General features: G+C 65.8%; 51 protein-coding genes (2 of these 51 running past the window's edge). 30 read left to right on the plus strand and 21 right to left on the minus strand.

The window, feature by feature from the left end:
* Window positions 1-489, minus strand: the 5' portion of a protein-coding gene (locus EV191_RS01630) for an aldo/keto reductase (RefSeq protein ID WP_132874992.1). Its footprint begins 483 nt before the window's first position; the window shows 489 of its 972 coding nt (coding positions 1-489); its start codon is at window positions 487-489; the stop codon falls past the left edge of the window.
* 76 nt (window positions 490-565) lie between these two features.
* Between EV191_RS01630 and EV191_RS01635 the strand changes: the two genes are divergently transcribed.
* Complete coding sequence (locus EV191_RS01635; protein WP_132874993.1) at window positions 566-1,834, plus strand: aminodeoxychorismate synthase component I; 1,269 nt, start codon at window positions 566-568, stop codon at window positions 1,832-1,834.
* 56 nt (window positions 1,835-1,890) lie between these two features.
* Here the strand turns inward: EV191_RS01635 and rsmI are convergent, their stop codons facing one another.
* Window positions 1,891-2,769, minus strand: coding sequence for a 16S rRNA (cytidine(1402)-2'-O)-methyltransferase (gene rsmI / locus EV191_RS01640; RefSeq protein ID WP_243658693.1), 879 nt, complete (start codon window positions 2,767-2,769; stop codon window positions 1,891-1,893).
* A gap of 25 nt (window positions 2,770-2,794) precedes the next feature.
* Here rsmI and EV191_RS01645 point away from each other — a divergent pair, with 25 nt between their 5' ends.
* The gene (locus EV191_RS01645) at window positions 2,795-4,378 is read left to right on the plus strand and encodes a dolichyl-phosphate-mannose--protein mannosyltransferase (RefSeq protein WP_424565419.1); all 1,584 of its coding nucleotides are present in this window, start codon (window positions 2,795-2,797) and stop codon (window positions 4,376-4,378) included.
* Here the strand turns inward: EV191_RS01645 and EV191_RS01650 are convergent.
* On the minus strand, window positions 4,375-5,583 hold the full coding sequence (locus EV191_RS01650) for a DUF418 domain-containing protein (RefSeq protein ID WP_132874996.1): 1,209 nt from the start codon (window positions 5,581-5,583) through the stop codon (window positions 4,375-4,377). The two genes, EV191_RS01645 and EV191_RS01650, sit on opposite strands and share 4 nt — an antisense overlap.
* Window positions 5,584-5,656: 73 nt before the next feature.
* On the minus strand, window positions 5,657-7,612 hold the full coding sequence (locus EV191_RS01655) for a serine/threonine-protein kinase (RefSeq protein ID WP_132874997.1): 1,956 nt from the start codon (window positions 7,610-7,612) through the stop codon (window positions 5,657-5,659).
* A 238-nt stretch (window positions 7,613-7,850) separates the two neighbouring features.
* On the opposite strand from EV191_RS01655, the gene EV191_RS01660 reads away from it, so the two are divergent.
* Window positions 7,851-9,731 (plus strand): propionyl-CoA synthetase, encoded by a 1,881-nt coding sequence (locus EV191_RS01660; RefSeq protein WP_132874998.1) that lies wholly within the window; start codon window positions 7,851-7,853, stop codon window positions 9,729-9,731.
* 117 nt (window positions 9,732-9,848) lie between these two features.
* Here the strand turns inward: EV191_RS01660 and EV191_RS01665 are convergent, their stop codons facing one another.
* From EV191_RS01665 to EV191_RS01700, 8 genes are all read right to left on the minus strand, one after another.
* Window positions 9,849-11,375 (minus strand): SLC13 family permease, encoded by a 1,527-nt coding sequence (locus EV191_RS01665; RefSeq protein WP_132874999.1) that lies wholly within the window; start codon window positions 11,373-11,375, stop codon window positions 9,849-9,851.
* Between the two features lie 14 nt (window positions 11,376-11,389).
* Window positions 11,390-12,172, minus strand: a complete 783-nt coding sequence (locus tag EV191_RS30485) for a carboxymuconolactone decarboxylase family protein (RefSeq protein ID WP_132875000.1) — start codon at window positions 12,170-12,172, stop codon at window positions 11,390-11,392.
* A 106-nt stretch (window positions 12,173-12,278) separates the two neighbouring features.
* Window positions 12,279-12,986 (minus strand): GntR family transcriptional regulator, encoded by a 708-nt coding sequence (locus tag EV191_RS01675; protein ID WP_132875001.1) that lies wholly within the window; start codon window positions 12,984-12,986, stop codon window positions 12,279-12,281.
* A 32-nt stretch (window positions 12,987-13,018) separates the two neighbouring features.
* Window positions 13,019-13,915, minus strand: coding sequence for an NAD(P)-dependent oxidoreductase (locus EV191_RS01680; protein WP_132875002.1), 897 nt, complete (start codon window positions 13,913-13,915; stop codon window positions 13,019-13,021).
* Window positions 13,912-14,820 carry an NAD(P)-dependent oxidoreductase gene (locus EV191_RS01685; RefSeq protein ID WP_243658694.1) on the minus strand — a complete coding sequence of 303 codons (909 nt, stop codon included), beginning with the start codon at window positions 14,818-14,820 and terminating at the stop codon, window positions 13,912-13,914. The genes EV191_RS01680 and EV191_RS01685 overlap by 4 nt, the downstream gene beginning before the upstream one ends.
* Before the next feature lie 42 nt (window positions 14,821-14,862).
* On the minus strand, window positions 14,863-15,654 hold the full coding sequence (locus EV191_RS01690; protein ID WP_132875003.1) for an N-acyl homoserine lactonase family protein: 792 nt from the start codon (window positions 15,652-15,654) through the stop codon (window positions 14,863-14,865).
* A gap of 37 nt (window positions 15,655-15,691) precedes the next feature.
* Window positions 15,692-16,081 carry a carboxymuconolactone decarboxylase family protein gene (locus EV191_RS01695; RefSeq protein ID WP_132875004.1) on the minus strand — a complete coding sequence of 130 codons (390 nt, stop codon included), beginning with the start codon at window positions 16,079-16,081 and terminating at the stop codon, window positions 15,692-15,694.
* Window positions 16,082-16,280: 199 nt separating this feature from the next.
* Window positions 16,281-17,318, minus strand: a complete 1,038-nt coding sequence (locus EV191_RS01700; RefSeq protein ID WP_132875005.1) for an MBL fold metallo-hydrolase — start codon at window positions 17,316-17,318, stop codon at window positions 16,281-16,283.
* Window positions 17,319-17,525: 207 nt separating this feature from the next.
* On the opposite strand from EV191_RS01700, the gene EV191_RS01705 reads away from it, so the two are divergent.
* From EV191_RS01705 to EV191_RS01735, 7 genes are all read left to right on the plus strand, one after another.
* Window positions 17,526-18,722 (plus strand): sensor histidine kinase, encoded by a 1,197-nt coding sequence (locus EV191_RS01705; RefSeq protein WP_132875006.1) that lies wholly within the window; start codon window positions 17,526-17,528, stop codon window positions 18,720-18,722.
* Window positions 18,719-19,369, plus strand: coding sequence for a response regulator transcription factor (locus EV191_RS01710; protein ID WP_132875007.1), 651 nt, complete (start codon window positions 18,719-18,721; stop codon window positions 19,367-19,369). Before EV191_RS01705 ends, EV191_RS01710 begins: the two co-directional genes overlap by 4 nt.
* Before the next feature lie 119 nt (window positions 19,370-19,488).
* A complete protein-coding gene (locus EV191_RS01715; protein ID WP_132875008.1) occupies window positions 19,489-20,223 on the plus strand; it encodes a class I SAM-dependent methyltransferase in 735 nt (244 codons plus the stop codon).
* A gap of 145 nt (window positions 20,224-20,368) precedes the next feature.
* On the plus strand, window positions 20,369-20,965 hold the full coding sequence (locus tag EV191_RS01720) for a type IV toxin-antitoxin system AbiEi family antitoxin domain-containing protein (RefSeq protein ID WP_132875009.1): 597 nt from the start codon (window positions 20,369-20,371) through the stop codon (window positions 20,963-20,965).
* Window positions 20,962-21,828 carry a nucleotidyl transferase AbiEii/AbiGii toxin family protein gene (locus EV191_RS01725; RefSeq protein ID WP_132875010.1) on the plus strand — a complete coding sequence of 289 codons (867 nt, stop codon included), beginning with the start codon at window positions 20,962-20,964 and terminating at the stop codon, window positions 21,826-21,828. Before EV191_RS01720 ends, EV191_RS01725 begins: the two co-directional genes overlap by 4 nt.
* Window positions 21,829-21,998: 170 nt before the next feature.
* Window positions 21,999-23,147 (plus strand): 5-methyltetrahydropteroyltriglutamate--homocysteine S-methyltransferase, encoded by a 1,149-nt coding sequence (locus tag EV191_RS01730; protein ID WP_243658695.1) that lies wholly within the window; start codon window positions 21,999-22,001, stop codon window positions 23,145-23,147.
* 14 nt (window positions 23,148-23,161) lie between these two features.
* Window positions 23,162-24,010: an urea carboxylase-associated family protein gene (locus tag EV191_RS01735; protein WP_132875011.1), complete on the plus strand. Its 849-nt coding sequence runs from the start codon at window positions 23,162-23,164 to the stop codon at window positions 24,008-24,010.
* Here EV191_RS01735 and EV191_RS01740 read toward each other — a convergent pair.
* Window positions 23,983-25,428: an APC family permease gene (locus tag EV191_RS01740; RefSeq protein ID WP_243658696.1), complete on the minus strand. Its 1,446-nt coding sequence runs from the start codon at window positions 25,426-25,428 to the stop codon at window positions 23,983-23,985. The genes EV191_RS01735 and EV191_RS01740 overlap by 28 nt on opposite strands.
* A 126-nt stretch (window positions 25,429-25,554) precedes the next feature.
* Here EV191_RS01740 and EV191_RS01745 point away from each other — a divergent pair, with 126 nt between their 5' ends.
* The gene (locus tag EV191_RS01745; RefSeq protein ID WP_243658697.1) at window positions 25,555-26,145 is read left to right on the plus strand and encodes a GNAT family N-acetyltransferase; all 591 of its coding nucleotides are present in this window, start codon (window positions 25,555-25,557) and stop codon (window positions 26,143-26,145) included.
* A gap of 41 nt (window positions 26,146-26,186) precedes the next feature.
* Here EV191_RS01745 and EV191_RS01750 read toward each other — a convergent pair whose 3' ends face one another.
* Both EV191_RS01750 and EV191_RS01755 read right to left on the minus strand, forming a co-directional pair.
* The gene (locus EV191_RS01750) at window positions 26,187-26,618 is read right to left on the minus strand and encodes a hypothetical protein (protein WP_132875012.1); all 432 of its coding nucleotides are present in this window, start codon (window positions 26,616-26,618) and stop codon (window positions 26,187-26,189) included.
* Between the two features lie 31 nt (window positions 26,619-26,649).
* The gene (locus tag EV191_RS01755; protein WP_165912780.1) at window positions 26,650-27,282 is read right to left on the minus strand and encodes a GNAT family N-acetyltransferase; all 633 of its coding nucleotides are present in this window, start codon (window positions 27,280-27,282) and stop codon (window positions 26,650-26,652) included.
* Between the two features lie 95 nt (window positions 27,283-27,377).
* On the opposite strand from EV191_RS01755, the gene EV191_RS01760 reads away from it, so the two are divergent.
* The 3 genes from EV191_RS01760 (at window position 27,378) to EV191_RS01770 (ending at window position 31,771) form a co-directional block, all read left to right on the plus strand.
* Complete coding sequence (locus EV191_RS01760; protein ID WP_132875014.1) at window positions 27,378-28,385, plus strand: TetR/AcrR family transcriptional regulator C-terminal domain-containing protein; 1,008 nt, start codon at window positions 27,378-27,380, stop codon at window positions 28,383-28,385.
* Window positions 28,386-28,496: 111 nt separating this feature from the next.
* Window positions 28,497-29,204 (plus strand): TetR/AcrR family transcriptional regulator, encoded by a 708-nt coding sequence (locus tag EV191_RS01765; RefSeq protein WP_132875015.1) that lies wholly within the window; start codon window positions 28,497-28,499, stop codon window positions 29,202-29,204.
* Window positions 29,201-31,771: a PEP/pyruvate-binding domain-containing protein gene (locus EV191_RS01770; protein WP_132875016.1), complete on the plus strand. Its 2,571-nt coding sequence runs from the start codon at window positions 29,201-29,203 to the stop codon at window positions 31,769-31,771. Before EV191_RS01765 ends, EV191_RS01770 begins: the two co-directional genes overlap by 4 nt.
* Here EV191_RS01770 and EV191_RS01775 read toward each other — a convergent pair.
* The 3 genes from EV191_RS01775 to EV191_RS01785 form a co-directional block, all read right to left on the minus strand.
* On the minus strand, window positions 31,768-33,465 hold the full coding sequence (locus EV191_RS01775; protein WP_132875017.1) for a hypothetical protein: 1,698 nt from the start codon (window positions 33,463-33,465) through the stop codon (window positions 31,768-31,770). The genes EV191_RS01770 and EV191_RS01775 overlap by 4 nt on opposite strands.
* Window positions 33,466-33,643: 178 nt before the next feature.
* Window positions 33,644-35,083 carry a proline--tRNA ligase gene (gene proS, locus EV191_RS01780; RefSeq protein ID WP_132875018.1) on the minus strand — a complete coding sequence of 480 codons (1,440 nt, stop codon included), beginning with the start codon at window positions 35,081-35,083 and terminating at the stop codon, window positions 33,644-33,646.
* Between the two features lie 39 nt (window positions 35,084-35,122).
* Window positions 35,123-36,085, minus strand: a complete 963-nt coding sequence (locus EV191_RS01785) for a helix-turn-helix transcriptional regulator (protein ID WP_132875019.1) — start codon at window positions 36,083-36,085, stop codon at window positions 35,123-35,125.
* Between the two features lie 63 nt (window positions 36,086-36,148).
* Here EV191_RS01785 and EV191_RS01790 point away from each other — a divergent pair, with 63 nt between their 5' ends.
* The gene (locus EV191_RS01790; RefSeq protein WP_132875020.1) at window positions 36,149-37,327 is read left to right on the plus strand and encodes an epoxide hydrolase family protein; all 1,179 of its coding nucleotides are present in this window, start codon (window positions 36,149-36,151) and stop codon (window positions 37,325-37,327) included.
* Window positions 37,328-37,395: 68 nt separating this feature from the next.
* Here the strand turns inward: EV191_RS01790 and EV191_RS01795 are convergent, their stop codons facing one another.
* Together EV191_RS01795 and EV191_RS01800 are read right to left on the minus strand one after the other, a co-directional pair.
* A complete protein-coding gene (locus EV191_RS01795) occupies window positions 37,396-38,592 on the minus strand; it encodes an NAD-dependent epimerase/dehydratase family protein (protein ID WP_132875021.1) in 1,197 nt (398 codons plus the stop codon).
* A gap of 521 nt (window positions 38,593-39,113) precedes the next feature.
* The gene (locus tag EV191_RS01800) at window positions 39,114-41,366 is read right to left on the minus strand and encodes an ATP-binding cassette domain-containing protein (protein WP_132875022.1); all 2,253 of its coding nucleotides are present in this window, start codon (window positions 41,364-41,366) and stop codon (window positions 39,114-39,116) included.
* Window positions 41,367-41,385: 19 nt separating this feature from the next.
* Here EV191_RS01800 and EV191_RS01805 point away from each other — a divergent pair, with 19 nt between their 5' ends.
* Window positions 41,386-42,417 carry a helix-turn-helix transcriptional regulator gene (locus EV191_RS01805; protein WP_243658698.1) on the plus strand — a complete coding sequence of 344 codons (1,032 nt, stop codon included), beginning with the start codon at window positions 41,386-41,388 and terminating at the stop codon, window positions 42,415-42,417.
* Here EV191_RS01805 and EV191_RS01810 read toward each other — a convergent pair.
* Complete coding sequence (locus tag EV191_RS01810; RefSeq protein WP_165912781.1) at window positions 42,385-43,113, minus strand: TetR/AcrR family transcriptional regulator; 729 nt, start codon at window positions 43,111-43,113, stop codon at window positions 42,385-42,387. The two genes, EV191_RS01805 and EV191_RS01810, sit on opposite strands and share 33 nt — an antisense overlap.
* 156 nt (window positions 43,114-43,269) lie before the next feature.
* Between EV191_RS01810 and EV191_RS01815 the strand changes: the two genes are divergently transcribed.
* The 14 genes from EV191_RS01815 to EV191_RS01880 all read left to right on the plus strand — a co-directional run.
* Window positions 43,270-45,447 (plus strand): acetate--CoA ligase family protein, encoded by a 2,178-nt coding sequence (locus EV191_RS01815; RefSeq protein ID WP_207894366.1) that lies wholly within the window; start codon window positions 43,270-43,272, stop codon window positions 45,445-45,447.
* A 32-nt stretch (window positions 45,448-45,479) separates the two neighbouring features.
* A complete protein-coding gene (locus tag EV191_RS01820; RefSeq protein WP_132875024.1) occupies window positions 45,480-46,217 on the plus strand; it encodes an enoyl-CoA hydratase-related protein in 738 nt (245 codons plus the stop codon).
* A gap of 45 nt (window positions 46,218-46,262) precedes the next feature.
* Complete coding sequence (locus EV191_RS01825; protein ID WP_132875025.1) at window positions 46,263-47,834, plus strand: ABC transporter substrate-binding protein; 1,572 nt, start codon at window positions 46,263-46,265, stop codon at window positions 47,832-47,834.
* A 32-nt stretch (window positions 47,835-47,866) separates the two neighbouring features.
* Window positions 47,867-48,811 (plus strand): ABC transporter permease, encoded by a 945-nt coding sequence (locus tag EV191_RS01830; protein ID WP_132875026.1) that lies wholly within the window; start codon window positions 47,867-47,869, stop codon window positions 48,809-48,811.
* Window positions 48,808-49,683, plus strand: coding sequence for an ABC transporter permease (locus EV191_RS01835; protein ID WP_132875027.1), 876 nt, complete (start codon window positions 48,808-48,810; stop codon window positions 49,681-49,683). The genes EV191_RS01830 and EV191_RS01835 overlap by 4 nt, the downstream gene beginning before the upstream one ends.
* A gap of 1 nt (window position 49,684) precedes the next feature.
* Window positions 49,685-50,713, plus strand: a complete 1,029-nt coding sequence (locus tag EV191_RS01840; RefSeq protein WP_132875028.1) for an ABC transporter ATP-binding protein — start codon at window positions 49,685-49,687, stop codon at window positions 50,711-50,713.
* On the plus strand, window positions 50,710-51,753 hold the full coding sequence (locus tag EV191_RS01845; protein WP_132875029.1) for an ABC transporter ATP-binding protein: 1,044 nt from the start codon (window positions 50,710-50,712) through the stop codon (window positions 51,751-51,753). The genes EV191_RS01840 and EV191_RS01845 overlap by 4 nt, the downstream gene beginning before the upstream one ends.
* On the plus strand, window positions 51,750-53,015 hold the full coding sequence (locus tag EV191_RS01850) for a CaiB/BaiF CoA transferase family protein (protein ID WP_132875030.1): 1,266 nt from the start codon (window positions 51,750-51,752) through the stop codon (window positions 53,013-53,015). The genes EV191_RS01845 and EV191_RS01850 overlap by 4 nt, the downstream gene beginning before the upstream one ends.
* 13 nt (window positions 53,016-53,028) lie before the next feature.
* Window positions 53,029-54,162, plus strand: a complete 1,134-nt coding sequence (locus tag EV191_RS01855; RefSeq protein ID WP_132875031.1) for an acyl-CoA dehydrogenase family protein — start codon at window positions 53,029-53,031, stop codon at window positions 54,160-54,162.
* Window positions 54,159-55,235 (plus strand): acyl-CoA dehydrogenase family protein, encoded by a 1,077-nt coding sequence (locus tag EV191_RS01860; RefSeq protein WP_132875032.1) that lies wholly within the window; start codon window positions 54,159-54,161, stop codon window positions 55,233-55,235. Before EV191_RS01855 ends, EV191_RS01860 begins: the two co-directional genes overlap by 4 nt.
* Window positions 55,236-55,246: 11 nt before the next feature.
* Window positions 55,247-56,032, plus strand: coding sequence for an enoyl-CoA hydratase/isomerase family protein (locus EV191_RS01865; protein ID WP_132875033.1), 786 nt, complete (start codon window positions 55,247-55,249; stop codon window positions 56,030-56,032).
* A 30-nt stretch (window positions 56,033-56,062) separates the two neighbouring features.
* The gene (locus tag EV191_RS01870; RefSeq protein ID WP_132875034.1) at window positions 56,063-56,467 is read left to right on the plus strand and encodes a nuclear transport factor 2 family protein; all 405 of its coding nucleotides are present in this window, start codon (window positions 56,063-56,065) and stop codon (window positions 56,465-56,467) included.
* Window positions 56,468-56,555: 88 nt separating this feature from the next.
* A complete protein-coding gene (locus tag EV191_RS01875; protein WP_132875035.1) occupies window positions 56,556-57,233 on the plus strand; it encodes a class I SAM-dependent methyltransferase in 678 nt (225 codons plus the stop codon).
* 38 nt (window positions 57,234-57,271) lie between these two features.
* A protein-coding gene (locus EV191_RS01880; RefSeq protein WP_132875036.1) for an alpha/beta fold hydrolase crosses the window boundary here: on the plus strand, window positions 57,272-57,671 show its start. 491 nt of this gene lie beyond the right edge of the window; 400 of the gene's 891 nt are visible here — the first part of the coding sequence; its start codon is at window positions 57,272-57,274; the stop codon falls past the right edge of the window.

Consider the following 57,671-nt stretch of genomic DNA (forward strand, 5'->3'; position numbering starts at 1 on the left):
GTGTGCCGCGCGCAGCGTGTCCGCATTGACTTCGGACAAACCAATATGGCGAATCTTGCCCGCCGCGACCAACTCGGCGAGCGCGCCGACGGTGTCCTCGATCGGCACCTCGGGGTTACGCCGATGCAGGTAGTAGAGATCAACATGGTCCACGCCAAGGCGTTCCAGCGACGCGTCGATCGCCCGCCGCGCGTACTCCGGGGACGAGTCCACCTGTGGCGCGTAATCCTGCGCCTGCCCGGTGATCCCGAACTTCGTCGCGAGCACCACCTCGTCCCTGCGCCCCGCAATCGCCCTGCCAACCAACCGCTCGTTGTGGCCACCACCGTAGACATCCGCGGTGTCCAGGAAGTTCAGCCCGAGATCAAGCGCGTGATGCACGACCCGAACCGACTCGTCGTCATCAACCGGCCCGTACACCGGCGACATCCCCATGCAGCCAAGTCCCAGCGTGGAGACCTCGAGTTCACCTAGTAGGCGTTTGTCCATGGGTCCAGGGTGCCCCTCGGGTCAACTCGTTTAGCCCGCCAACCGGGTACGCACGGTAAACCGGGATGATCCGCGTATGCGATTGGTCCGCAGGCTGCTGCGCAACAGCTGCACCCCGGCCGACGCGCTCCGGCTACTCGCCGAGCGCGCCAACCGGCGCGGACTGCCCGCGCCAGCCGCGCTGTCCGGCGAATGGTTCGGCTCCCGAGCGGTACTCGCCCCGACGTTGGACAGCCAGCCGGTCGATACCGTGGCCGAGGCATTCGCGATACCCACCCGCCAGCCGGTGGTCCGGGACGCCGCACCGGGCGCGCTCGGCGGCGGCTGGTTCGGCTACCTCGGCTACGGCCTCACCGATCCGAAACCGCGCGCCAGAGTGCTGCCGCCGGCCGTCTGGGGCTGGGCCGATCACCTGCTGCGGTTGGACGCGGCGGGCCGCTGGTGGTTCGAAGCGCTGATCGAGGATCAGGCCTACGCGCCCGCGCAGCTCGCCGACGAGCTGGAACGGTTGCTCGACGAGCCGGCGAACCCGCAAACCTGGCGAATATCCGCGTTGCGGCAGCCCTCGGCGGCGCGGCACCAGCAGGCGGTACGCGACTGCCAGCGGGCGATCAGCGCGGGCGAGCTGTTCCAGGCGAATATCTGTACCCGGTTCGACGGCCAGTTCCACGGCGCGCCGAGCGAACTGTTCGCTGAGGCGACCGAGCGACTGCGGCCGGCGCGCGCCGGCTTCCTGAGCGGTTCGTGGGGGTCGGTGCTCTCGCTGTCCCCCGAACTGTTCCTCTCCCGGCACGGGAATGTGGTGCGTTCGGTGCCGATCAAGGGCACGCTGCCCCGGCGTGGCCCAGCGGACGAGGGAAACGCCGAGCTGCTGCGCGCCTCGATCAAAGACGTCGCGGAGAACGTGATGATCGTGGACCTGGTGCGTAATGATCTGGGCAGGGTTTGCCGGACCGGTGAGGTCTGGGTGCCCGAACTGCTCACCGTGCGCCCCGCGCCCGGGGTCTGGCATCTCCAGTCCACCGTGCGCGGTGAGCTGGCGCCGCATACCGATGACGCCGAGCTGCTGCGCGCGACCTTCCCGCCCGGTTCGGTGACCGGCGCGCCGAAGGTTAGGGCGCTCGAGCTGATCGGCGAACTGGAAACGGCGCCACGCGAGGTCTACTGCGGCGCGGTCGGCCTGGTTTCGCCGATCGCGGGACTGGAACTCAACGTCGCGATCCGCACCTTCGAGATCCACGAGAACCAGCTCTGGCTCGGGGTTGGCGGCGGGATCACCGCGGACTCCGATCCCGCGGCCGAGTGGCAGGAATGCCTGCACAAAGCCGCCCCGCTGGTGCCCTAGCCTTCGACCGCGTTCTGAAGAGAAACGTTGGTGCGGGGCGCGGTAGCCGCAGTCCGTTACCGCATTTCTTGGGGATCTTGCGGTGACTGGACGCGGGCGGCGAGTACCGCGTCGTAGAGCGTCTTGCGGGACACCCCTTCCCTGCCAGCGACCTCCCCTGCCACGGTTTTCAGGCGCTCGCCTGCGGCCGCGCGGTCCCGCACCTCGGCAACCAGCTCGGTCAACGCGCGCGGCTGCGCGGGGCGCGCGCCAGCGACCACCACCGTCACCTCGCCCTTGACGCCCTCGGCAGCCCACGCCGCCAGCTCAGCCAACTCCGCCCTGCGCACCTGCTCGTAGGGCTTGGTCAACTCCCGACACACCGCCGCCCGCCGATCCGCGCCGAGTACCTCGGCGGCGTCCGCGAGCGTGCTGGCAAGCCGATGCGGTGATTCGAAGAACACCCAAGTCCGACGCTCGCTGGCCAGCTCCGTCAGCCACCGTCGACGCTCACCTTGTTTACGCGGCGCGAAGCCCTCGAAGCAGAACCGATCGCTCGGCAGCCCGGAAAGCGCGAGCGCGGTGGTCACCGCCGAAGGACCGGGCAGGCAGGTGACCGGCAGCTCCTCGGTCAGGCAGGCATCAACCAGCCGGAAACCCGGATCGGACACGCTCGGCATCCCCGCGTCGGTCACCAGCAGCACCGTCGACCCGTCGCGGATCGCGGCGAGCAAGCCAGGTAGCCGAGCGGCTTCCACCGCGTCGTAACAGCTCACGATCCGGCCACGCGGCGTGGCGCCGAGCGCCGTGGCCAGCGAGCGCAACCGCCTGGTGTCCTCGGCCGCCAGGACATCCGCGCTGGACAGCGCCTCGATCAGGCGAGCCGAGGCATCCCGGGAATCCCCGAGTGGGGTGGCCGCGAGCACCAATTGCCCGGTTGGTGATGCTGACCTCACACCCCGCAGCCTACGATCTCCCCCCGTGACTGTCCCGGCGACCCGAGCGCACGCCGAACGCGTGCTAGCCACCGCGGCTGCCCCCGTGACGCGCCCACCTGGCACCACGGAGCGCGAGACGGCACTGCTCGGGCGGCCGGTGCCGACCGACCGGTTGCGCTCCTGGATCATCACGCTGGTGATCACCGGGATCGCCGCGGTGGTCCGGTTGCAGAATCTCGGGTTCCCCACGGACAAGGGCACCCCGGTCTTCGACGAGAAGCACTACGTCCCGCAGGCGTGGCAGATGCTGCGCAACGGGGGCTACGAGGACAACCCCGGCTACCAGCTGACCGTGCACCCACCGCTGGCCAAACAGCTGATCGCGATCGGCGAATGGCTGTTCGGCTACAACGGCTGGGGCTGGCGGTTCATGAGCGCGATCGCCGGCATCATCACGGTACTGCTGATCATCCGGATCGCGCGCCGGCTGACCAGGTCCACCTTTCTCGGCGCGCTCGCCGGCGTCCTGTTGATCGCCGACGGGGTAAGCCATCTGATGTCCCGCACCGGGATGCTGGACGGCCTGCAGGTGCCGATGATCCTCGGCGCGTTCGGCTGCCTGCTGCTCGACCGGGAACAGGTGCGGCAGCGGCTGGCACACGCGCTACGCGCGGGCTGGTTGGACGACGCCCGGTTCGGCCCCCGGCTCGGGTTTCGCTGGTGGCGGTTCGGGGCGGGGCTGTGTCTCGGGCTCGCGCTGGCGGTGAAGTGGAACGGCGTCTGGTTCATCGCCTTCTTCGGGGTGCTCTGCGTGCTCTTCGACGTCGCCGCGCGGCGTGCGGCTGGCGTGCGGCGGCCGTGGGTCGGCACGCTGCGGCGCGATGTGGCGCCGGCGCTGTGGGCTCTACTGGCCATCCCGGTGCTGGTGTATCTGGCCAGCTGGTGGTCCTGGTTCGCGAGCGAAACGGCGATCGATCGGCATGCGGCCGAGCTCGGCAAGGGGCCGCTGGCCAGTTGGACCTTCCTGCCCGCTGGCCTGCGTTCGCTCGCCTACAATGCCTTCAGCGTGCTCGGCTATCACGAAACACTGGCCACCCCGGACGGCGAACCACACGCCTGGGAGTCCAAACCGTGGACCTGGCCGATGGGGCTCCGGCCGGTACTGTTCTACCGCGAATCGGGTGCCGCCGCGGCCGGTTGCGGCCAGGACGAGTGCGTGCGCGCGACCATGCTGATCGGCACCCCAGCGATGTGGTGGCTGTCGTTGCCGATGGTCGGCTGGGGGCTGTGGCGCGCGATTGGCCGGCTCGACTGGCGCTACGCCGCGGTGCTCGCCGGATACCTCGGCGGGTTGCTGCCCTGGTTCACCAACCTGGACCGGCAGATGTACTTCTTCTACGTCACGCCGATCGCGCCGTTCTTGGTACTCGGCCTGGTGTTGATCCTCGGGCAGCTCCTTGGCGCCGCGCGCACCAGCATGGAGCGAAGAGGTACCGGACTGCTGGTGGTGTGCCTGTATGTCGGGCTGGTGATCGCGAACTTCCTGTGGCTGTGGCCGATCCTGAACGGCGATTCGATCACCGTGGCCAGATGGAATGCCGAGCTCTGGCTACCTTCCTGGCGCTAGCGATAGATCAGCCCACGCAGTGCGGCCTCCGCTGGCCCCGGCCGCGCGGCACGGTGCAGGGCATAACCGGCGAATACCGTGCTGAGCCAGACAAGCACCGCGTATCCGGCCATGGAGGCCTCGCCGAGGTACTGCCCGAGTCCCAACCCCCATGCCGCGAGTACTGGTGCGAGCAGTACGGAATGCGCGAGATAGGTGGAAAGCGAGCGCCGGCCGACGGCGGAAACCGCGGTCACCACGACACCCGGCCGGCCGGCGACCTGGTGCGCGAGCAGACCGAACAGCGCGATATAGCCGAGTCCCGCGGCGAGCCCGCTTGACCACTGCATCGCGAAAACGCCCAGTTCGCCTTCCTGGCTGCCGACGGAAAGCGCGCCCAGCGTGGCCAGCGCGGCCGGCGCGGCGCCAACCAGGCCGATCGTGCTGCCGAGCACGGCGGTTCGCCGGAGCAGCGCCAGATTCCGGTGCGGTTCCTCGAGAATGCGCCGCCGCGCGGCCCACATGCCAAGCAACATGGCGGCGGGCGCGGTGATGCCGAGAATGGTCATCGCCGAGATCGCCGGCCAACTCTCCAGCCGCACAAGCGCCGAAAGCAGATAGTTCGGCTCCGCCGCGGCATCCGGTGCGGCGAACGTCAACGGTTGCTCGGCCCGACCGGTGCCGGCGCCATAGAACAGCAGGGCGCCGAACGCGAACATCGCCGCGACGAGCGCACCGGCAATCGCGGCAGCCAGCCGCAGAGCGCGGTCCGCGCGGTGCAGGAACAGCCAGCCAAGCAGCAGGCTGATCACCCCGTAGGCGAAAAGCACATCGCTGGCCAGCAGCAGGGCGGCGTGCAGGAAACCGAAGACGAGTAGCCAGAGACTTCGCCGGCGCAGCACGCCCCACGCTGCCGAGGTCGACGTGCCGGCGGCGAGCTGCCTGCGGTAGAGCTGCGTCATGCCATAGCCGAACAGGAAGGCGAACAGCGGAAACGCCCGTAGGTCAAGGACAAGCGCCATCAGGAACCGCGCGATGCGATCCGCTAGGCCCTCCGCCGGTTCGAAGTGTGCCTGCGGGTCACCGGCCCAGAGGAAGAACATGCTGTTGGACACCACGATCAGCAGCAGCATGCAGCCGCGCGCGAGATCGGGCGCGATGGCGCGTTCACCGCCGTCGACGGGGCCGCGGCGCAAGTGCCGCTGGTTCCGGGTACCGCTTGGCATACCCAGGTAGATACCGGACGCGGGCCCCGGCAAGGAACTTACTCACCCGAACGAGCGAAAACGGGTCAGCGCTTCAGGGCTGGTAGGGCGGCGGCGGGCCTGCCTGCCGGGTCGGCCCGCCACCCGCGTGTGGCGGGCGTCGATGCGGCGGTGGTCCGCCAGGGCGGCCCTGCGGCGGGCGGCCAGCTCCGGGCGGCCCCTGCCCATATCGGGGTCCACCTTGTTGGGGTCCGCCCTGCTGAGGTCCGCCCTGCTGGGGTCCACCCTGTTGGGGTCCGCCTCGCTGGTGGCCACCCTGCTGGAGTCCGCCCTGCTGGGGTCGACCCGGTTGTGGGCCACCTTGCTGTGGACGCCCCTGCTGGCCACCGGCCGGTGCCTGCCGCGTCCGGTCCGCTACCGGCACCATCGTGGTGACCGGGCCGTCCTTCGGCTTGCCCGCGCCGACCAGCCACTGGTCCATCTGCCGGGACACGCTGTCCAATGTGGGGCGGCGTGCCGGATCGGCGTCCAGCGCCGCGGCAAGCAGTCGGATATGCGTACTGTTGGCCGGCAGGTAGGTATTGGGTTCGCCGTTCGCGGCGGCCATCAGCGCCGCCATCGGATTGTCCCTGTCACCCCGTGGCGGGTATCCGGTAAGTGCGTAGCTGACCGTCGCGGCCAGTTGCCAGGCATCCGAAGCGGGTGTCGCATCGCCGCCCGCCGCGGTTTCCGGCGCGAGGTAGTCCGGCGTACCCACCATCATGCCGCTTGCGGTGAGCGTGGAATCCCCCTTCGAGCGCGCGATGCCGAAGTCGATCAGATGTGCCGCGCCCTGTGGGTCCACGATCACGTTCGACGGCTTCACGTCACGGTGCAGCACGCCCTTCTGGTGTGCCGCGGACAACGCGCCCGCCATGGTGCTCCACAGCCTGGCCGCGAACACGTCATCGAGCAGCCCACCGTCGTAGACGGCATCGGAAAGCGAATCGCCCTCGATGTACTCCATCACGATGGACAGCCCCTCGGGCTCGTGCACCACGTCGTAGACGCGGACACAGTTCGGGTGGCGCACCGCGGCGAGTGCGCGGGCTTCGCGCAACATCCGCTGTTCGGTGTCCGCGTCCGGGGCGTGCGCGCTTTTCACCGCGACCGTACGGTCCAGTTGGGTGTCCATCGCCAGCCATACGGTGCCGAACCCGCCGTGCCCGAGTTGCCGGATCCGCTGGAACCGACCGCTGCCGAACGCGCCAGCTGGCGGCAACGGCATGGGCCCCGGATCTTCGGCAAGCGGCGCCGGCTCCTCTTTGGGTTCCGGCGGAGGCGGCGGAGGTGGCTTCTCCCGCTCCTTCGGCGGCCGGTTGAGCACCGACCAGCTTGGCGCGCCGAGCATCGCGATCGGCACGATGCCGAGCACGCTGATCGGCAGGAAGCCGAGCCACAGATGCACCGCCGTATTCGCCTCGACCGGCAACGTGCCCAGCACGAACAGCACGAAGGGCACCCAGAACAACCGGCCGGGCCACTTCGGGCCGCGCCGGAAAGCGGTCCGCGCCTGCAAGTAGACGAACAGCGCGCTCAGCGCGGGCAGGCCAACGAGGCCGGCCAGGTACAGCCAGTAGGACAGCGCTCCACCGGCTGGATAGAACAGCGTTTCGAAGACGTTCTGGCCGCCGCCCAGGTAGTCCATCTGCTTGTCCACGAAGCAGAACGACTGGTCGAGGGTGACCGCGTCGGCCGGTTCGAGGCCGTAGGGCTGGCCGGAGTAGGCAGCGCGGAATACTTCGGAGACGCCGAAGAAGGAAAACCAGGGCAGCAAACCAACGGTGAGTAGACCGAGCCCGCCGAACACGCTGAGCGTCGCGGCGTTGTAGGTGTTTCCGGTGCCCTTGCGCACCAGCGCCACGATCATCGCGCCGACAACCGGGATCAATGCGACCAGCGCACCGGTTGTGGTCGTCGCCCACACCCAGTCACCGGGGCACAGCGCCGGGCCGAATACGTTGTGTGCCCAGGTCAGCAACGCGCTCGCGAACGTGTTGAACGCGTCCACTTTCCGTGCCCCCTTGTTCCGCTACATCGGCACCGACCCCGTACAGCATCGCACCATAGGGTCCGCGACGCCCGGCCGCCCGGCTGGTCCCCTGGTTCTCAAGACGGGTAAGCACCCGGTGAGGTTGCTTAGCGCATCGACTGGTTGCCACTACACCGCGTATCCAGTGCTGACAGAACGGCAACGGCGTAGCAGACTCATGCCCAACATTCAGCGGCGAAGCAAGGGAGGCGGGTAGATGGGTGCCTACGCGGATGCCCACCAGCGGAGCAGCACCGAGCCGGCGGCGTTCTGGCTCGAGGCCGCGGAGGCCATCGACTGGACCCGGCGGCCGAGTACGGCGCTGGACGATTCCGCCGCGCCGTTCTACCGGTGGTTTCCCGACGGGGAGCTGAACACCTGCCATAACGCGCTGGACCGGCATGTGGCCGGCGGGCGCGCCGAACAACCCGCGCTGATCTACGACTCGCCGGTCTCCGGCGGCAAGGCCAGCTACACCTACCGGGAGCTACGGGACGAGGTGGCCACCTTCGCCGGCCTGCTCAGCCAGCTCGGCGTGCGACGCGGCGACCGGGTCGTGCTCTACCTGCCGATGATCCCGCAGGCCGTGATCGCGATGCTCGGCTGCGCCCGGATCGGCGCCGTGCACTCGGTCGTCTTCGGCGGATTCGCACCCAAGGAGCTGGCCGCTCGGATCGAGGACGCGAAGCCGAAGGCCATCGTGGCCGCGTCCTGCGGGCTCGAACCCAATCGGGTCGTCGAGTACAAACCGATCATCGAGGAAGCCCTCGCCACGACCAAGCATCAGCCTGAGCACGTCGTGGTGTTCCAGCGGGAGCAGGCCCGCGCCGAACTCTCCGCCGCCCGAGACCTCGACTGGGTAACCGGCATGGCCGGCGCCGCCCCGGTGGACTGCGTTCCGGTGGCCGCGACCGACCCGCTCTACATCCTCTACACCTCGGGTACCACCGGAAAGCCGAAAGGCGTGGTCAGGGACAACGGCGGGCACGCGGTCGCACTCGCCTGGTCGATGCCCAATATCTACGACATCGGCCCTGGCGATGTGTTCTGGACGGCCTCCGACGTCGGCTGGGTCGTCGGCCACTCCTATATCGTCTACGCGCCGCTCCTCGTTGGCGCCACCACCGTGCTCTACGAGGGAAAACCGGTTGGCACCCCGGATGCCGGCGCGTTCTGGCGGGTCGCCAGCGAACACGGCGTGAAGGCGCTGTTCACCGCGCCGACGGCGTTCCGGGCGATCAAGAAAGTCGATCCGGAGGCCGCCGAACTGGCCAACTACGACCTTTCCCGGTTCCAGACCCTCTTCCTTGCTGGCGAGCGGTTGGATCCGGAGACCTATCACTGGGCTTCGGCGAAACTCGACGTGCCGGTGATCGATCACTGGTGGCAGACGGAGACCGGCTGGCCGATCGCGGCGAACCTGCGCGGCCTGGACCCGATGCCGGTCAAACCAGGCTCGCCGACCGTGCCGGTGCCCGGCTACCAAGTACATATCCTTGACCAGCAGGGCAACCAGAATCCCGCGGACAGGGAAGGTGCCATCGCGATTCGGCTGCCGATGCCACCCGGCACGCTGCCCACGTTGTGGGGCGACGACGAGCGCTACCGCGAGGCGTACCTGTCCCGCTATCCCGGCTACTACCTGACCGGCGATTCCGGTTATCTGGACGAGGACGGCTATCTGTACGTCATGGGCCGCACCGACGACGTGATCAATGTGGCCGGTCATCGGTTGTCCACGGGTTCCATGGAGGCGGTACTCGCCGCGCATCCAGCCGTTGCCGAATGCGCGGTGATCGGGGTGGCCGATCAGCTCAAGGGACAGTTGCCGCGCGGGCTGGTGGTACTCAAGAGCGGCGTGCGGATTTCCGTCGACCAGCTGCGGACCGAACTGGTCGCCGCGGTGCGGCAGGAAATCGGCGCGGTTGCCGCATTCCGCGATGTGTCTATTGTAGATGCACTGCCGAAGACGCGATCCGGCAAGATCCTGCGCAAAACCATGCGCGGCATCGCCGACGGCCGCGACGAGCCGGTGCCGTCCACCATCGAGGACGCCACCGTACTCGACGCGCTACGCCCCATCCTGCGCACCAAGTAACCCCGCAAAAGCTTGTGGGGTTACTGGCCGGCCGGCGTCCGGGAAACCATGCGGGGCGTGCCGTACCTGCGCTCTGTCACCGCAAGATCCTTAAGGAATGCGGTTACGGAGCGTGGGCTACAGCGAGAAGTTGAACATCATCGGCGCGATCGTGGACATCACCAGCATGATGATCAACAGGCCGATGACGTTCAGCCAGGCGCCGCCCCGGATCAGCTGTCCCATGCTCACGTAACCGGTGCCATAGACCATCGCATTCGGCGGGGTGGCCACCGGCAGCATGAAGGACATCTGTGCAGCCAGCGTCACCGGTAGCACCAGCACCAGCACGTCCACGTCGATACCGAGTGCGACCCCACCCATAATCGGGATGAACGTCGCCGAGGTAGCGGTGTTACTGGTCAGCTCGGTCAGCAGCATCACCATGATCGCCACGATCGCGATGATGAGCAGCGTGGGCAGCACGGCAAGCCCGGTGACCTGTTCGCCGAACCACTCGGTCATCCCGGTATCGGTGAGCTGCCCGGAAATGCTCAACCCGCCACCGACGAGCAACAGCATGCCCCACGGCAGTTCCTTGGCCGAATCCCAGTCCAACACCGGGCTGCCCGATTTGCGATCCACCGGGATCAGGAACAGCAGCAGTGCGACGGTCATCGCGATGCCCGCGTCCGTGACATTCGCCAGCCAGGGCAATGCCCCACCGATCAGCTCGGTATCGGCGAGCACCGGCACGAAGATCCAGGAAAGCGCGGCGAACAGGAAGACCCCGATGACCCGGCGCTCGCCGGGGCTGACCGGGCCCATCTCGGCGAGCTGGGTACGCAACAGGTCCCGCCCGCCGGGCAGCTGCTTCAGCCTCGGCCGGTAAAGCACCTTGGTCAGCATCAGCCAGGCGGACAGGCCGAACACCACGGTGATCGGCACGCCGAAGAGCATCCAGTCCAGGAAGGTGATCCGGATTCCGTGGTTGTCCTCGAGGTAGCCGACGATCAGCGCGTTCGGTGTTGAACCAATCAGCGTGCTGAACCCGCCGATCGTCGCGGCGAAAGCAATCCCAAGCATCAGCGCGGTACCGAAAACGCGATCCTCTTTGCCCTCGCCAAGTTGCTGCTTGACCAGGCCAAGCACGGACAGCCCGATCGGCAGCATCATCACAGTCGACGCCGCGTTCGACACCCACATACTGATGAACGCGGTGGCCAGCATGAAGCCGCCGATCATCCGGACCGGCTTGTCCCCTACGGCCAGCATCAGTAGCAGCGCCAACCGTCGATGTAGGTTCCACCGCTGCATGGCCTGGCCAAGCATGTAGCCACCCATCAGCAGGAACACCACTTCGGCCGCATACGGGCTGGCCACTTCGCTCATCTCGCCAACGCCGAACAGCGGCAGCAGCACCAGCGGCACCAGTGCCGTGGCGGCGAGCGGCAAGGCTTCGGTCATCCACCAGACGGCCATCAACGCGGTAATCGCGGTGGCCGAACGCGCCGGTCCCGGTACCTCCGCCGGCAACGCCAGATAAACGGCGACGGCGGCGAGTATGCCGAAAAGTAGGCCGATTCGCTTGCGGCGTAAAGTTTTCTTGCCCGTGGTATCAGCGGCCGCACCGCCGACCGGTGCCGCCGCGGTCTCGTTTGTCATCACGTTCTCCTGGACTACCCGCGTTCGGCGCGTTCGAGTTCCGCGCGCAGAATCGGCGCGGCTTCCACACAGCCATGAATACCGATTACGCTCACGATTTCCAGCACTTCCATGATCTCGTGCGCGGAGGCGCCATATCGCACGGCATTACGCATATGCAGTTTCATGCCTGGCTCGTACAGATGAGTCGCGGCGGCGTCAAAGGCAATGTATACGAGTTCCTTGACCTTCGGGCTGAGCACTCCACTTACCCAGGGAACGGCGGAAAATTCGAGATACGCCGCGAAGAAGTCCGGATCGAGTTCGAGTACGCCTTCCCAGAAGGGATGCCAGTACCCGCGCTTGTCCGTGAACTCCCGTTTGAGTTCCACCCTCCGCTGATCCAATGGCTCGACCGCGGCAGGATCACGCACGCCTTCCTCTTCCAGCACTTCGAGCAGCAAGGGCACACCGATGTTGCAGGCGTGGATACCGAGCGTGCTGGCCAGCTCGAGTACCTCCATCACTTCCTCGGCGCTCGCGCCAAGGGCTACCGCGGCTCGCACATGCCGGCGGACACCAGGCAGGTAGAGATGCGTAGCCGCCGCGCTCGCGGCGACGTAGACGAACTGCTTCACCTTTGGTTCGAGGTAGCCAACACCGTCTGGGCCGCTTTTCCAGGGCACCCCGGAAAAGCGGAGGTACGACTCGAAGAATGCAGGGTCGAGGCGCAGCATGGATTCCCAAGAATCGTCCCAAGATCCATGCAATTCGGTGAATTTTTCCTTCAGCTCAACCTGTTTTTGGGTAAGCGTCATACCGGTCTCCATTGTGGCAAAATTCGGACATACGAGCACCCGCGAACTGTCCACAACCGCAACTTCCTCAAGGATTGCGGTTACGGGGTGCTCTAGCTCAGAAAAGTCAGGTAGCTACCTTGCGCAATGCGGCCAAGCCGACCGAGGCAGCGTGCCGAACATGTTCGGCGGATAGTTCCGCGGCCTTATCCGCGTCCCGGTCGCCGATCGCGCGGACGATCGCTCTGATCTCCGCGGCCGCCTGCACCGGCCGATCCGATTCGGACAGTGAAGTAGCACGCAGGATGCGCACTCTGGCCTGCACTCCGTCCAGGATCTGTTTGATCGATGGACTGCCCGCACCGTCCAACAACACCTCGTAGAACCGATCCTTGGCTCGCAGTACCTCGTGGGTATCCGCACCCTCGCCAGTCAACCGTTCAATCTCGACGGTGACATCATCGAGTGCGGCGAGCTTGGCGTCGCTGGCTCGTTCCACGAACCGGCGAACGGCGAGTGCCTCGAGCGCGGCCCTTGCCTCGTACAGATCGGCGGCATCCTCATCCGATGGCTTGGCGACCACGGCGCCCTTCTGCGGGATCACCGCGACCAGCCCCTCCGCGGTCAGCTCGCGAAGGACTTCGCGGACCGTAGTCCGGGACACCCCAAGCTGTTCGATCAACTCGCGTTCCACCAACCGCTGGCCAGGCTTGAGCTGGAAGTCAAGAATCGCCTGGCGCAGCACCGAGAGCACCTGCTCGCGCAACGGCGCGGCAACCCGTCCGATGTGTATGTCATCGGACCAGGTCGGTTGCGGACGCTGCTCGGCAGTCACTTCGGCATCCTACGAGTTGTCCCGTCGCACCTTCAACGAGCCTGTGTATCGCGTCGCTGCAACCAGCGAATCACCTCCGTGTGATCGGCATCGTCGGGTAGTTCGGTCACGGCCTGCCGCCACAGTTCGGTCGCCGCGGCACCGAGCGGCGTGGGCGAACCGGTTGCCTCGGCGAGACCGACCGCGATCCGCATGTCCTTGACCATCAGGCCAGCCCCGAATCCAGACGCGAAGTTGCCCGGTACGACAAACTTCGGCAGCTTGACCTCGGTGGAACCGCTTCGCCCGCTCGACCCGTTGATCGCGTCCAGCATGACCTGCGGGTCGAGACCGAACGCCTGACCCACGAGCAGTGCTTCCGAGCTGACCAGCAGATGCGTCGCGGAAAGCAGATTGTTCAGCGCCTTGAGCGCATGTCCCGCACCGACCGCGCCAACGTGCAACACCCGCTGCCCGAGCACGTCGAGCAACGGCCGGATTTCCCCGACGCGATCGGCGGGCCCGCCGGCCATCACGGTGAGCTCACCCTGTTCGGCACCCCGGACGCCACCGGAGACCGGCGCGTCAAGCAGGGTGATCCCGCGCTCCTCGGTCAGGTCCGCGAGCTCCCTGGTGACCATGGGTTCCGAGGAGCTCATATCCACAAGCAGCGAGTTCGCCGGCAATGCGGCGAGCAATCCGTCCTCGACAAGCACCGCGCGCACCACCGGCGAACTCGGCAGCATCAGGATCGTCACCGCGGCGCCTTCGGCCAGCTCAGCGAGACTGTCCACAACGGTCAGCTCGGCGGCAAGCGCGGTTCGTGCCTCGGCGCTGGTGTCGAAACCACGTACCCGGTAGCCAGCAGCGGCGAGCCGGCGCGCCATCGGCGCGCCCATCCGGCCAAGTCCAACAAAACCGATAACCGGCGGTTCCTGGTTCCCCGTCATTGCGCCGCTCCCTTCTCGCCATCGTCGTGTAGCCGCACGCCACCGGCGACATCACCGATCGCGTCCACTACCCGATTGCTGATCTGGTCGACATAGCCAAGCTGATTCGCCAGCCCGAAACTGGCAAGTGGCCCGGCCGCGTTCAGGCAGGGCACGCCGAGCTCGCGGATCCGGTCCACGTACAGCGCGATGTCCTTGGTCATCAACGCGCCGGTGAGCCCGCCTTCGAGGTAGTCCCCGCGCACGATATGCGGAAAACGGTTGAGCGTCGCGAAGTTCACCCCCGAGCCGTTGTTCAGCACCTCGAGCAGCGCTTCGAGATCGAGGCCAGCTTTGCGCCCGGCGACCATCACCTCAGCGGTCGCGGACAGACTGACCGCGTTCAGGAAGTTGTTCAACAGCTTGGTGGTGTGCCCGGCGCTCGGCCCACCCATATGCACCACCTTGGTGGCGAACGGCTCGAACACCCAGCGAATCCGCTCGACCACCTCGGTGTCGCCGCCAACCATGACGGCGAGCGTGCCCTTCTCGGCCGCCGCCGCCCCACCGGAAACCCCGGCGTCCACCAGCTCGGCGCCCCGTTCGGCGAGCCGACCGTGGAGCTCCAGCGTGGACCCGGGTGCCGCGGTGCTCAGGTCCACGATCACCTGCTCCGGCCGGCAGCTTTCCAGTATCCCGCCCTCGCCGGCGACCACGGCTTCGACCACCGTGCTGTCCGGCAGCGAAAGCAGGATGTAGTCGGTGTTCTCGACCAGCTCCGTGATGGAATCGGCAACCCGTGCGCCGGCCGCCGACACCCGTTCCGGATCCTGGTCATAACCGGTGATCTGGTGACCAGCCGCGCTGATCCGGCTGGCGATCCGACCGCCCATATTGCCCAGTCCGATGATTCCGATGCGCACCACGGGAACCCGGCCTCCTTGCCTCGTGTCTAGTTCGTACGATGATCAGCCGATCCGCGCGACCGCGACATCGGAGATACCGCTCATCGGCGGGAAACGGCGCAGCACATCGGGGTCATGCCCGGCTACCAGCTGGCAACCCCGTTCGGTAGCGAGCTCATCGAGCAGGTCGTAGGCGCGGTACATACCGACGAGATCGGAAAGTACCGCGAACGGCCGATCCCGCTCGTACTCCTCGTAGTAGTGCAGTGCATCCGAAGCGAGCACCACCTGGCCACTGTCGGTACTGACCAGAACGATCAGCTGCCCAGGGGTGTGGCCACCAACCACCAGTAGCTCTATCCCGGGGGCCACCGTAGCGCGCTCCTCGACCACGTTGAGCCGCCCGGAGCGCCACATTTCAGTCAGTGCGGCGGTTTCGGCCGGTTCGACAGCCGCGGCCAGCTGGGCCCGCCGGGCGTATGGACCTGCCCAGAACTCCACTTCCTGCCTGGCGATATGCATTTCCGCGTTCGGAAACAGCCCGATATTGCCGATGTGGTCGTAATGCGCGTGGGTCAGCACCACCTGCGTGACGTCATCCGGTCGCAGGCCGAGCTTTGCCAGCGCATCGACCGGCGGGCAAAGCATGGTGCGGTTTCGCCGGTCTCCGACTTCCGCACCGAATCCGGTGTCCACAAGCAACGTTCGCTCGGCATTGCGGACTACCCAGAAGAAGTAGTCCATCTCGAGCTCGGTGTCTGGTTCACCGTAGGTGTGAAAGTTGAGGTATACCTCGCTCTTGTACGTGGTACGGGTGCCGTACCGCACCGCGAGTACCTCGTATGTCGAGTCCATCTGGCGCTCCCTTGCGCTGCCGTCCGGGCAGTACCCGTTACTGCCCGGACGCTTCGGTTTCCTCGTCGTAGACCGCCCGCGCGGTACGGAAGGCATCGATCGCGGCCGGCACACCGCCGTAGATCGCCACCTGTAGCAGCACTTCCTGGATCTCCTCCCAGGTGCAGCCGTTGCGCCGCGCGCCCGCGGTGTGCACCCGCAGCTCGTGCTGCCGACCGAGCACACTCAGCATGGCCAAGTTCGCGATACTGCGCGATTTGTGATCCAGCCCTTCGCTGCCCCACACCATGCCCCAGCAGTAACTGGTGGTGAGATTCTGCATCGGCGAATCGAAATCGTTGGCATTGCGCAGCGAGCGGTCCACATGTTCATCGCCAAGCACCTTGCGGCGAATCTCCATGCCAGTGTCGTACAGCTCGTCGGCCATATCTGCCCGAACCTCCTTGATCAGCAGCTGAAAGCCAGCTTGTCATATCGTATGAATGTATGAGTGTCATACAATCTACACAAGAGATGATCCGCGATATGACCCACTTCACAGGGACGGCAACTGCACGGGGTGCGCCGTGGCAGCACAAAGTAACCGCAAGATCCCTAAAGAACGCGGCTCCGGGGGCGACTCTGGGCTAGGGCGTGTACTCGCGGACGCTGTTCACCAGCGCGCTGTCCAGCTTGCCCTGGTACACCAACAGGTCCAGATGTGCCGCGGTCTCGTGCACCGCGAGGAACTGGTTGAACACATCGAGTTCGTCGAGCTTGCGCTCCCGGCGAGTCCAGGTAAGGCTTCGCGCGGCCTCGTATGCGGTCGAGGCGCCAGCGTGCACAACGCCGGCCATATCGTCCAACCGCCGGCTGTGATGCTCGAGCAGCTCGTCCACCCGCTGGTGCACACTGCCGGTGACCGAGCCGTGCGCTGGCAGCAACCGGCGATCCGGCATACCCCGGACCAGCCGCAGCGAGTCGAGGTAATCCCGCAACGGCAGCTCGGCCTTCGCCACCTCGAAACCAATCGACGGCGTGATCCGCGGCAGCACGTGATCGCCGGCGAACAGCAAGTTGTTCGGTGCGTCCACGAAGACCACATGCCCCTGGGTGTGCCCTGGCGTCGGCACCACGTCGAGCGCGCGGCCACGCAGCTGCTCGGTACCCGGCCCCTCGAACCAGTCATCCGGCAACGACCAGTCAAGTGGATCAGGCTCGGGCGCGGCCGCGGTCATCGCCCGGAACTCCCGCACGAGCGGTTCCGCGCCGTGCGCGAGCAGGCTTTCCTCGCGCAGCATTCGCGCCTTGCGGCCCTGCTCGGCAAGCGTTCGCAGGCTGGGCTCTTCGCCACGGCCGAGGCTGACCCGGGTGCCGAACTCATTGCGCACCGCAATCGCTTGCGAGTAATGGTCGCGGTGCACGTGGGTGACCAGGAACCGCTGGACATCGCCCAGTTCGCGATCGAGCGCACGCAGCGCGCTGACCAACAGCTCGCGCGCGGACTCGATCGCCCAGCCGGAGTCGATGAGCACCAGCTCGTCGCGGTCCAGGATGGCGTAGACATTCACCGCGCGGAGCCCGTCACCGGGCAGTGGGAGCGGAATCCGGTAAACACCAGGGGCGACTTCGAACACCCCGGACTCGGTCCAGTCTCCAGTGGGGTCGTCCGGCTGCAGTTCCATGAGTCTCCGATCGCCCAAGGCTTTTAGGCCGTAATCTCCTGTTTTACCAGACCGGTTGCTTGCGGCAACTAGCTATGCCATGTGCGACTGGCCACTGAACCGATCGAACCGCGTGCAACAAGCGGTCCCTTTGCGGTCAACTTTCGTTGTCGGCTGGCCAGTTGCGCCAGCCCGGCGCCGCCGTCGTGCGTACCGTCAACCTTCGTGATGCAACGCTTACGCCTGCGGCGCAGGACAGAAGCGATCCTGATCTGCACGGTGGTACTCGCCTTCGCGCTGCTGGACATCGCGATCTCGCTGGCCGACCCGACGACCGGCGCTGCCGGCCCTTACGCCGGGCTGGCCCTGCTGCTCAGCGTCGATCTCGCGGTGCTGCTGATCGCCCGCGCACCGCTACTTGTCGCGGGCTACGTCAGCGTGGTGTCGCTGGCGATGCTGGCCTCTGATCTGGTCGCGCCGGGGCTGCTCACCCCGGAACACCAGATCACCGCGACCGCGGTGCCGACTATCACCGGGGTCATCACCTACAACCTCGCCTACACCCAACCGCGCCGCTGGGCTTGGCCGATCATCGGCCTGTTGGCGCTGCTGGCCTCCCGGCCATGGACGCCGAGTTGGGACGTGCTGCCGTTCGGGCTGCTGAACACCGCGGTGCCGGGGCTGCTCGCGATGTACATCGAGGCACGCCAGCGGCTGCTGCGTTCGCTGCGCGATCGGGCGGAGCGCGCCGAACGGGAACGCGAACTGCAGGCCGAACATGCCCGCGCCGAGGAACGCACCCGGCTTGCCGCGGAAATGCACGACATCGTCTCGCACCGGCTGACCCTGATGGTGCTGCAAGCCAGCGCACTGCGCGTAACCAGTGCCGATGAGCCAACCAAGGAAGCAGCCGAACAACTGCGCGCCACCGGTTGTCAGGCACTCGAGGAGATGCGCGATCTGGTCGGCGTGTTGCGCAGGGGCGAAGCCGAGCAGCTACCCGATGCGCCAATGGACGTGGGTGAGCTTGCCGAACTCGCCACCGAGTCCGAATCCGTCGGCATTCCCGTCGAGCTGACCGTGACTGGCGATCCAGCACAGGCCTCCCCGGTGGTCGCGCGCACGGCCTACCGGATCGTCCAGGAGGCACTGACCAATGTCCGTAAACATGCGCCGGGTGCACAGGTATGGCTGGCGGCAAGCTATGCCACCGGCAAGGTCGAACTGTCCATCCGGAACAGCGCACCGCGCCGCACGCCCGAGCAGGGCCTGCGCGAATCCGGTTCTGGCGCGGGCCTTTCCGGGCTACGCAAACGAGTCGAGCTGGTGCGCGGCACCTTTCACACGGAGTCCACATCGGAAGGCGGATTCCTGGTTACGGCTACGCTCCCCGCATACGTGCCGACAGCGGAGGTAGCAGGGTGATCCGAGTAACCATTGTGGACGACGAGCCAATGGTATGCGCTCACCTGCGCACGATCCTCGGCAGTGCCGAGGACATCGAGGTCGTGGCAGTTGCCCACGATGGCGCGGAAGCGGTCGAGACCGTGACCCGCGAGCAACCGGATGTGGTGCTGATGGATCTGCGGATGCCGGGCGTGGACGGACTTGCCGCGATCGAGCAGATCTGTGGGCGGCCGCGCGCGCCGAAGGTCGTCGCGCTGACCACTTTTGACGCTGATGAGTACGTACTGCGCGCGTTGCGCTCGGGGGCCGCGGGGTTCCTGGTGAAATCCACTCCACCGGAAGATCTGATCGGGCTGGTCCGGGTGGCGGCTGACGGGCACACCGTGCTCTCACCAGCCGCGGCCAAGCGGCTGGTGTCCGCGTCCACCAGCGAGTACGCGGCGCGGGATCGGGCGCGCGAGCTGATCGGCGGGCTCAGCGAGCGGGAGATCGAAGTGCTGGCGAAACTCGGCGAGGGGCTGGCCAACGCGCGGATCGCCGAACAGCTGTTCCTGTCCGAAGCCACGGTGAAGAGCTACGTCTCCCGGATGCTGGACAAACTCGGCTGCGCGAACCGCACCCAGGCCGGGCTACTCGCCCACCAGGCGGGCCTGGTCGACGGCTGAGCCCCGCGCCTATTTCAACAACCGTTGACAAACGGCCACGCCAGCGCGCACGATTCCAACGTAGGTTGAATTATTGCTCCGTGTGATCCGCGGGGCACAGTCCGACAGAGGAGGACGCGTTGACCGAGCAGGAGAGCACCCAGTTTGCCGTTGACCCGCACGACGTTGACTTCGATGCGTTTTACCGTGGTACGGCGCCGATCGCCGGCCAGGATCTGTCGTTCGACACGATCCCGTGGGATATCGGCGAGGCCCAGCCACGGATCGTCGAGCTGGTCCGCACCGGGCAGCTGACCGGCCCGGTTCTGGACATTGGTTGCGGACTCGGCGACAACACCCTGTTTCTGCGGCAGGAGGGCTTCGACACGCTCGGCGTGGACGGCTCGGCCGCCGCGCTGGATATGGCCAGGAAGCGGGCGAGCGACCAGGAACTCGCCGCCGATTTCGTGCAGGCGGACGCGACCACGCTGGATGGGGTCCCGCAGCGGTTCAACACGGTGCTGGACAGCGCGCTGTATCACTGCCTTTCCACCGAGCAACGGATCGCCTACGCGGCCGCGCTACACCGGGTGACGCTGCCCGGCGCGCGACTACACCTGTACTGCTTCGCCGACGCGGTACCCGATGTCATCGCCGGCATCGCACCGGTTTCGAAACGGGACCTGGAAGCCAACCTCGGCACCTACTGGCGGCCACGCGCTTACGAGCTGACCAGCTATACAACCGCGTTCACCTTGGACAGCCTGCCGCAACAGGCGACCCCGGTACTCAGTTTGAATCCGGAGCACGCCGGTATCGACGAGCAAGAGCGGCTACTGTTCCCGGTCTGGCACCTGCACGCCGAACGTCGCTGAGCGAGCCTCCGCTCGGCCAGCCGGTCTCCGTCAGAACCGGACGGAGCACAGCGACGAAATACTCAAGTAAATTTTTAGTTTGATGTAGTCGCCCTACATGAAACTAAAGTTTCTTTTTACTTTGTAGCCTGCTAGGCTACGCTCCGTGCCTGGTCCGAGCCAAGACCTGAGACGCCAGATCCAGGAGCTGGCGTTCCATCAAGCCGGCTACTTCACGGCAGCACAGGCACGCGAGATCGGTTACACCTACCAGGCGCAGAAGCATCACGCAGACCATGGCAACTGGGTCCGGGTCGAGCGCGGACTGTTTCGGCTCCCTGGCTGGCCAAGTCACCCCGAGGATGCCTACGCACGCTGGATGCTGTGGAGCGGCGGACAAGCGGTGGTGTCTCACGACTCCGCGCTCGCGACGCACGGACTCTCGGACATCAACCCCGCCCGCGTCCACCTCACTGTCCCCTCGGGTTTCCGCGCGACGCACGATGCCGTCATTACGCACACCGGATCGCTGCGCGACAGCGACGTCGAGTCACGCGGTTCGTGGCGGCTGACGACCGTCGAACGCACGCTGACTGACATCGCCGGTAGCGATCTGTCGCAGGAACTCATCGACTCCGCGGTAGCCGACGCCCTCGATCGCGGGATGACCACACGACGGCGCCTGCTTCGTAGGGCCGTGGATTCGGACGACCGCACGGCGCTACGCCTGGAGCGCGCGCTGGCCACCCGGACGGAAACATGAACGCGCACAACGACCGGCAACGAGCCGTCAACGATCGCATCCGGATCGCCGCCGCCACGCAACGGATAGACGCGAATCGACTGCGACGCAGCTTGGTCTTTCACCGGCTACTGGCTCGCCTCGGACCACACGGGTTCGTACTCAAAGGCGGTTTCTGCCTCGAAGTTCGACTGTCGCATGCTGCTCGAGCGACCCGAGATGTTGATCTTGTTGGCAGCATCGCAAATACCACTGATCCAGAACACATGCTGGACACTTTGGACGAGCTACTCGAAACGGCGGGTGACGACGGCTCCGATGGTTTTACCTTCGACGTCGGTAGGCCCGTGCGGCTACGTGACGAAGGCACGAAGGACAACGCCTGGCGGGTCAGCGTGACCGCACGGCTAGATGGCGCGGAGTTCGAACGCGTCAAACTCGATGTGGTCGGACAGCTCAACGAGGTCAAGGGCGCGACCGAGCCGCTTCATGTGCCACCGCCAGTCAGCATTCCAGGTCTGGCGGAAGTTGTGATCGAAGCTGTGGACGTCTACCAGCACGCGGCGGAGAAGTTCCATGCATATGCCCGAACATATGCACATGATCGCCCGTCGTCTCGAGTTAAGGACCTCGTCGATCTGGTCCTGCTGATCGAGTCAGAGTTACTGTCCGACACAGCGCGTATCGGAGAGCGACTCAAGATCGTACACGCCGAGCGCGACAACGCGCCGCCCGCGCCCGAACTACCGAAACCCCCTGGCGACTGGGCACGACCATATGCCGCGCTGGCCGTTGACCTTGGCGTCACCGCGGCAACCACGGATACGGCCTACGAACTCATTGCCGACTCGTACGCCGCGGCATGGCGCGCGATGACCAGCTGACACCTGGTGACGCTGCCCCGGTCGAGCCAGCCGTCTCCGCCAAGACCGCAATCTTTAGGGGTCTTGCGGACTCCTGCCACCCCTGGGGTGGAGTTCGACCAAGGCTTGCTGACAGACTCGACCGTCGACCTGTGCCGGTGGTCGAGTGCCGAATGAAGTGAGCGAAGCCGATGCCCTCTAAGCCGATGTTCGAACCCCGCACTACTCCCCCGTTTCGCGCTGATCACGTGGGCAGCCTGCTGCGGCCGCCCGAGCTACTCCGGGCACGCGCCCAGCACGCCGATGGTGAGATCGACAGCGGCCAGCTGCGCGCCATCGAGGATGCCGCGATCGCCGAGCTGGTACGCAAACAAGCCGAACTGGGACTGCGTACCGCCACCGACGGCGAGGCGCGGCGCGCCTCCTGGCATATGGACTTCATCTACCAGCTTGGCGGGATCACCGCCTCGGACGAGCAGCAGCACGTCGAGTTCTACAACGAGGCTGGCAAGCTCGAGTTCTCGCCGGCCGCGCTACGGGTGTTCAAACGCATCGGCCTGGAAAAGACGATCTTCGCGGAAGACTTCCAGTTCCTCCGCGACACCGTGGCCGCCGAGGCACCCGAACTGACCCCGAAACTCACCATCCCCTCGCCGAGCATGGTGCACTACCGGGGCGGCCAGGCCCAGCTGGATCCGGACGTCTACCCGGATGTCGAGCAGTTCTGGGCGGATCTGTCCGCTGCCTATGCCAAGGAGATCAGCCGCATCGCCGACCTCGGCTGCCAGTACCTCCAACTGGACGACACCAGCCTCGCCTATCTGAACGATCCCAAGCAGCGGGAGCTGATCGCGGCAAGGGGCGAGGACGCCGAGCACCAACACGAGCGCTACATCCGGCAGATCAACGCCGCGCTGGCGCACAAGCCACCGGAGCTGCACGTCACCACGCATATGTGCCGAGGCAACTTCCGCTCGTCCTGGGTGGCCGAAGGCGGCTACGATTTCGTCGCCGAGGCCCTGTTCAGCGAGCTTGCCGTGGACGGCTTCTTCCTCGAGTTCGATGACGCCCGCTCCGGCGGGTTCGCGCCACTGCGCTTCGTACCGCCCGGCAAGCAGGTCGTGCTCGGACTGGTTACCACCAAGCGCGGCGCTCTGGAAAGCAAGGACGAGCTGAAACGGCGGATCGAGGAGGCAAGCCAGTACGTGCCACTCGACCAGCTCTGCCTCTCCCCGCAATGCGGGTTCTCTTCCACAGTGGACGGAAACACGCTGTCCATCGACGAGCAGTGGGCAAAACTGGAACTGGTCGCGCAGACCGCGCGCGAGGTATGGGGCTGAAAGGAACAACGAGCATGGCATCACCACCCGCGGCATACCAGGCGAGTGCGGGCGGCAGCCTTGATGTGGACCGCGAGTTCTACACCAGGCTCGCCAACCACGCCGAGCAGAGCAGCCCGGTCACCGACTTCGTCATCCCGATCCGCTCGGGAATCGCGTGGGAGGTACCTGCCGGCCAGCTCTGCCGGATCCGCACCGTGGACGGACCGCAGGTAGGCGACCTGAACATCTGGAACAGGCACAACCCGCGCGAACGGCTATGGGCCTCCCGCACCCGGCAGCTACATGGCGCGCATGTGAGCACCTTCGACCGGCTCTGGTCCACGCTGCCTTATCTCCGTCCACTCGCGACCATCACCAGTGACACATTGGACTGGTACGGGGAGGACGACGAGGGTGGCCGCGTGCACGATCTGCTCGGCACCCGCTGCGATCCATACGTGAACCGGATGCTGACCGGTGAGGATTTCGACCAGCACTGCCATTCCAACCTGGTGCGCGCGGTACTGCCGTTCGGGCTGACCGAGTTCGACGTACACGATGTGCTCAACGTGTTCCAGTGCACCGGTCTCAACGACGAGGACCGCTACTTCATGAAGGCTTCGCCCGCGCGGCCGGGCGACCACTTCGAGTTCTTCGCCGAGCAGGACCTGCTCTGCGCGCTGTCCACCTGCCCAGCCGGCGATCTGTCCATTCCACTATGGGGACCGGATGCCAGGGACCCGCTGGAGGTCTGCCGGCCGATCGGCGTGCAGGTGTACCGCCCGGATGACAAGCTACTCGCGGGCTGGGCACCGCCCGAACCGGCCGGCTATGCCGGCCAGCACGGTCTGACCTACGCTGCCCCGGAGCCCCCGCGGTAACTGGCAAGCAGCCGGTGCTCGGCGTCGATCCCCGGCCGCACCCGGGGAATGCGCAACAGCAGGAGCAGCCCGGCGATCACCCACAGGCCGACCATGATCCACTCGTACGGCCACACCAGTTCCGCCGGCATCCCTGGCAGGAACAGGATCGCGAGCCCGAAGCTCAACACGACGGCAAGGATGCCGACGGTCTTCGCCGGGCCAACCCGGAACGGCCTCGGCATCTCCGGCTCGCGCCTGCGCAGCACCAGGAAGGTCAGTGCCACCAGCAGGTACGCCACGATGATGCTGAAGCTGCCCGCGTTCACCAGCCAGCCGAGCATCTCCTCGCCGAACAGCGGGGCCAGCATGGAAAGGAAGCCGATGAACAGCACGGCGTTGCCGGGCGTGCCGAACTTCGGATGCACGCGGGCGAACCAGCGCGGCAGCATCCCGGAGCCAGCCATCGCGTAGAGCAGCCGGCTGGCACCAATCATGAACCCGTTCCAGCTCGTCATGATGCCCGCGATACCGCCGAGCACCAGGATGTTGCCCATCAGCTGGCTGTTCCACAGCGCGGCCATACTGTCCGCGGTCGGCAGCGGCGAAGCTGCCAGATCCTCCCGGGAGAGTCCGCCGCCGACGGTGAGCATGATGAGGATGTACCAGGCAGTCGCCATCCCTACGGAGACGACAAGTAGCGTGCCCATCTTGCGGTACGGCACCTTGATCTCACCGGCCGACTGCGGGATCACGTCGAATCCGACGAACAGGAACGGCGTAGCGACCAGTACCACGAGAATCCCGGAAAACCCGTTCGTGAACAGTGGTTCGAAGTTCGCGGCCGTACTGCCAGTTACCGAACCGAACACCAGCAGGGCGCCCACCCCGAGCAAGAAGGCAACGCCGATGGTCTGAAACACCGCGGCCGGGCGCACCCCGACGTAGTTCAGCACCGTCACCCCGATCGCACCAGCAACGCCTACCGCGGTCCACGCGGCATAGACCGGCGAATCACCCACCGTCCACAGTTCACCACTGGACAGCGAAGGCACCAGATACGAAATGGTCTGCGGCAACGCGACCGCTTCAAAAGCGGCAACCGTGACATAGCCCAGGACCAGCGCCCACGAGGCCACAAAGGCCGGCCGGGAACCCAGACCACGCAGCACGTAATTGTGTTCCCCGCCGGCCGCCGGCATCGCGGAAACCAACTCGGCATAGGTAAGGCCGACCAGGCCGACCACGATCCCGCCGAACAGAAAGGCAAGCGCCGCACCGATGCTGCCGGCCTCACCGAGAAAGTCGCCGGTCAGCACCACCCAGCCGAAACCGATCATCGCGCCAAACGCGATCACCAGCACATCGGTGCGGCCAAGCACCCTGATCAGCCCGTTTCCCGGCTCCCGCACACCCGACAGATCATCCTGCCTGCCCACCGTGACCACCTATCCTCAAGCGCATCCCGGCACAGCGCGGAAGCGGAACTCCTGTCCACGACCGGTCGTTGTGCCCGGGAGAGCATGCCATACCGGATGCGCCGGATACAGGGGAGAATTCCTAGTTTGAGCAAGGTACGTCTGGCAACTGCCGCCGATGTGGACGCGGCCACCCGCACACTCACCGAAGCCTTCGTCGATTACCCGTGGACCCGGCACACGATCGCTGCCGACGATCACGAACGCCGCCTGGAAACCTTCCAGAGCCTGTTCATTACCCGGATCGGGCTACCACACGGCAAGGTCTGGGTCACCGACGACCGCACCGCGGTCGCGGTCTGGACCACTCCGGAGAGTACGGAAATCGGCGCGGTCTTCGCCGAGCTGGCACCGCGCTTCGCCGAGCTGGCCGGACAGCGGGCTGCCGAGTCGCAGCGCGCCGAAGCGGCCATGGCCGCACACCGGCCAACCGAGCCCGTGTGGTTCCTCGGCACCGTCGGCGTACATCCGGACCACCAGGGCAAACGGCTCAGTAGCGCGGTTATCCAGCCCGGTCTTGACGCGGCCGAGGAAGCCGGCGTTCCCGCGTATCTGGAAACCTCGACCGAGCGCAACGTCCGGCTCTACCAGCGACTTGGCTTCACCGTGCGAGCCGAAGTCGAACTGCCCGACGGCGGCCCCCGAACCTGGGCAATGGTCCGGGAGCCGCGCCGCTGATCAACACAGCCGATCAACTCCGTCGATCAACTGGGGCCGACCTACCTGGCCATACCTCGGCGTAGGTCGGCCTCGTCGTCGGCCACCGGCCCGCCGAGCTCGCCGGTCCCGTAGGCGTCGAGCACGCCGAGCACCTGCTTACCCCACCGGTCGTGCGCGGCCTGCCTGCTGACCCCCGCCGCGGCGGCGATCGTCGCCCAGGTGGTGCCCATCCTGCGCAGGCCAAGCACCGTCCCGAACGGATCGATACCGGTGGCGAGTTCGATCCGGAGCCGGACCAGCTGCCAAGCGGTCTGCCGAGCGGCTGGCGTATCGGTGCCCTGTTCGGCCTCCCACTCCGCACCGCCGGGCGCGGGACCAGCGCCAACCACGCTGATGGCCTGATTCATCGCCTCCTGTTCGGAGATCTCCCGCACCCGTCGTACGGCGTCGTCGATGTCCACTTCCAACGCTTTCGCTACGTAATCAGTCATGCTGTCAAGTTAACCTTGACGGCACTCCTTGTCAAGTTTGGCTTGACAGATTCAGTGCGGCGGGTCGCCACATCGGCTGCAGTCCCAGCCCTCCGGGCAGTTCCACGGGTGCGCCGAGCGCCTGGAAACCATGCCGGGCATAGAGCGCCTGGTTACGCGGCGAGCTTGCCTCCAGATATGCCGGATGGCCGGCCGCGTCCACTTCAGCCAACTGGTGTCGCAGCAATGCGCCACCCAGGCCAGTACCGCGATACGCGGGCAGTACGCAGATCTGCTGGAGATACCAATGCGGTGTATCGCGCGGATGGCGCCGCTCAACCAGCTCGAGCAGCGTCATCATCCGCGACGTGTACTCGCCGTAGGCCTGCTCGAGCGCGGCGGCGAGCTCCTGCGCATCGAGCTGACCTGGCCCGTCGATGAACTCCCACTGCGCCACCCCGGCCAGCGCGCCGTCGACCTCCGCGACCAGCAATGCGCCCGTTGCCAGGATGCCGGCGAGCCATTGCGTCGCGTGCTCACCGCCGGATTCAACGAACCGAGCGCGCGCGCTTTCATCCGGGATAACCCAGTTGAACACCGCTTCATCCGCGTTGCCCGCCAGGTACACCGCGGCCGCTTCAGCCAGATCCGCCTCGGTCGCGGCGCGAATCACCACATTGCCCACCAGGACCACCCTTCGTCACCACCGTGGGTACGGTGTACGCATCTCATGGGTACACCGTACCCACCGATGGCTGGATACGCCAAGATGGGTAGCCGATGACCAATCACCACGACGCGCAAGGGCTACACAGGGACCGGATCGTGCGTGCCGCGATGGACCTTGCGGACGCGGAGGGACCCGAGGCGTTGTCCATGCGCAAGGTCGCGACCTCCCTTGGGGCCGGCACGATGTCCATCTACCGGCATGTGTCCGGAAAGGACGATCTGATCGCCTCGGCGGTGGATACGGCTTTCGGTGAGCTGCGCTACCCGGAGCCAGCGCCGGCCGACTGGCGGACCAGATTGGCCAGCGCGGCCCGTCAGGAGTGGGCAATGTACCTGCGGCACCCGTGGGTGGCGCCGTACGTCGCGGGACAGCGACCGACACTCGGCGCCAATGTGCTGCGCAACGTCGAGTGGGGACTGGCCGCGGTCACGCATCTGGACCTGCCGATCGACACCAGGATGCAGATCTTTCTTACCGTCAGCGACTACGTACAGGGCGCGGCGCTCAGCGTGCTTGACGAGACGCGCGCGAACAGGACCTCCGGTATGAACTCGGCACGCTGGTGGACCGGGCAGCTATCAGCGCTTATCCGGCTTACCGAGGACGAGCGGTTCCCGATGCTGCGCCAACTCGTCGAGCGCGCCGAGGCGACTGGGCCCTATCTGAAGGACTTCGAGTTCGGCCTGCAACGGGTACTGGACGGCCTGGCAACGTTTCTCGACGGATTGGACACGCGACCAGATGAGTTACCTGAAGTAACTTCAGTTCATCGACTGAGCGCGACCGACACGAGCGCGCTGGAACTGATCAGCAAGCGTTGGATACCCGAAGTGCTCTACCTGCTCGGCGCGGCACCGGCGCGGTTCACCGAACTAGCCGAAGCCATCCCGGGAATCTCCCGCAAACTGCTCACCGAGCGACTGCGACTGCTGGCCGAGCAGGAGCTCGTCACCCGCACCGAGCAGCACTACGAGCTCAGCGCGAGCGGGCGCGCCCTGGTGCCGGCGCTACGCGCGTGGGTAGCCGCGCATTCGGCGGCAACCTCGCCCACCGTCTAGCCGCGCCTCGCGACGACAAGTCGGGTCGATTCGACAAGCATGTCGAGGTTTGGCTAATGTTTGACCAGAAACACTGATTTGGTCATGTAGTCGACATCGTGAGGTCACCGAGTGGACGATCGGGAAGCGCGGGCACACCGGATCCTGGACGCCGCGGCCGAACTGATCGGACAGCTCGGTTACGACAAAACCACCGTGGATGACATCGCCACGGCGGCCGGCGTCGCCAAGGGCACGATCTACCTGCATTGGCGGAGCAGGGCCGAGCTGTTCGAGGCGCTGTTACGGCGCGACCGGATGGGCATGTTCCAGGACATCGACGAGCGCATCGCCGACGCACCGGACACGCTCGCGACGGTGTTCACCGGCTTCGCCCATTCGCTGCACGCCTGCCCGCTGAGCAAGGCGGTGTATCTACGCGACCTGCGAGTACTCGGCAAGTTCGTGCACAATCGCGCGCCCGAACAGCTCGCCGAGGCCATGCCGTACACCTTCGCCGGCTACCTCGAGCGGTTACGCGCCGAACAGCTGATCCGCACCGATATCAGCCTGGCCGCACAGGTCCAGCTGATCGCCGCCGCATTCCTTGGCGCGCTGCACGCGCCCACCCTGTTGCCGGCCGAGTTCACGGTGCCGGAGCCGGTGGCAAGTGAACTGCTCGGCGAGTCGATAGCTCGGGTACTCGACCGCGGCACCCCGTTCGACGAGACGGACCGCGCGGCCTTTCGCGCGGCCACCATCGCCTACTTCCAGAAGAGCACCGCGCTAGAGCGGCGCAAGTACCTGCGCGCCATGGGACACACGAAGGAATCCGAATGAGTACCGAACCACCCGTAGTACTCCCATTCGCTTCGGCTACCGCCGAACTGGCACTGATTGGCGGCAAGGGCGCCGGCCTCGCCGAGCTGGCCGCGGCCGGCCTGCCAGTGCCGGATGGATTCCACGTCACCACGGCCGCCTACCGCAAGGCGACCAGCCATCCGACATTCCTCGCCGAGGTGGATTCCGCGCTGTGCACAGTAGACTCAAGCCGGCCGGAAACCCTGACGACCGCCGAGTCGCGAATCGCCGCCGCATTTGCCGAACTGGCCATGCCCGAGGAAGTTCATCGGGATATCACCGCCGCCTACCACGGTCTTGGCGCCGATCCCTCGGTCGCGGTCCGATCTTCGGCCACTGCCGAGGACCTGCCCGAGCTGTCCTTTGCCGGCCAGCAGGAGACCGTGCTCAACGTGCGGGGCGCCGATGCCGTTATCGCGGCGGTACGGGACTGCTGGGCATCGTTGTGGACCGCGCGGGCGATCGGCTACCGCGCACGCAACGGGATCAGCACCGACCAGCTCGCCATGGCGGTCGTCATCCAGCTGTTCGTGCCCGCCGACGCCGCGGGCGTGCTGTTCACCGCCGACCCGGTAACCGGAGACGCGGAACGCCTGATAGTGAACGCCGGTTGGGGCATCGGCGACTCCGTCGTGGATGGCTCGGTAACCCCGCATTCGGCCGTGCTCGACCGGACCAGCGGTCGGATCGTCGAGGAGAACATCGGCGCACAGCAAGTCAGGACGGTACCGGCCGCGCAGGGCACCCGCATTGAGGAACTACCCCCTCGGCTGCGGGGTGCCGCGGTGCTCGATCAGTCCACCGCGAACGAGCTTGCCGAGCTGGGTGCCAAGATCGAGGCGCACTACGGCACACCGATGGATATCGAGTGGACCCTGTCCGATGGCCGACTGTCCATCGTGCAGGCGCGACCGATCACGAACCTGCCGGAACAGCGCGAGACCTGGAACGACAGCCTTGCTGGGGACTACCTGTGGACCAGTGGCAACGTGGGCGAAGCGATTCCGGATGTGATGACGCCATGCACCTGGTCGCTTGCCAAGATGCTGCTCGCCGACACCATGGCGGCCACCCAACTGCCTGGTTACAACGGCTTCGGCAATATCGGTGGTCGGCTCTACCTCAATGTCAGCACAACCGCGGCGATCGCCGGCGTTATGGGGATGTCGCAGGCGAAGTTTCGCTCCCTGACCGAGGATGTCTTCGGCAAGCTTCCCGAAGAGACGGACATTCCGCGAATACCGGTTTCCCGGCTTGACATCGCCAAGGCGCTGATCCCGGTGCTGTGGCGGGTATCGCGCCGGATTCGTCAGAACGCGCGACGGATGCCTCGGTTTCTCGAGAACGCGGTTGCCGAATCCGCCCGGCTGCGCAAGCGGATCGGCGAGGTGAACGATCCGAAACGGCTAGCGGAGTTCTGGCGGCGGGAACTGCTCCCGTACTTCCGCACCTGTTGCCAGATGATGGAAGCCGCGACCAGGCAGGGCGGTAATTCTCCCGTGCACACGCGGAACCAGCTGCGCGCGATGGTCGACGAGGCCGACGCGGCCGCCCTGTTCGGTGGGTTGGCCAGCGGGGGCGAGCTGGCCAGTCTCGGACCGGTGATCGGGCTGAGCAAGCTGGCAAAGGGCGAGTTCGATCGGGAGACCTTCCGCGATGAGTACGGACACCGCGGCCCGCACGAGTACGAAGTGTCCATTCCGTACCCAGCGGAGGACTCCGATTGGGTGGATGCACAGCTCGCGGCCTTCCGCGAGTCCTCGATCGACGTTGACGCGCTGCTTGCCCACCAGCGAACGGAACGCGACCAGGCGTGGCAACGGTTCCGCGCCCAGTACCCGCGCTCGGTAACGAAGATGCGCCGGCAACTGGGGCTGTGGGCGAAGATCGCGCACGGACGAGAGGCAACCCGGTCCGAGGTAGTACGCGTTTTCGCGGTGACGCGGCAGTTCGTGCTACGGGCTGGTGAGCTCACCGGGCACGGAGACGACCTGTTCTTCCTGTCGATCGAGGAGGTCATCGCCTTGCTCGACGGGGACCAACGCGCGCTGGCATCAATCGATATCCGTAAGGCGACCTACCGGTACTACAGTTCGCTGCCGCGCTACCCGACCGTGCTGCGCGGCCGGTTCGATCCTGGCAGCTGGGCAGCGGATGCCAACCGGCGCGCCGACCTGTACGACGAGCACGGGACAGCACGACCAGCAAGCGGTGCGGTCACGGGTTTCCCCGGTTCCGCGGGCGTAGTGGAGGCGATCGCCAGGGTGGTAGCCAGCCCGGCCGAAGGGACCGCATTGCGGCAGGGCGAGGTACTGGTCACCGCCGCCACGAACATCGGCTGGACGCCGCTGTTCCCGCGGGCGGCAGCCGTGGTCACCGACGTGGGTGCGCCGCTGTCGCACGCCGCGATCGTGGCCCGCGAACTCGGTATACCCGCGGTGGTTGGCTGCGGCTCAGCAACCATGCGGCTGCGTACCGGAGATCGTGTTCGGGTGGACGGCGCGCGCGGCACGGTGCAGCGCATCGACGAACCAGCCGAGCGCTAGCCAGACACCTTGGCCAGCTTGTCCGCAGTCGACACCTGCCGGGTTGGCGGCGTTCGCGCGGCAAACAGTTCGGCAATGCTGCCGCCGGAACGAAGCACGGCCCGGATGCGCGGCTCGATCCCGGCGAGGTGGTCATCCGCCAACGTCGGTTTCGCCGAAGTCCGTGGTACGGGCACCGAAGGTGGCGGCTGGGCATCGCCAACCGTGGTTACCTTGGGCGCAACCGCGATCACCGTGGGCGCGAGCCAGAGCAGATAAAGATGCTCGATGCCGATATCCGCCGCATCATCGATGATCAGCACATCGAAGGCGGGTTCGCCGGAACCCGCCAGTTCGGCCAGTTCGGCAAGCGGTACACAGCGGACCGTCGACCGGTCCCGTGCTTCGAGTACCGCGAGCCGGCCGAGCACATCGCGCAGGCTTGTCTCATTCGCGGCAAGCTCGGCCCGTAGCCGCTTTGCCCGATCCGCCGTTTCGGCGTGCCGCCGCTCGCGTTCCCGTAACCGGCCGGCTGCCGGGACCGCACGCAATACCCGAACGAACGAATCCACAGTGGTCATTGGGATGTCGATTCCGGACTCACCGAGCGCGCCAGCCACCCAGTCCCTGAGCTGACCGAGATAGGTCACCCAATCGAGCAAGCGCGCGTTGTCCGCAAGCTCGACGAGTACCACCGCGGCATCGGCCGTGCTGACCGCCACCCCTGCCTCGGACCAGACCTTGGCCAGCCGCATCGCCTCGATCTCCGTTTCGATGCGACGCAGCACGGCGTTCAACGTGTCCGCGGCATCCGCGGGCTGACCGTCCACAAGTACCGCGTCAAGTAACTGCCTGGCATCCTTCTGTGGTCGGCTCGGCATCCAGCGTCGGCAACTGCCGCCGGCGCGCAGGTAGGTCAGCAACGCCGAGCCGTCCCGCAACCAGCGGCGTGCGATCCCGATATGCCGCACGGTGAGCGGCCGGTCGAACTCGACCACCCGTTCATCCGCCGGATTTCGCAGCAGGTCAAGCAGCCGCTCTGGTTCGCTGCGGGTCTCGAGCAACCGGCCCCACTGTTCGGTGTTGGTACCGGCGAACCGGTCCCGAACCGCTCGCTGTACCCACGGCCGCTGGCGAGTTATCCCTTCATCCCTGGCAAGGCCACAGATGTCCAGCGCCTTGCTTACCCTCGGCCACAAATCCGCGAGCGTGCCCAGCTTCTCCGCGGAAAGCTGGGCCAGCTCCGCGGCAAGTTCGCCCTGTTGCGCTGACTGCCCGGAGTGCGCCGTGGCGAGATCCCGGATCTCGCGTAGTTCCGTCGCCAGCCGGACATTCTCCGCACGCAGCCGGTCGCGGCGGATCGTGAAGTCATCGCGCGTTTCCCGTAGCCGCGCCCACAACGTCCGCTCGTCCACTCCGGCCGCGGCCGTGACCAGCGTTCGGCCGTTCGCGACTGGCAGATTGGCAACGGCATCCACCGCGGAACCGACCGATCGGCACAGCAGCGGTGCGCTCGCTTCACGATCTTCGCCAGCGGTAAGGGCAAGCAAACTTGCCGAAACTCGCTCCGGAGCAGCATCGACGCCGGTCCGGATGCGCCGATACGCCTCGGTTGCCCGATGGTCAGCAGCTCTGGTTGTCAGTTCAATTAGGTAGTCGATCAGGTTGGTCGTGCCGGATAACTCGTCCGCATCGCGCTCGCCCACCGACGCCATCAAACCTCCCTGTGCGCCAACAACAAGTCAGGATGATGGCGCGGCGAGGAGTTCTCAACTACGCCTGAGCAACATCACCCGATGGAAGCACGATTGTCCGGTATGCCGGGAAAGCTCGGGTGACGTCAGCACTCCCCGTAACCGCGTTTCCTGCCGACTTTGCGGCCTTCGGGAACAGCTAGTAGGCGCGAGCGAAGAGCACTCGTTTACCGAAGTCAGCATGCTGTCCACAGTAGATACAATCGCCGCTTTCCGCTGGCGCGTCCAGCGGGATACACCGTGGCGTCGCGGCCGTCGCGGCCTTGATCCGCTCCGCGCAACCGGTGTCACCACAGTGCAGCGCGGCAGCCCAACCACTGGCCACCGCCTCCTGGAAGGCCGACCAGTCCGACACGGGCCGAGTATGCGAATCCCGGAACTCGGTCGCCCTCACCAGTAACGACTCCTGGAACTCGGCGAGCAACCCTGGCAGCACCTCGGGGAGAGCGGCAAGCCGAAGCGACTCCTTTCCCTTGCCGAGGCGGCGCACCAGCGTGGCAGAGCCCTCGGCGAGATCACGCGGACCGAGCTCCAGCCGGAGGGGGACACCCCGCAACTCCCACTCGTGGAACTTGTAGCCGGGCGAACGATGTGACCGCTCGTCAACCCGCGCGCGAATCCCCACGGCGCGCAACCGCTCCAGCAAGGCACCGGCAACCGAAACCAGCTCGTCGAAACGCGTGCCGCGACCGATCGGAATGATCACAACCTGGTATGGCGCCAACTTCGGCGGCAGTACCAACCCCTTCTCGTCACCATGAGCCATGATCATCCCGCCGAGCATCCGCGTGCTCATCCCCCACGAGGTGGTGTGCGCGTGGCCAAGCTCGCCAGATTCCGTGGTGTAGCGAATATCGAAGGCTCGTGCGAAGTTCTCCCCCATATAGTGGGAAGTTCCGGCCTGTAACGCGCGCCGGTCGCGCATCATCGCCTCGATGGTGAACGTGCGCCGCGCGCCGGCGAATCGCTCTCCCGGCGTCTTTTCCCCGGGGATTACCGGTATGGCCGCGAAATCGCGGGCGATATCGGTATAGATATCCAGTGCGAGCCTGGTCTCCCGCATTGCGGATTCGGCGTCGGCGTGCGCCGTATGCCCCTCCTGCCACAGAAACTCACTGGTGCGCAACAGCATTCTCGGGCGCATCTCCCACCGTACGACATTCGCCCACTGGTTGAGCAGCAACGGGAGATCCCGATACGACGACACCCATTTCGCCATCATCTCGCCAACAACGGTTTCCGAGGTTGGCCGCACGACAAGCGGTTCGGCCAGCTCACTGCCACCGGCATGGGTAACCACGGCAAGTTCGGGCGAGAAACCCGCGACATGCTCGGCTTCGCGATGCAGATGGCTCTGCGGGATCAGCAGCGGGAAGTACGCGTTCTGGTGGCCGGTCTCCTTGATGCGCCGGTCCAGTTCGTCCTGCAGCAGCTCCCAGATGCGGTATCCGTATGGTCGGATGACCATGGTTCCCTTGACCGGCGCGCGATCCACCAAGCCGGCCCGCAGCACCAGCTCGTTGTACCACGCGGAAAAATCCACCTCCGGTGAAGTCAGTCCACGATCAGCGACATCCATAGGAAAACGCTAATCCGGCGGTCAACGGAAATAATCTGGTTAGCGTCCGGCGAGAGCGCGCTGGCAACGGTCGGCCTGCGCGCGCAGCGCGGTGACGAGTTCCGGCGAGCCACTGGTCAACGTGAAGTCCGCGTCCACCGAAGTGATCATCCAGACCAGCGACGACACGGTATCGGCGCCGATGTGCAGTAGGCAGCTGCGCTCGTCGACCGCTTCCAGCACGCCCATTCCTGGCCAGATCCGTTCCGCGATGACCTCGGCGGGTTCGTGCAATGTGACCGTTGCCTGGCAGGTCCAGGCGCGTACCGACAGCTGGCTACTCAGGTGTTCGGCGACGTCGGTGAATGGCGCTTCGCGCGGGGTGAATCGCGGCCCGGTCGGCGTGCGGGGCCGCAACCGGTCGACCCGAAACGTCCGCCAGTCCGCGCGTTCGACATCGAAACCAACCAGGTACCAGTGTCGACCGAAGCTGACCAGATCGCGCGGTTCGACCCGACGCGAACTCTCCTTACCGCGATGACTGGTGTAGTCGAAGCGCAACAGCTCGGATCGGCGGCATGCCTCGGCGATCACCAGCAGGGTGTCCGCGGACACCTCGGGAGCGGGTGCCGTGCCCGCCCGCACCGTCGCCGTGTGCAGGCTGTTCACCCGGTAACGCAGCCGGGACGGCAGCAGCTGTTCCAGTTTGGTCAGCGCGCGTAGCGCGGTCTCCTCGATCCCGCTGACCGAACTTCCGGTCGCGGTGCGCAACCCGATAGCCACCGCGACCGCTTCCGCGTCATCGAGCAGCAGCGGGGGCAGCGCCCCGCCAGCCCCCAACCGGTAACCAGCGGTTCCTTGTAGCGCGTGCACCGGGTAGCCGAGCTCGCGTAGCCGGTCGATATCGCGGCGCACGGTACGCGAGGTGACCCCGAGCGAGTCGGCCAGCTCTGCTCCGGACCAGTCGCGCCGAGCCTGCAGCAGGGACAACAACTTGAGCAGCCGTCCAGAGGTTTCCCACATTTCGACAATTCTGCCATCAAGTTAGGAACAGATCAGTCCTAACAGACTTCTAGGGTCGTCGGTATGACAGCTACACCACCGGAAATTCAGCCGTTTCGAATCGATGTTCCGCAGGCACAACTGGACGACCTAGGTGCTCGGTTGGCCAACACCCGCTGGCCGGACGAGCTGCCCGGGCTCGGCTGGAGCCGAGGCGTGCCGGTCGAGTACCTGAAGGGGTTGGCCGAGTACTGGCGTACCGGTTACGACTGGCGGGCACAGGAGGCGATGCTCAACGAGTTCCCGCAGTTCGTTGCCACCGTGGACGGTCAGCGGATCCACTTTCTCCATATCCGTTCACCGGAACCTGGTGCTACTCCGCTGATGCTGCTGCATGGCTGGCCCGGTGGCGTCGTGGACTTCCTGGACGTACTCGGACCACTCACCGATCCGCGGGCGCACGGTGGTGACCCTGCCGATGCCTTCCACCTCGTGGTTCCCGCACTACCCGGTTTCGGGTTCTCCACTCCACTTGCCGGCCCCGGGATGAACCCGGCCCGGATGGCCGAGGTACTCGTCCAGTTGATGACACTGCTCGGGTATTCGCGTTATGGCGTGCAGGGCTACGATGCCGGCGCCTGGGTAGCACCCGAGATGGGCAACCAGGCGCCCGAGCGAGTATCCGGGATCCACCTGAACGCCATGCTCACCTTCCCCATGGGGACGCCGGGCGAGCTGGACGATCTCACCGATGTCGAACAACAACGCTGGCGAGCCATGCAGGACTTCAACGACGGCTATCTCCAGTGCAACGCCAAACGGCCGCAGACGGTGACCTATGGGTTGCACGATTCACCGGTCGGCCAGCTCGCCTGGATCGTGGAGAAGTTCAAGGAGCTCACCATGCCCGAGGACGCGCTGCCCGAGCACTGCGTGGACCGCGACCGGATGCTGACCGACGTGTCGCTCTACTGGCTGACCGGCACGGCAGGGTCCGCGGCGCAGATTTACTACGAAGCGATTTCCGCCACCTCATGGGACAGCGAGGCGGTAGATAGTTCTCATTGGACAGACACCGGACCCAGCACGGTGCCCACCGGAGTACTCGTTTCGGCACACGACGTGACGGTCCGGCGCTGGGCGGAACGCGACCACAACATCGTGCACTGGACCGAACTCGGCAAGGGCGGACATTTCCTCGCCATGGAAGAACCAGCCGCACTCGTCGACGACGTCCGGCTGTTCTTCAGGTCCCTACGCTGACCTGTTCCGGTGGTACCGAAGGCGCCTCGGTACCACCGGAAAGGGTGTCTCAGCCGGAACGCAGGGTCCTATTTGGATCCTGGGGTTCCTACGTTCGCCGACTTGTCACTGGACCAGGCTGAAATGCAAGGGATCCGCGAAGTGTCGCAGCGGTCCGCGTACTTCTTCGTGATGTCGGTGACCTCGCTCATCAAGCCTTCGCTCAACGTGACGGGGTTGAGGCCGAGGTGCAGGAACCGGTCGTTCGCGACGTGCAGCTCGTTCTCGTCCGCCTCGTTGCGCGGGTTCTCCACGTTCGCGATCTGCGCCCCGGTGCGCTCGGAGATCATCTTCGCAAGGTCGCGGACCCGGTGGGTCTCGGTCATCTGGTTGAGGATCTGCACCCGGTCACCCTTGGCCGGCGGATTCGACAGCGCCAGTTCGATGCACTTCACCGTGTCCTGGATGTGAATGAAAGCCCTGGTCTGGCCGCCAGTGCCGTGCACGGTAAGGGGGTAGCCAACCCCGGCCTGCATCAGGAACCGGTTGAGCACGGTGCCGTAGTCACCGTCGTAGTCGAACCGGTTGATCAGCCGCTCGTCGAGCTCGGTCTCCTTCGTCTGGGTACCCCAGACGATGCCCTGGTGCAGGTCGGTGACCCGCACCTGGTCGTTCTTGTTGTAGTAGTGGAAGAGCAGCTGATCCTGCGTCTTCGTCATGTGGTAGATGCTGCCCGGGTTGGCCGGGTACAGGATCTCCTGGTCGATCAGCTCCTCACCGGTGTCGATCTTCACCTTGAGGTAGCCCTCGGGGATCTTCATTCCGGCGGTGCCGTAACCGTAGACACCCATCGTGCCGAGGTGCGCGACATGGATGTCCAGCCCGCTTTCCACCACCGCGGCGAGCACGTTGTTGGTGGCATTCAGGTTGTTGCTCACCGTGTAGCGCTTGTGCCAGCTCGTCTTCATCGAGTAAGGCGCGGCACGCTGCTCAGCGAAATGCACGATGGCATCCGGCCGCCAGTCCTGCAGGAGGTTCAGAAAGCGCTGGTAGTTGGTGGCAACGTCAATGTCGTGGAAGGCGATGTCCTTCTCCGACACATCCTTCCAGGCCTGCAGCCGCTGGCTCATTGGCCGGATTGGCGTAAGCGACTCGCATTCGAGCTCGACGTCGATCTTGCGCCGCGACAAGTTGTCCACGATGGCAACCTCGTGCCCCTGTGCGGACAGGTGCAGGGAGGTCGGCCAACCGCAGAAGCCGTCCCCGCCAAGGACCAGTACTCGCATCTTCTTCCTCCCGTTATTCATCCCCGTCGGGGTGGCAGACGCTACCGGCTTGGAGTACTCCGCCACAGAGCCATTCTGCGGGAGTACCTGGCCGGCACAGAACCGCACTCCCCGGGACTTGAATTAGGCAAGCCATTCCGGCACCGCTGGCAACCAACACCTTGCCCGCCGTTACCCCCTTGGCACCGTGGAACACCTGGTTTCGACGGTTCACAGCAGGTCCAGCGCCTGCAGCTACTCGCGATGAGGCGCCCCTACCAGTCGACAACCACGGAACACCGCGGGGGCGGTGGGCAAACTAGTTACCTTACCACCGCCGAGTCGCGGTACCCGGTAAGCCGACGTTACAGTCCGACATACGGCATCTCTTTCGCACCAACGACAGCCTCGTGAATTACATCACATTACTTTAAGTTTTAGGCCAAAAGCCGCCAAATCGGTCCAGCGCGTTTGCCGGCACACGATCGATGATGCCGTTATTGTCCTATTCGCTACGGATAGCGATGGAATGGCGTATTGGGTCACGGCGCGTCGAATTCACGGCTTTCGACGAGAACCCGCCCGGTCGGGGTCCCGGTATCCGTGTAGTCCCGCACCCGGCCTTCGAACAGGATCCGGCCTCCGTGTTTGCCCGGCCCCGGTCCGAGGTCAATCAGCCAGTCCGCGTATTGGATGACATCCAGGTTGTGCTCGATAACCACAACCGTGTGGCCGCTGTCGAGCAACTGATGCAACACCCGCAACAGATTGTCGATATCGTTGCGGTGCAAGCCGGTGGTCGGCTCATCGAGCAGATAGATCCCCGCCGATTCGGCATCCCGAAGTTCCTTCGCGATCTTGACTCGCTGGCATTCCCCACCGGAGAGCGTGGTCAGCGCCTGGCCGAGGCGTAGGTAGCCGAGGCCGACCTCGGCGAGGTGCCGTAGCCGGTCGGTGATACTCCGGCTGGCCAGCCGCTGGATCGCCTCCGCCACGGTGAGTTCGTCGATATCGGCGATGGACAGCCCATCCACCGTGTAGGCGAGCGCTTCCGGCGTGAAACGTCGCCCCTGGCAGGTATCGCAGACCACCTCCTGCCCGTCCAGGAAGGCGAGGTCGGTATAGCGCACCCCGAGCCCGCCACAGTCCGGGCAGCCGCCCGTGGAGTTGGCGCTGAACAGGGCAACGGGCACGTTGTTGCGCTTGGCGAACAGCTTGCGGATGACCGGCGCGATCCCCGTGTAGGTGATCGGTGTGGACCGCCGGTTGGTGCCCACCGGCCGCTGGTCCACCACGGTTGCGTCGTGCTGGGCGACCAGTTCGGCAGCGAGGCTGGATTTGCCCGAGCCGGCGACCCCAGTCAGCACGGTGAGCACGCCGAGCGGGACATCCACGGTCAGCTTGTGCAGGTTGTTCCGGTAGGCATCGCGAACGGTGATCGAACCCGTGGCCGCCCGTGGCTTCGCGGCTGGCCTTCGCTGCTCGCGCAATGCGCGCCCGGTAGGCGTGTCCGCCTGTACGAGTTCGGCGTAACTACCTTGAAAGACGAGGCGTCCACCACCCGCGCCAGCTTCCGGGCCGATTTCGACGATCTGTTCGGCGCGTGCCATCACGGCAGGATCGTGCTCGACCACGAGAATCGAGTTTCCCGCGGTGCGTAGCTGATCCAGCAGGCTGGTCACCGATGCCACATCGGCAGGGTGCAGCCCGGCCGTCGGCTCATCGAACACGTAGAGCATCTCGGTGAGGCTGGAGCCAAGGTGTTTCACCGTTTTGATCCGCTGGGACTCACCGCCGGACAGGGTGACTGTCGGTCGGGAAAGGCTGAGATAACCGAGCCCGATGGTGACCATTGCGTCCAGCAGGGCGGTTAGCTCGGTTACCACCGGACGAACCTCAGCGGCCGCAATGGGCCGGATTACCTCAGCAAGCTCGGTAATCTCCATTCTGGACAGTTCGCCGATCGTCTGGCCGTGCAGCTTCGCGTTCCTGGCGGCCGCGTTCAGCCGATCGCCCGCACAGTCCGGACACACTTCGGCACGGGTGAACTCGCGTATCGTCGCCTGCTTACGTTCCGAGAGGTTGTCCGAGGTGTGTAGATAAATGCGCTCGAACCGCTCGACCAGTCCCTGGTAATCCTTCGGCGCCCCATTGCCGAGTTCGGCAACGACGGCACCGCCGTACAGCAGGGCCTCCCGCTCCCGCTGGCTCCATTCCCGCAGCGGTGCGGCACGGTCGAACAGCCCGATCTCGGCGTACTGGTTGAACCAGTAACCGCCATGGCCGAAACCAGGTAACTGGATGGCCCCTTCGTCCAGTGACCTGTCCAGATCCAGGAACCGATCGACGGCACTGGCCACGACCTCGCCCAGTCCTGAGCAGGTCGGGCACATTCCCGCCGGATCGTTGAACGAGAAGTGGTTCGATTCGCCGACATAGGGTTCGGCGCAGCGGGAGTACAGCAGGCGCAGATAGGTCCACGCATCGGTGATCGTGCCAACCGTGGATCGCGCGTTGCCACCGAGCCGGCGCTGGTCGATCACGACCACCGGAGACAGCCCGCCAATCCGGTCCACCTCGGGCCGGGTCCACTTCGGCAACCGGTTGCGGATGAACGGCGAAAACGTCTCGGTCAACTGGTAACCGGCCTCCGCCGCGATGGTGTCGAACACCAGGGAGGACTTACCCGAACCGGAGACACCAACCACGGCAACCACACTGGTTCGCGGGATATCGATATCCAACAGGGCAAGATTGTTCGTCCGCGCGCCGCGGATCCTGATGCTGTTCGCCATAACGGCACGCTATGACCAGATGCGGTCGAATTCTGACCGCAATTCGTTCGATAATGGCTCCGTGGCCGATATCACCGCGCGGATGCTCGCCCTACTGTCCACGCTGCAAACCGGGCGCTCGTTCAGCGGCGCAGAGCTCAGCAGCCGGCTCGGGGTGAGCCAGCGAACCCTGCGCCGCGATATCGAACGGTTGCGTGGTTACGGCTATCCGGTCGAAACCCAGCCAGGCCCCGGCGGCTACTACCGCCTGATCGCCGGGCGGGCGATGCCGCCGCTGGCACTGGACGACGATGAGGCCGTCGCCGCGCTGCTCGGTTTCGCGACACTGGCGGCGACCGGTACCGCCACCGACGGCAGCATCGGCGATGCTGCCGCGCGCGGTTACGGCAAACTCGATCAGTTGCTCCCGGCCAGACTGCGCCCACGGGCCACCGCACTACGGACCAGCTTGGAGACCGGCGGCCAGTTCGCGCCGGAAATCGATGCCGGGCTGTTCGCTGGACTCGCCGAAGCGAGTAGCGATACGGAAGTCATCACCTTCAGCTACCGGGCCAGCAGTGGCGAGACCAGCCACCGCCGTGTCGAACCACACCGGCTAGCCCAGCTACATCTGCGCTGGTACCTGCTCGGCTGGGACGTCGACCGGGCGGACTGGCGGACGTTCCGCGTCGACCGGATAGCCGAGCTGGTGCGCACCGGCGCGCGGCACCAACCGAGGACACTGCCCGCGGACTCCGCGGTTGACTACCTGCGCAGCGGCATCAACCTGCACCGCGGCAGGGTCGAGCTGCGCATCCAGGCGCCGCTGGAGCAGGTCGCCGATGCGTTCAGGCATCAGGATGCGCAGCTCAGCGCCGAGCAGGGGCCGGTCACCAGAGCCGTCCTGTGGCTGGACTCCTGGGAATGGCTGACCGTGCACCTCGCCTTCCTCGGCGCCGATTTCACCATCGTCGAACCCGATTGGTTGCGCACCGCCTGCGCCGAGTTCGCCGACCGGCTGCACCGAGGTAGCGCCACATCAGGGAGTCAGCTCAAGGGCGGAAGCCCATAGCCTGGTGAGCATCCGCACCGCCTGCTCGGAGTCGTGCGCGCGTTCCTCGAGCACCAACCAGAAGTACACGAAGTTGCTCACCATGGAAACCAGCGCGCAGGCCGCGATCAGCGGATCCAGCTCGGTAGGCACCGAGCCATCCCGCTGTAGTCGCTCGATGCTGCGGCGAACCCGTTCTACCGAGGTATGCCGCGCGGCCAACCGGATGTCCCGCACTTCATCGTCGTAGGTCACCGCTTGCTCCATCAACGCGAGCATCGTGCCGTATTCCCGGTATACCCGGATGAACTGCCGGTTGGCCCGTTCGATCCGTTGCAGTGCCGTCAGGTCCGGTTCATCGCCGGAGATACTGCCGGTGTCGTAGATCATCGCCAGCGCCTCGGCGACCAGCACGCGAAAAACCGCGGCTTTCGAATCGAAGTAGGTGTAGAAGGTGCCGTGCGCGACCCCTGCTTCGGCGGCGATATCCGCGACCCTGGCGCCGAGGAACCCATCGCGTTCGAACACCGCCCGCGCCGCCTTGATCAACCGCGCGCGGGTTCGTTGCGCCTTCGGCGACAGCGTGACCGGCGACTGGTTGCCAGAGTTCCCGAGAGCCCCAGAGTTCCCGAGAACTGCCGAGTTCCCAAGAACCGCCGATACATCGCGTGAATCGTAGGCATGCGCGCTGCGGCCCGCCTCCGGCTGCGAAGCCATCCCAATCGTCCCTTCCCGTCCCAATCCAGGGTCCTTTGTCAGCATAACTGACACCGATATCAATATCGGTTCAGTGTTGACACTGATTTCGATGTCAGTTTTTCTCGAATGCGGGGCCCCACCACAACACCGTGGTATCTGTGAAGGAGTCACATGGTGTCCGCACCCCACTCCCCGGCAACCCCGTCCACACTTAGCGCGTACCGATCCCCTTGCCAACCAACCGGGCTCGCCCGGATGTTTCACCCGAGGTCGATCGCGCTGGTCGGTGTCTCCTCCCGACCGGAAAGCCTGAACGCCCGGCCGCTGCGTTTCCTGCTCGAACACGGCTTCGGCGGGGGCATCTTTCCAGTCAATCCCAACCACAACGAGCTCTTCGGCGTCCGCTGCTATCCGAGCCTTGCCGATATCCCGGAACCGGTCGATCTCGTCCTGGTACTTGTGCCGGCGGCAGGCACGATCGAGGTGATCCGCCAGGCCGGTGCGATCGGCGCGCATACCGCGGTGGTGTTCAGCTCCGGTTTCGCGGAAACTGGCGCTGAAGGCACCAGGCTGCAGGAAGAGCTGCGGGAGGTCGCGCGGGCCACCGGAGTGCGCGTGGTCGGGCCCAACTGCCAGGGGCTGGTCTATGCGCCAACCGGGATGGCCGCGACGTTCACCGCCGCCGCGGCACGCCCGTTTCGTGGTCATGGCGGGGTGGCCTACGTGGGACAAAGCGGCGCGGTCGGCGGCTCGATCCTGGATATGGCGCGGGAAATGGGACTGCGGCTGACCGCATGGGCGAGTACCGGAAACCAGGCCGATCTGGATCTGGTCGATGTTGCCTCGGCACTGGTATCGGACGAGGAAGTCGATGTGCTGATGCTCTACGCCGAGTCCATTAGGGACGGTGAGGCCTACATCCGGCTTGCCGAGCAAGCAATGCTCACCGGAAAGCGGCTCGTCGTACTGCGTTCCGGCAAATCCGCCGCCGGCCAGCGCGCGGTCACCTCGCATACCGGCGCGATGCTTGGCGATCAGCTGGCCTTCGAGCTGGCGTCCCGGCGATACGGCGTCATTCTCGTCGCGGATGTGGATGAGCTGCTTGCGGTGAGCGCCACCCTGCAAACCAGTCCACCGCCCGCCGGGCCACGGATCGGGGTGATCACGACGTCTGGCGGCGCCGGCAGTCTTGCCGCCGACCACCTCGCTGGCCACGGGCTGGACCTCCCCACGCTAGCCGCGGACACCCAGGACCGGCTCGCACCACTGATTCCCGACTTCGGCGCGCTTGGCAACCCGGTAGATGTCACCGCCCAACTGTTCAACCAGGACGAACTCGCCGGGGCGCTGGGGAAGGTGTGCGGCACGGTCGCCGATGACGACCAGATCGACGCGATCGCCATCGTGCTCACCATGGTCACCGGTGAACTCGGCGCACGGCTTGCCGCCGATATCGTCGCCACCGCGCGGGAGTCGACCAAGCCGGTACTGGTTGCCTGGCTCGCCGGTCCCGGACAGACCCAGGACGGCCGAGCGATCTTCCGCGAGGCGGGCATCCCGGTGTTCCCATCGGTGGGCGCGCTTGCCCGCACCGCCGCGCGCTGCGGATCGGCGGTAACCGTGCCCCGGCCGGACCGGTCGGATTCCATAGTGGACCCCGCGGAAACCGTCGAACTGCTGCGTGGCTGCGCGGCCGGTGAGCTGCGCCCGGAAGCGGTTCTGACCGCGCTGGGCGTGCCGCAGCCGGAAAACCGGCTGGTGCGCACGGCCGAGGAGGCGGCGCGGGCCGCGGCCGAACTCGACGGTGAGTTGGCCATGAAGATCGCCGCGAGCGGGCTGGAGCACAAGTCCGATATCGGTGGGGTACGGCTCGCGGTACCGGGCGCAAGGGCAACCGAAGTGTTCGGTGAGCTCACCGAACTAGCCGCCCGGCACGGTGTGACCGACTTACACGGGGTGCTGCTCCAGCGAATGCTCCCCGAAGGGGTCGAACTGATCGTCGGCGCCACCTGTGCCGCGGATGGTTATCCGCCAATCATCACCATTGGCTTTGGTGGGGTAACCACCGAGCTGTATCGCGATGTCACCTCCGAACTCGCCCCCGTGCGCCCCTGGCAGGTGCGGGACATGCTGCGCCGACTACGTGGCTGGCCGTTGCTCAGCGGTTTCCGTGGCAACGCGCCATGTGATGTCGATGCGGTGGCCACCGTGGTCACCAGGCTCAGTACCGCCGTTGCCCCGCTCGCCGGACATCCGTTCGAACTCGAGATCAACCCGCTGATCGTTGCCGCCGAAGGTGGCGGCGCGTGCGCCGCCGATGTGCTGATCAGCGGGATGCGGCAACCGAAGTAGCCACCGCGTTCCACCGAGAAAGGGCGATATCAATGCCAGAAGTGTTGCTCAGTAAGCAAGATGGCGTCGCGGTCATTGTCGTGCACAACCCCGAGGTGAAAAACGGGCTCACCCCGGAAATGGGCCGCCAGCTGGCCGCATTGTGCGACGACATCGATACCGACGAGAGTATCGGCGCGGCCGTTGTGCAGGGCGCCGAAGGTAGCTTCTGTTCCGGGGCGGACCGGCGACGTTGGAATCCTTCCGGTGACCAGGCCGAAGACACCGCGTTCAAGGAATCCGGCGCGGTCTACTCGGCGTTCAAGCGAGTCGGCGAGCTCAAGGTGCCAAGCGTGGCCGCGGTTCGCGGGGCGGCCGTTGGTGCCGGTATGAACCTCATGCTGGCGACGGATCTGCGCATCGTCGCGGACAATGCCCGGATCCTCGCCGGCTTCCTGCGGATCAACCTGCATCCTGGTGGCGGATTCTTCACCCTCGCCGGACGTACCGCGGGCAGGGAAGCCACCGCCGCGCTCGGGTTGTTCAGTGCGGAAATCGCCGGCCCGCGCGCGAAGGAGATCGGCCTCGCCTGGGACTCGGTACCAGACGACCAGGTCGAGCAACAGGCATTCGACCTCGCCCGTGCTGCCGCGCAAGACCCGGAACTGGCGAGGGAAGCGGTGCGCTCGTTCCGTACCGAACTCGGCCCCCCTGCGATCGGGTGGGACGCCGCACTGCACTTCGAGCGGGGCACCCAGATGTGGTCACAACGTCGCCGCGCCAACCTGTAACTCCTCCGCCGGCGGAACCACCGGCGCATCGGTAGGGAGAATCCGATGACACGCATGACGATCATTGCGCTGATCGGAGCGCTGCTGCTGGTAGCCGGCTGCGGCGGCGCGCAGCGCGACGACCGAACCCAGCGGGTAGCGAAAACCACCGAATGCCCGGAAATAACCGACAACATCGATAGCAACGGCACGTTCACCTGGATGTACAGCGTGGACAACTCCAGTTTCGATCCGGACAACATCACGACGAACAACAGCCAGATGTTCCTGTATCCGATCTACGACACCCTGGTACACATCAACGAGAAAGGTGAGCCGGAACCGATGCTCGCCGAATCGTGGCAGGCCTCGGATGGCGGCAACGTACTCGAGCTGACGCTGATCAAGAACTGGCGTTATCACGACGGAGCCGCGTTCAACGCCGAATCCGTAGTCAAGAACATCGAACGCAGCAAGCGACCCGGCTCGTTCAACCAGAACCCGCTGGAGATCGTCAACGACGTCGAGGCCACCGGCGAACACACCGTCCGGTTCGAAACCGATCGCGCGGCAGGGGCGCTCATCGGAGTGCTCGGCGGCGCCGCCGGCATGATGATGAGCCCGAAGGCCATGAACGCCAAGGGGCAAGACGTCAAGCCGACCGGTGGTTCCGGGCCATACCGGATGACGAACTACGTGTCTGGCAGCAGGGCCGAGTACACCGCGGTGGAGAACTACTGGGACCCACCTGGACAGCGGGTAGCCAAGATGGTCTACCTGATCGCCGGCGATGACAACGCGCGGTTGAACGCGGTAACCACCGGTTCGGCCGATGCGACCTTCCTACGGGCGAGCATGTATCAGCCCGCGCGGGAATCCGGGGTAGTGCTGTGCGAGCAACCCAGCCTTTCCTCGTACAGCCTCGACCTGAACACCAAACTGTCCGAGTTCGGCAACAAGAAGGTGCGCCTCGCGCTCAACCACGCGATCGACCGCACCGCGGTCGCGGCGATCACCGATGGCTTCTGTGCACCGGGTGCGCAGCTGTTCCCGGACTGGTACTTCGCGTCGAGCCCACGGATCGGCGGGGACTACTACTCCTACGACCCGGAGAAGGCGAAACGGTTACTGGCCGAAGCCGGTCTCGAGGATGGTTTCGAATTCGATATGGAAGTCGTGAACCTCACGATATATCAGCAGATCGCCGAGATCATTCAGGCGAACCTTGCGGAAATCGGCATCACGATGTCCATCATGCCAATCGAGCTGGACGTCATCGGCGAGCACTTCTCGGTCAACCAGAACGTGCCGGCGGTACTCGGCGAGCAGAAAGCTGACGCCGACCCCAGCTCGCTCACCTCGTCCTATTACGACACGGACGGCTTCAACAACCCCGGCGGCTGGGGAACAGCCGAGATAGGCCGGTTGAACCAGGAGGCAATGGCGGCCACCGGCAGCGAACAACGACATCCCGCCTACGCCAAACTTTTCGACGCCGTGGCCGAGCAGGTGCCGCCCCACGTCACGCTGTGCCACCTCACATCGCCGTTCGCGATGAACAAGTACGCCAAGGGCGTGGAGATCTACGCGGACGGCTCCCGGCAGTTCCGTGGGGTCGGCGTTACCCCGAAGAACTGACCGCGAACTTCAGGTGAAACCGGAGGATTGTCATGCTGCTGCTCATCGCCAGACGGCTGCTGGTGACGATCCCGCTGCTCATTCTCGTCAGCTTCCTGATCTACAGCCTCATCGCGCTGGTACCCGGAGATCCGGCGGTGACACTGGCCGGCCAGGACCCGACACCGGAACAGATCGCGGCGGCGCGGGAAGAGCTCGGGTTGACCGACCCGTTCATCGTCCAGTACTGGCACTGGCTGGTTAACGCGGTACAGCTGGACTTTGGCGCCTCGCTGTTCAACAGCGAACCAGTCGCCTCGGCGATCGCTGCACGGCTGCCCGCGACACTGTCCCTTACCGTGCTCGCCCTGCTGATCGCCATCCTGCTCGGGGTCGCGGCCGGAACCCTGGCCGGGCTGCGCCCCGGCAGCTGGATCGACAGGGTGGCAACGTTTTCCGCGAGTGTCGGGGTCGCGGTGCCGTACTTCTGGGTCGGCATGATTCTGGTGCTGCTTTTCGCTATCCAGACCCCGCTGTTCCCTGCCATCGGCTACGTGCCGATCGGCGACGGGGTACTCACCTGGGCGAGTCACCTGATCCTGCCGGCAACCGCGCTCGCCATCGCGCCAGCCGCGGTGATCGCCAGACAGACCCGCGCGGCGGTGGCCAACGTGATGACCGAGGACTATGTTCGCACCGCCGAAGCCAAAGGTTTGCCGCGTAGTCGAGTGGTCGGCAAGCACGCACTGAAAAACGCCGCGCTCCCGGTCGTCACCGTGTTCGGCATCGAAGCGAACCGGTTGATCGGCGGCACCGTCGTCATCGAGCAACTGTTCGCCATCCCCGGGGTCGGTCAGCTTGCCTTCACCTCGGTCTTCAGCAGGGACATGCCCATGGTGCAGGGCGTGCTGTTGACCACGGCCGTACTGATCCTGTTGATCAACCTGCTCGTCGACGTCTCCTACGGCTACTTCAACCCGAGGGTCAGGCAGCTATGAGTGATCACGCGATCGAGCATCCACAAGCGCCAGGGTTGCGCCGGTTCCTGCGCCGCTTCAGGACGAACAGGACGGCGCTGGTTGCCGCCGTGGTGCTGGCGCTCGTCACGATCATCTCGCTATCCGCTCCCTTGCTAGCGCCCTACTCGCTGCACGAAATCGATGTACCCAACCGGTTGTCCGGTCCCACACCGGAGCACTGGCTTGGCACCGATTCGCTCGGCAGGGACACGCTGAGCAGGCTGATGTACGCCGGTCAGGTATCCCTGGCGGCGGCCGGCCTCGCGGTGGCCATCGCGATCGTGCTCGGCGTCCCGTTAGGACTCCTTGCCGGTTACCGGGGCGGCGTGCTCGACTGGTTGCTCGGGCGGGGCGCTGACGTACTGATGACGTTTCCCGCGGTGGTGCTCGCGATGGCGATTATCGCGGCAACCGGCCCTGGGCTGACCAATGCGATGATCGCGCTCGGCGTGGTGTACTCGCCGCGCCTGTTCCGCGTGGTGCGCAGCGCGACACTGTCGGTGCGGCAGGAGACCTACGTCGAGGCCTCGATCAGTATCGGTACCCCAGCGCTGAGCATCATCGCCCGGCGAATCCTGCCGAACGTGCTCTCGCCACTGCTGGTGCAGATATCCCTGATGCTCGCCGCGGCGCTGCTGGCGGAGGCGGCGCTGAGCCTGCTCGGTCTCGGTGTGGTGCCGCCGACTCCCAGCTGGGGTGGCCTGCTCGGGGTGGGCTTCACCGAGATCCGGACAACTCCACTGCTGGTCTGGCTACCGGGCATCGCTATCGCGATCACCACGCTCTCGTTCAACCTCATCGGCGACGGCCTGCGTGATGCGCTCGGCAGGGAAACCCGGAAGGGCGACTGATATGCGTACTGGGCAACCGAACCAGCCAACCGGGGGAACCGCCAGCGAGCTGCTACGGATCAGCGAACTCCGGGTCGATTTCGCCACCGAACATGGCTGGGCCAATGTGCTCGGCGGCGTGTCGCTGGATATTCACGACGGTGAGATCGTCGGGCTGGTCGGCGAATCCGGTTCAGGTAAAACGGTGACCGGATTGTCGATCCTCGGTCTGGTACCGAGCCCGCCCGGTCGCACGTCGGGTGGCCATATCTGGCTGCACGACGAGGACCTGACCGAAGTCGCCGAACCAAGGCTGCGGCAGATCCGCGGCAACGAGATCTCCATGATCTTCCAAGAGCCCATGACGAGCCTGAACCCGGCTTTTACCGTTGGCGACCAGATCTCCGAGACCTTTCGACGACATCGTCGAGCCAGCCGCAAGCAGGGCACCCAACGGGCGGTCGAGGTCCTTGATCTGGTCGGGATTCCGAATGCGGCGACGCGAGTCCACGCGTACCCACACGAGTTCTCCGGCGGGATGCGCCAGCGGGCGATGATCGCCATGGCGTTGTGCTGTGACCCCCGGTTGATCATCGCGGATGAACCGACAACGGCGCTGGATGTGACCGTGCAGTCGCAGATCCTCGATCTGCTCCGTTCGATGCGCGCCGAGATCGGCACCGGCATCCTGTTCATCACCCACGACCTCGGCGTGGTTGCCGAACTCTGCGACCGCGTCGTGGTGATGTACGGCGGCGAGGTGGTGGAAACCGCGCCCGTCCACGACCTGTTCCAACTACCGCGCCATCCCTACACCGAGGGCCTGCTTTCCGCCATGCCGCAGTTGGGCTCGCGTACCGCGAAGCTGGCTTCCATTCCTGGCCACACGCCCGAGCCATGGGCGATGCCGAACGGCTGCCGGTTCGGTCCACGGTGTACCTATCACCAGGAGTCCTGTTCCGAGAGCCCGGTCGCGCTCGAGTCAGCCGGTACCGAGCGCCAGGCACGCTGCGCGCGACTCGCCGAACTCAACCTACGAGGTGCGTCATGACCGCTTCGGACACTGACCCGCTGGTTCGGGTGCGCGGGCTGAACGTGACCTTTGCGCAGAAACGGTTACTCGGCCCGACCCGCTCGGTGCGTGCCGTGCACGATATCGACTTCGATATCGGCAGAGGCGAAACGCTTGGCCTGGTCGGCGAATCCGGATCCGGTAAGTCCACGACCGGGCGGGCGTTACTGCGCCTGGTCCCTGTCGAATCCGGCAGCGTCCAGTTGGCGGGGCAGGAACTCACCAAACTGCGCGGCGGCGAGCTACGCAAGCTCCGTGCCGCGATGCAGATGGTGTTTCAGGATCCGTACTCCTCGCTCGACCCATCGACCACGGTTGGGGCAAGCATTACCGAGCCGTTCCGGGTACACCAGGGTCTTTCGCGTAACCAGGCGTGGCCACGCGTGCTCGAACTCCTGGAGCTTGTCGGCCTGCCGGCGAGCCATGCGAACCGCTACCCCTACGAGTTCTCCGGCGGGCAACGCCAGCGCATCGCGATCGCCAGAGCACTGGCCCTGCACCCGAAACTGATCGTCTGTGACGAGGCGGTGTCCGCGCTCGATGTCTCCACGCAGAATCAGGTGATCAACCTGCTCGAGGAGCTGCGTGCCGAGTTCGAACTGTCCTATCTGTTCATCGCACACGATCTCGCCGTGGTCCGGCATATCGCGCATCGTGTCGCGGTGATGTATCTGGGCAGGTTGGTGGAAGTTGGTCCAGCGGAACGCGTTTACGAGCGACCGGCGCACCCGTACACCGAGGCGCTGCTTTCCGCGATTCCGGTACCCAACCCACAGCGGGCCGGCGAGCGGGAACGGATCGTGCTGCATGGCGATCTGCCCGATCCAGCGGACCCGCCAGCTGGCTGTCCCTTCCAGAACCGGTGCGGCTATGCGATGGACATCTGCCGGGAGTCAATGCCCCCGATGACCGAGGTCGCCGACGGCGGCACCGTGGCGTGCCATTTGCAGACGACCGGGCCACGGTTGGCTGGTGCCGTGCTAAGGGATGCCAACCTCTCGGTGGGGAGTGGCCAATGAGTGGACCGTTCGCCGGGATCACCGTCGTCGAATTTGGACAGTTCGTGGTGGTGCCGTTCTGCGCTCAGCTACTCGCCGACGGCGGGGCGCGGGTAATCAAGGTCGAGCCGCCACAAGGGGATGGCTATCGCGGCTGGCCGGATCCGCTCGCCCCTGGCCTGACCCGACAGTTTCTGATCAAGAACCGTGGTAAGGAAAGTATCGCGGTCAATCTTGGACACTCCGGGGCAAGCGAGGTAGTGGATGCGCTGATCAGCTCCGCCGATGTGGTGCTCGCGAATCTGAGCCCCGCGGCGATGGTTCGCCACGGCCTTGACTACCCGAGAATCGCGAAGATCAACCCGAGGATCGTTTACGGCACGGTCAGCGCCTACGGCGCCATAGGACCGGAGGCGGGCAGGGCGGGTATGGATGTGGTGGTGCAGGCGCGCTCCGGTCTGGTGTCCTCGCTTGGCGCCGAACGCGCGGGCGTACCACTACACAGCGAGGTACAGGTCGCCGACTATGCGGCGGCGATGCTGCTCTACGGCGGAATCAGCTCGGCACTGTTCGCGCGGACGCACACCGGCAAGGGGCAGCAGGTGGAGGTATCACTGCTCGGCGGCGCCCTCGCGGTGCAGAACAACGCGCTCGGTCATGCGAGCGATCGAGACCAGTGGCGGACCGAGTTCGTCACCAACCACCTTCCCCGGCTCCGTGGTGCCGGTGCGGACAAGGACGAGATCGGCGCCGCACGCAACCAGCTACGCCCTGACCCGCCTGGACATACCGCGCATTACCGGGTTTTCCGTACCAGCGACGGATATCTCGCGATCGGCGCGGGCAGCCTACCCGCCCGTCGCCGGTTGGTCGAAGCGATGGGGCTGGCAGCAGAACTCGGCACCGGCGATCCGGCTGAGCTCGGCCAGCAGCTGGACACCGCACTGCGGCAAAACACCTCGCGGCACTGGGTCAATCTGCTCATCGACTACGACGTGCCAGTCGCCGAAGTCCGGCATATCGACGAGTTGCTCTTCGACGAGCACGCGCGGGCCGAAGGGCTGATCGTCGACTACGAGCACCCCGCGGCAGGTAGCTATCGCGGCCTTGGCCCACCGATTCGACTCAGCGATACGCCGATGACAACGTCGAAACCCGCCCCATCGTTCGCGGCCGACACCTTGAACCTACTTGCCGAGCTGGGGTTTCCGGCCGCGAAACGCGACTCTCTTTGCACTGAAGGGGTTGTCGTGGACGGCTCCTCGGCACCGTTTCCCGACTGATCAAGGACCGCAGATGCGCTTTGCTACCACCGTTCTGACGCCAGCCGAACTCGAACTACGCGCTCAAGTACGGGACTTTCTCCGTACCGAACTGCCACCGGAACACAAGCCAGGGCTCGGTATGGCGGCCGAGCACGACCCGGAGTTCTCTTGCAAACTCGCGGCGGCCGGCTGGGTCGGTATGGCCATACCGCCGAAGTACGGCGGCAGGGGACGCTCCGTCGTCGACCGGTTCATCGTCACCGAGGAACTGCTCTCCGCCGGTGCGCCGATCGGCGCGCATTTCGTCGCAGACCGGCAGACCGCGCCGGTACTGCTGCGCTACGGAAGCGAAGCGCAGCGCGAATACTTTCTTCCCCGCATCTGCGCGGGGGAATGCTGGTTCTCCCTTGGTATGTCCGAACCGGATTCCGGCTCGGACCTCGCCTCGGTGCGCACCACTGCCCGACAAGTCGATGGCGGCTGGCTGGTCAACGGGACCAAGGTCTGGACGAGCGGGGCGCATAAGAACCACTACTTCGCCGTGCTGTGCCGCACTTCCCCCGCCGATGGCGACCGCCACGAAGGACTCAGCCAGCTCATCGTGGATCTGTCCGCCGCGGGGGTGCGCATCTCGCCGATTCACTTCCTCAACGGTGCGCACCATTTCAACGAGGTGTCCCTGACAGATGTGTTCGTCCCGGACGGTATGGTGCTCGGCCAGCTTGGCTCGGGATGGCAACAGGTGACCTCCGAGTTGTCCTATGAGCGGGCGGGACCCGATCGGTTCCTCAGCGTCTTCACCACATTCCGGCACTACCTCGCCGAGCTGGCGCAACCACCCAGCCCGCAGGCAGCCCGTGCGATCGGTTCGCTCGCCGCGCAGTTCTGGACGATCCGGCAACTGTCCTTATCGGTCGCAAGAGCGCTGGACGAAGGGCGCGCCATGCGCGCGGAACCCGCACTGGTCAAGGATATCGGCACCAGATTCGAGCAGCGGGCAATCGAACTGCTGCGGTCGGTGGCCGAAACCGAGCTTGATCCGGAAAGCGACTCGATGTTCGCACGGCTACTCGCCGAGGCGGTACTGACCGGGCCGAGTTTCACACTGCGCGGTGGCACTACGGAGATCCTCCGTTCCGTTGCGAGGAAAGGACTTCGCGGATGAGCGAGCATCGTGGTTCCATTGCCGAAGCGGTAGCCGGCATAATTGGCGAGCTATCCGGCCCGGAAGCGGTACGGCTGGCCGAACCGCACGGCTGGAACGAGCCAGCCTGGCGCGCGCTTGCCGAGGCGGCGTTCACCACGGTCGCCGTGCCGGAGGAACACGGCGGTTCGGGCGGCGACATCGCTGATGCCTGCGAGGTGCTCACCGCGGTCGGCAGGTTCGCCGCCGCCGTCCCGGTTGCCGAGAACTGCTTGCTCGCCGGCTGGGCACTTTCCTCCGCCGGGCTAGCCCTGCCGGGTGGTCCGGTCACCATGGCGGTCGGGCATCCCGCGGATACCGCCGTGCTGCGTGGGAATACCGCTTCCTGGCGGCTGAACGCGCGGCTGCACCGGGTTCCGTGGGCACGCCAGGCCACGCATATCGCGTTACTCGCGGACCTCGAGGAAGTCCCGCATGTGGTGCTGGTTCCTCACGCTGACGCGGAAATCCAACCCGGCAGCAACCTGGCCGGCGAGGCGCGGGACGGTGTCGTCGTGGACGCGGTGGTACCGCACGCTGTCCCCGCGCCCGCTGGGATCGATACCGGAACGCTTCGCCTGCGCGGAGCGCTCGGCAGGGCCGCCGCGATGTCCGGCGCGCTGGCCAGAATCAACGAACTCACTCTGGCATACACCGGAACTCGCCAGCAGTTCGGCCGCACGATCGACCGGTTCCAAGCGGTGCAACGACATATCGTGCGGATCGCGGAACACGCGAACGCCGCGGCGATCGCCGTGGAAGCCGCCGCGGCCAACGCTCGCCCCCTGCCCGATGTTTTCGACGTGGCCGCCGCCAAGATCGTGTGTGGTGAGGCAAGCGGTATCGTCGCGGCCGCGGCACACCAGGCACATGGCGCGATCGGCATGACCAAAGAGTACGAACTCGGCCAGCTCACCCGCCGGCTGTGGTCCTGGCGTGACGAGTTCGGCACCGAGGCACTGTGGTCGGAACTGCTCGGCGAACAGCTCGCCGCGGCCGGTGCCGCGGCGCTTTGGCCCCGGATCAGCACCGGCCGGGTAGTCGGGAACGAGTAGAGGAGACACAGTTGACGACCGGGAGTGGACTAACCGTCGAGGTACGGGATCGGATCGCGCGGATCCAGCTGGACCGGCCCGCTCGGCTGAACGCCATCGACTCAACCACCATGCGGGATCTCGTCCAGGCATTCGACTCGCTCGGCAGGGACGAATCGGTTTGGGCGATCCTGCTGACCGGTGCCGGGGACCGCGCGTTCTCCTCGGGAATCGACCTACACGAGGTGAACGAGGAGAACCAAGCCGAGCGGTTGGCCGCCATGCCGATGGGCGGCGTGCAGCGCAATATGTTCGAGGTCGTGCTGGAATGCCCGAAGCCGGTGGTTGCCGGGATCAACGGGGTTGCCGCGGGAGCCGGCTGCGAGCTGGCGCTGGCCGCGGACGTGCGGATCGCGGCGGAGCACGCCCGGATCGGACTACCCGAGGCAAAACGCGGAATGGGCGCGAACTTCGGCTGCCAGCTGCTACCCCGGTTGATCCCGAGGGGACTCGCCTTCGAAATGCTCTACACCGGTGAACTGATCAGTGCCGAGCAGGCACTCCACTGGGGACTGTTGAACCGGGTGGTGCCAAGCGAATCGCTTACCGAGGAAGCCCTGGCCATGTGCGAGCGGATTGTCGCGAACGCCCCGATCACGGTGCAGCGGTACAAGGCGATGATCTCGAAGGGTGGCGAGCTGCCGATCGCCTCGGCGTTGCGGCTCAACGTCGGCCCGAACCCGTACACCAGCGCGGACCGCGCCGAGGGAGTCGCCGCGTTCGTGGAGAAACGCCAACCACGCTGGCAGGGACGCTGACCGACACGGAATAGCCAAGGAAGGTGGCGGTTGACCAGGCAACGTGTCGAGGAGTATTTCGCGGCGTGTACCCGCGGCGATCCGGCCGCCGTGCGAGCCCAGTTCCAGCCCGATGCGGTCGTCTACGACCTCAACCACGCTCCGGTGTGGGGCGCCGAGGCGATCGGTGAGTTCTACGCTCGGGTCTGGGCACGCTGGGACGGTGCCAGCTGGGAAGTGAACACCTTCGTCGCGCAGGAAGACGTCGCCGCTGCGGAGTGGACGATGCGGGGCGTCAGCTCTGGCACCCCTTTCGTCGTCCGCGGATCCGAACACTACGAGTTCCAGGACGGTCTGATCAGCCAGATCCGCCAGTACTGGCACTACGACCGGATCGATCCGGGAATCGGCCTGCGGGACTATCCCTATGCGACCGATGAACGCTTCGCGCCTTAGCCACTGAATCCCCGAATCCCGGCTACGCTGTACTCGTCGGCGCACGGCGATCGGATCGTCGACGCACGGCAGCGGAGAGGAGTCGAGGATGTCCCGACACCCGCAACCATCGGCGCGCGAGTACGAACGGCTGTACCAGCAGCGGCGAGCCCCGTGGAACCTCGGTGAACCCCAGCCGGCATTGCGGGAGCTGGTCGAAGCAGGCTGGTGCACCGGGACCGTGCTGGATGCCGGCTGCGGCGTGGGTGAGCTCGCGCTGGCGGTCGCGGCCCGTGGACATCATGTGCTGGGTGTCGATCTCGCGCCGAGCGCTATCCGATCCGCCAGCGAGCAGGCCGTCGCACGTGGACTGTCGGCGCACTTCCGCGCCGCGGACATCACTGAACTCGATACCGGTGGCGAGGTTTTCGACACCGTACTCGACAGTGGACTACTACACAGCCTGCCGGAATCCGTCCAGTCGACGTATCTGGCCGTACTGCGCCGGGTCTGCCGGATTGGCGGCCGAATCGCCGTGCTCTGCTTCGCCGACCGGCCGGATGCGCGGACGCCCGATTCGGGCCGGCTCAGCGAGCGGCGACTCCGCGAGCTATTCGCCGACGGCTGGGCGATCGATGAGCTCGTGCCGGCCGAGATCTTCGGGATCATCCCGGACGGGGTCAGCGAATCCAGCACCTGGCCGCGCGATGCGAAGGGGCGCACCCCGATGACCGGGTGGCGGCTACGCGCACGCCGTGTCGACGATGCGCAAAACCGCGTTACTTAGGGATCTTGCGGTCACTGCGAGTTTTCAAGGAGACAGCCATGTCCGATTTCGAAACCCGTGTCCTGGAAGTGCCGGGCGCGCGCCTGCGTTACGACATCCGGGGCGACCTGTCCAGCTCCGGAGCCGCCGAGCGCGCGCTGTTCCTGATCGGTTCGCCGATGGACGCGGTCGGCTTCCGCACCCTGGCGAGCTACCTCACCGACCGTCCACTGCTTACCTACGATCCCCGGCACGCCGGGCGCAGCGAACGTATCGAGGAAGGGCCAGTCAGCCCGGAGGTACACGCCGATGATCTGCGCCGGATACTCGACGATCTGGGGCTGCCGGCGGTGAACCTCTTCGGCAGCAGCGGGGGCGCGCTCAACGGGCTGGTGTTGACCGGCAACCACCCGGAGCGGGTGCGCACCCTGATCGCGCACGAACCTCCCTCGGTGTCCG

The sequence above is a fragment of the Tamaricihabitans halophyticus genome, assembly GCF_004340875.1.
Classification (GTDB): Bacteria; Actinomycetota; Actinomycetes; order Mycobacteriales; family Pseudonocardiaceae; genus Tamaricihabitans; species Tamaricihabitans halophyticus.

Excerpts from the sequence above, each read along its gene's own strand:
- EV191_RS01635 (WP_132874993.1), top strand. The coding sequence starts at position 566 with ATGCGATTGGTCCGCAGGCTGCTGCGCAACAGCTGCACCCCGGCCGAC.
- EV191_RS01650 (WP_132874996.1), bottom strand. The coding sequence starts at position 5,583 with ATGCCAAGCGGTACCCGGAACCAGCGGCACTTGCGCCGCGGCCCCGTC.
- EV191_RS01660 (WP_132874998.1), top strand. The coding sequence starts at position 7,851 with ATGGGTGCCTACGCGGATGCCCACCAGCGGAGCAGCACCGAGCCGGCG.
- EV191_RS01665 (WP_132874999.1), bottom strand. The coding sequence starts at position 11,375 with ATGACAAACGAGACCGCGGCGGCACCGGTCGGCGGTGCGGCCGCTGAT.
- EV191_RS30485 (WP_132875000.1), bottom strand. The coding sequence starts at position 12,172 with ATGACGCTTACCCAAAAACAGGTTGAGCTGAAGGAAAAATTCACCGAA.
- EV191_RS01680 (WP_132875002.1), bottom strand. The coding sequence starts at position 13,915 with ATGACGGGGAACCAGGAACCGCCGGTTATCGGTTTTGTTGGACTTGGC.
- EV191_RS01690 (WP_132875003.1), bottom strand. The coding sequence starts at position 15,654 with ATGGACTCGACATACGAGGTACTCGCGGTGCGGTACGGCACCCGTACC.
- EV191_RS01695 (WP_132875004.1), bottom strand. The coding sequence starts at position 16,081 with ATGGCCGACGAGCTGTACGACACTGGCATGGAGATTCGCCGCAAGGTG.
- EV191_RS01700 (WP_132875005.1), bottom strand. The coding sequence starts at position 17,318 with ATGGAACTGCAGCCGGACGACCCCACTGGAGACTGGACCGAGTCCGGG.
- EV191_RS01705 (WP_132875006.1), top strand. The coding sequence starts at position 17,526 with ATGCAACGCTTACGCCTGCGGCGCAGGACAGAAGCGATCCTGATCTGC.
- EV191_RS01725 (WP_132875010.1), top strand. The coding sequence starts at position 20,962 with ATGAACGCGCACAACGACCGGCAACGAGCCGTCAACGATCGCATCCGG.
- EV191_RS01730 (WP_243658695.1), top strand. The coding sequence starts at position 21,999 with ATGCCCTCTAAGCCGATGTTCGAACCCCGCACTACTCCCCCGTTTCGC.
- EV191_RS01735 (WP_132875011.1), top strand. The coding sequence starts at position 23,162 with ATGGCATCACCACCCGCGGCATACCAGGCGAGTGCGGGCGGCAGCCTT.
- EV191_RS01750 (WP_132875012.1), bottom strand. The coding sequence starts at position 26,618 with ATGACTGATTACGTAGCGAAAGCGTTGGAAGTGGACATCGACGACGCC.
- EV191_RS01760 (WP_132875014.1), top strand. The coding sequence starts at position 27,378 with ATGACCAATCACCACGACGCGCAAGGGCTACACAGGGACCGGATCGTG.
- EV191_RS01770 (WP_132875016.1), top strand. The coding sequence starts at position 29,201 with ATGAGTACCGAACCACCCGTAGTACTCCCATTCGCTTCGGCTACCGCC.
- EV191_RS01775 (WP_132875017.1), bottom strand. The coding sequence starts at position 33,465 with ATGGCGTCGGTGGGCGAGCGCGATGCGGACGAGTTATCCGGCACGACC.
- proS (WP_132875018.1), bottom strand. The coding sequence starts at position 35,083 with ATGGATGTCGCTGATCGTGGACTGACTTCACCGGAGGTGGATTTTTCC.
- EV191_RS01785 (WP_132875019.1), bottom strand. The coding sequence starts at position 36,085 with ATGTGGGAAACCTCTGGACGGCTGCTCAAGTTGTTGTCCCTGCTGCAG.
- EV191_RS01790 (WP_132875020.1), top strand. The coding sequence starts at position 36,149 with ATGACAGCTACACCACCGGAAATTCAGCCGTTTCGAATCGATGTTCCG.
- EV191_RS01795 (WP_132875021.1), bottom strand. The coding sequence starts at position 38,592 with ATGCGAGTACTGGTCCTTGGCGGGGACGGCTTCTGCGGTTGGCCGACC.
- EV191_RS01800 (WP_132875022.1), bottom strand. The coding sequence starts at position 41,366 with ATGGCGAACAGCATCAGGATCCGCGGCGCGCGGACGAACAATCTTGCC.
- EV191_RS01805 (WP_243658698.1), top strand. The coding sequence starts at position 41,386 with ATGCGGTCGAATTCTGACCGCAATTCGTTCGATAATGGCTCCGTGGCC.
- EV191_RS01810 (WP_165912781.1), bottom strand. The coding sequence starts at position 43,113 with ATGGCTTCGCAGCCGGAGGCGGGCCGCAGCGCGCATGCCTACGATTCA.
- EV191_RS01820 (WP_132875024.1), top strand. The coding sequence starts at position 45,480 with ATGCCAGAAGTGTTGCTCAGTAAGCAAGATGGCGTCGCGGTCATTGTC.
- EV191_RS01825 (WP_132875025.1), top strand. The coding sequence starts at position 46,263 with ATGACACGCATGACGATCATTGCGCTGATCGGAGCGCTGCTGCTGGTA.
- EV191_RS01830 (WP_132875026.1), top strand. The coding sequence starts at position 47,867 with ATGCTGCTGCTCATCGCCAGACGGCTGCTGGTGACGATCCCGCTGCTC.
- EV191_RS01835 (WP_132875027.1), top strand. The coding sequence starts at position 48,808 with ATGAGTGATCACGCGATCGAGCATCCACAAGCGCCAGGGTTGCGCCGG.
- EV191_RS01840 (WP_132875028.1), top strand. The coding sequence starts at position 49,685 with ATGCGTACTGGGCAACCGAACCAGCCAACCGGGGGAACCGCCAGCGAG.
- EV191_RS01845 (WP_132875029.1), top strand. The coding sequence starts at position 50,710 with ATGACCGCTTCGGACACTGACCCGCTGGTTCGGGTGCGCGGGCTGAAC.
- EV191_RS01850 (WP_132875030.1), top strand. The coding sequence starts at position 51,750 with ATGAGTGGACCGTTCGCCGGGATCACCGTCGTCGAATTTGGACAGTTC.
- EV191_RS01855 (WP_132875031.1), top strand. The coding sequence starts at position 53,029 with ATGCGCTTTGCTACCACCGTTCTGACGCCAGCCGAACTCGAACTACGC.
- EV191_RS01860 (WP_132875032.1), top strand. The coding sequence starts at position 54,159 with ATGAGCGAGCATCGTGGTTCCATTGCCGAAGCGGTAGCCGGCATAATT.
- EV191_RS01875 (WP_132875035.1), top strand. The coding sequence starts at position 56,556 with ATGTCCCGACACCCGCAACCATCGGCGCGCGAGTACGAACGGCTGTAC.